This is a genomic window from Actinomadura sp. NBRC 104412 (assembly GCF_030269515.1).
Taxonomy (GTDB): Bacteria; Actinomycetota; Actinomycetes; order Streptosporangiales; family Streptosporangiaceae; genus Spirillospora.
Window position 1 is genome coordinate 100102 of the sequence record NZ_BSTM01000003.1, and the last position, 55598, is coordinate 155699.

Annotated in this window: 55 protein-coding genes, 1 tRNA gene and 1 riboswitch (1 of these 57 running past the window's edge); of the genes, 46 read left to right on the forward strand and 10 right to left on the reverse strand. The window is 72.8% G+C overall.

Annotated features, from left to right (window positions below):
• Positions 1–825: 825 nt before the first annotated feature.
• The 6 genes from QSK21_RS04920 to QSK21_RS04945 all read left to right on the forward strand — a co-directional run bounded on the left by QSK21_RS04920 (position 826) and on the right by QSK21_RS04945 (position 8260).
• A complete protein-coding gene (locus QSK21_RS04920; RefSeq protein ID WP_285694005.1) occupies positions 826–2058 on the forward strand; it encodes a helix-turn-helix domain-containing protein in 1233 nt (410 codons plus the stop codon).
• A gap of 475 nt (positions 2059–2533) precedes the next feature.
• Complete coding sequence (locus QSK21_RS04925) at positions 2534–2788, forward strand: ATP-binding protein (protein WP_285694006.1); 255 nt, start codon at positions 2534–2536, stop codon at positions 2786–2788.
• A gap of 114 nt (positions 2789–2902) precedes the next feature.
• Positions 2903–4228, forward strand: coding sequence for an MFS transporter (locus tag QSK21_RS04930; protein ID WP_285694007.1), 1326 nt, complete (start codon positions 2903–2905; stop codon positions 4226–4228).
• Positions 4207–5307 (forward strand): sensor histidine kinase, encoded by a 1101-nt coding sequence (locus QSK21_RS04935; protein WP_285694008.1) that lies wholly within the window; start codon positions 4207–4209, stop codon positions 5305–5307. Before QSK21_RS04930 ends, QSK21_RS04935 begins: the two co-directional genes overlap by 22 nt.
• A complete protein-coding gene (locus tag QSK21_RS04940; protein WP_285694009.1) occupies positions 5304–5972 on the forward strand; it encodes a response regulator in 669 nt (222 codons plus the stop codon). The genes QSK21_RS04935 and QSK21_RS04940 overlap by 4 nt, the downstream gene beginning before the upstream one ends.
• A gap of 149 nt (positions 5973–6121) precedes the next feature.
• On the forward strand, positions 6122–8260 hold the full coding sequence (locus tag QSK21_RS04945; RefSeq protein WP_285694011.1) for an MMPL family transporter: 2139 nt from the start codon (positions 6122–6124) through the stop codon (positions 8258–8260).
• Positions 8261–8386: 126 nt separating this feature from the next.
• Here QSK21_RS04945 and bldD read toward each other — a convergent pair whose 3' ends face one another.
• Positions 8387–8881: a transcriptional regulator BldD gene (gene bldD / locus QSK21_RS04950; RefSeq protein WP_030145002.1), complete on the reverse strand. Its 495-nt coding sequence runs from the start codon at positions 8879–8881 to the stop codon at positions 8387–8389.
• Between the two features lie 485 nt (positions 8882–9366).
• Here bldD and pyrR point away from each other — a divergent pair, with 485 nt between their 5' ends.
• The 13 genes from pyrR to metK all read left to right on the forward strand — a co-directional run bounded on the left by pyrR (position 9367) and on the right by metK (position 24139).
• Entirely contained in the window at positions 9367–9960 is a 594-nt protein-coding gene (gene pyrR / locus QSK21_RS04955) for a bifunctional pyr operon transcriptional regulator/uracil phosphoribosyltransferase PyrR (protein ID WP_285694016.1), read from the forward strand.
• Positions 9957–10901, forward strand: coding sequence for an aspartate carbamoyltransferase catalytic subunit (locus QSK21_RS04960; protein WP_285694018.1), 945 nt, complete (start codon positions 9957–9959; stop codon positions 10899–10901). The genes pyrR and QSK21_RS04960 overlap by 4 nt, the downstream gene beginning before the upstream one ends.
• Positions 10898–12187, forward strand: a complete 1290-nt coding sequence (locus QSK21_RS04965) for a dihydroorotase (protein ID WP_285694019.1) — start codon at positions 10898–10900, stop codon at positions 12185–12187. The genes QSK21_RS04960 and QSK21_RS04965 overlap by 4 nt, the downstream gene beginning before the upstream one ends.
• On the forward strand, positions 12184–13353 hold the full coding sequence (carA, locus tag QSK21_RS04970; protein WP_285694020.1) for a glutamine-hydrolyzing carbamoyl-phosphate synthase small subunit: 1170 nt from the start codon (positions 12184–12186) through the stop codon (positions 13351–13353). Before QSK21_RS04965 ends, carA begins: the two co-directional genes overlap by 4 nt.
• On the forward strand, positions 13353–16733 hold the full coding sequence (gene carB / locus QSK21_RS04975) for a carbamoyl-phosphate synthase large subunit (protein ID WP_285694021.1): 3381 nt from the start codon (positions 13353–13355) through the stop codon (positions 16731–16733). The genes carA and carB overlap by 1 nt, the downstream gene beginning before the upstream one ends.
• A 214-nt stretch (positions 16734–16947) precedes the next feature.
• Positions 16948–17814, forward strand: a complete 867-nt coding sequence (locus QSK21_RS04980; protein ID WP_285694282.1) for an iron-sulfur cluster-binding protein — start codon at positions 16948–16950, stop codon at positions 17812–17814.
• Positions 17811–18869: a dihydroorotate dehydrogenase gene (locus QSK21_RS04985; protein ID WP_285694022.1), complete on the forward strand. Its 1059-nt coding sequence runs from the start codon at positions 17811–17813 to the stop codon at positions 18867–18869. Before QSK21_RS04980 ends, QSK21_RS04985 begins: the two co-directional genes overlap by 4 nt.
• Complete coding sequence (gene pyrF / locus QSK21_RS04990; RefSeq protein WP_285694024.1) at positions 18866–19576, forward strand: orotidine-5'-phosphate decarboxylase; 711 nt, start codon at positions 18866–18868, stop codon at positions 19574–19576. Before QSK21_RS04985 ends, pyrF begins: the two co-directional genes overlap by 4 nt.
• 434 nt (positions 19577–20010) lie before the next feature.
• A complete protein-coding gene (gene mihF / locus QSK21_RS04995; protein WP_285694025.1) occupies positions 20011–20337 on the forward strand; it encodes an integration host factor, actinobacterial type in 327 nt (108 codons plus the stop codon).
• Positions 20338–20473: 136 nt separating this feature from the next.
• Positions 20474–21022: a guanylate kinase gene (gene gmk, locus QSK21_RS05000; RefSeq protein WP_285694026.1), complete on the forward strand. Its 549-nt coding sequence runs from the start codon at positions 20474–20476 to the stop codon at positions 21020–21022.
• A 68-nt stretch (positions 21023–21090) separates the two neighbouring features.
• The gene (rpoZ, locus tag QSK21_RS05005; RefSeq protein WP_285694027.1) at positions 21091–21345 is read left to right on the forward strand and encodes a DNA-directed RNA polymerase subunit omega; all 255 of its coding nucleotides are present in this window, start codon (positions 21091–21093) and stop codon (positions 21343–21345) included.
• A 98-nt stretch (positions 21346–21443) separates the two neighbouring features.
• Positions 21444–22694, forward strand: a complete 1251-nt coding sequence (coaBC, locus tag QSK21_RS05010; protein ID WP_285694028.1) for a bifunctional phosphopantothenoylcysteine decarboxylase/phosphopantothenate--cysteine ligase CoaBC — start codon at positions 21444–21446, stop codon at positions 22692–22694.
• A gap of 251 nt (positions 22695–22945) precedes the next feature.
• Positions 22946–24139 carry a methionine adenosyltransferase gene (gene metK / locus QSK21_RS05015; RefSeq protein WP_285694029.1) on the forward strand — a complete coding sequence of 398 codons (1194 nt, stop codon included), beginning with the start codon at positions 22946–22948 and terminating at the stop codon, positions 24137–24139.
• 55 nt (positions 24140–24194) lie between these two features.
• Here metK and QSK21_RS05020 read toward each other — a convergent pair.
• Positions 24195–24270 (reverse strand) — tRNA-Trp (locus QSK21_RS05020).
• A gap of 76 nt (positions 24271–24346) precedes the next feature.
• Between QSK21_RS05020 and QSK21_RS05025 the strand changes: the two genes are divergently transcribed.
• From QSK21_RS05025 to QSK21_RS05075, 11 genes are all read left to right on the forward strand, one after another.
• On the forward strand, positions 24347–26500 hold the full coding sequence (locus QSK21_RS05025) for a primosomal protein N' (RefSeq protein ID WP_502871504.1): 2154 nt from the start codon (positions 24347–24349) through the stop codon (positions 26498–26500).
• 31 nt (positions 26501–26531) lie between these two features.
• On the forward strand, positions 26532–28367 hold the full coding sequence (locus QSK21_RS05030; RefSeq protein ID WP_285694030.1) for a hypothetical protein: 1836 nt from the start codon (positions 26532–26534) through the stop codon (positions 28365–28367).
• 67 nt (positions 28368–28434) lie between these two features.
• Positions 28435–28980: a peptide deformylase gene (gene def / locus QSK21_RS05035; RefSeq protein ID WP_285694032.1), complete on the forward strand. Its 546-nt coding sequence runs from the start codon at positions 28435–28437 to the stop codon at positions 28978–28980.
• Positions 28981–28985: 5 nt separating this feature from the next.
• The gene (fmt, locus tag QSK21_RS05040; RefSeq protein WP_285694033.1) at positions 28986–29930 is read left to right on the forward strand and encodes a methionyl-tRNA formyltransferase; all 945 of its coding nucleotides are present in this window, start codon (positions 28986–28988) and stop codon (positions 29928–29930) included.
• Entirely contained in the window at positions 29930–31372 is a 1443-nt protein-coding gene (locus QSK21_RS05045; protein WP_285694034.1) for an RsmB/NOP family class I SAM-dependent RNA methyltransferase, read from the forward strand. The genes fmt and QSK21_RS05045 overlap by 1 nt, the downstream gene beginning before the upstream one ends.
• A 112-nt stretch (positions 31373–31484) precedes the next feature.
• Positions 31485–32486: a phosphatase PAP2 family protein gene (locus QSK21_RS05050; RefSeq protein ID WP_285694035.1), complete on the forward strand. Its 1002-nt coding sequence runs from the start codon at positions 31485–31487 to the stop codon at positions 32484–32486.
• A gap of 13 nt (positions 32487–32499) precedes the next feature.
• Positions 32500–33162 carry a ribulose-phosphate 3-epimerase gene (gene rpe / locus QSK21_RS05055; protein WP_285694036.1) on the forward strand — a complete coding sequence of 221 codons (663 nt, stop codon included), beginning with the start codon at positions 32500–32502 and terminating at the stop codon, positions 33160–33162.
• Entirely contained in the window at positions 33159–33815 is a 657-nt protein-coding gene (locus QSK21_RS05060) for an HAD-IA family hydrolase (RefSeq protein WP_285694037.1), read from the forward strand. The genes rpe and QSK21_RS05060 overlap by 4 nt, the downstream gene beginning before the upstream one ends.
• Positions 33816–33921: 106 nt before the next feature.
• Positions 33922–34869, forward strand: coding sequence for an aliphatic sulfonate ABC transporter substrate-binding protein (locus QSK21_RS05065; protein ID WP_285694038.1), 948 nt, complete (start codon positions 33922–33924; stop codon positions 34867–34869).
• Positions 34866–35624 (forward strand): ABC transporter permease, encoded by a 759-nt coding sequence (locus tag QSK21_RS05070; RefSeq protein ID WP_285694039.1) that lies wholly within the window; start codon positions 34866–34868, stop codon positions 35622–35624. Before QSK21_RS05065 ends, QSK21_RS05070 begins: the two co-directional genes overlap by 4 nt.
• Complete coding sequence (locus QSK21_RS05075; protein WP_285694040.1) at positions 35597–36352, forward strand: ABC transporter ATP-binding protein; 756 nt, start codon at positions 35597–35599, stop codon at positions 36350–36352. The genes QSK21_RS05070 and QSK21_RS05075 overlap by 28 nt, the downstream gene beginning before the upstream one ends.
• On the opposite strand, the gene QSK21_RS05080 is transcribed toward QSK21_RS05075, so the two are convergent.
• Positions 36349–36789, reverse strand: coding sequence for a MarR family winged helix-turn-helix transcriptional regulator (locus QSK21_RS05080; protein ID WP_285694041.1), 441 nt, complete (start codon positions 36787–36789; stop codon positions 36349–36351). The two genes, QSK21_RS05075 and QSK21_RS05080, sit on opposite strands and share 4 nt — an antisense overlap.
• Before the next feature lie 99 nt (positions 36790–36888).
• Between QSK21_RS05080 and QSK21_RS05085 the strand changes: the two genes are divergently transcribed.
• Complete coding sequence (locus QSK21_RS05085) at positions 36889–37350, forward strand: DUF6069 family protein (RefSeq protein ID WP_285694042.1); 462 nt, start codon at positions 36889–36891, stop codon at positions 37348–37350.
• A 4-nt stretch (positions 37351–37354) separates the two neighbouring features.
• Here the strand turns inward: QSK21_RS05085 and QSK21_RS05090 are convergent, their stop codons facing one another.
• The gene (locus QSK21_RS05090) at positions 37355–37762 is read right to left on the reverse strand and encodes a DoxX family protein (RefSeq protein ID WP_285694043.1); all 408 of its coding nucleotides are present in this window, start codon (positions 37760–37762) and stop codon (positions 37355–37357) included.
• A 208-nt stretch (positions 37763–37970) separates the two neighbouring features.
• A riboswitch (FMN riboswitch) is annotated at positions 37971–38099 on the forward strand.
• A gap of 74 nt (positions 38100–38173) precedes the next feature.
• On the opposite strand from QSK21_RS05090, the gene QSK21_RS05095 reads away from it, so the two are divergent.
• The 7 genes from QSK21_RS05095 (at position 38174) to QSK21_RS05125 (ending at position 42788) form a co-directional block, all read left to right on the forward strand.
• The gene (locus QSK21_RS05095; RefSeq protein ID WP_285694044.1) at positions 38174–38788 is read left to right on the forward strand and encodes a riboflavin synthase; all 615 of its coding nucleotides are present in this window, start codon (positions 38174–38176) and stop codon (positions 38786–38788) included.
• A complete protein-coding gene (locus QSK21_RS05100) occupies positions 38785–39435 on the forward strand; it encodes a nicotinamide mononucleotide transporter family protein (RefSeq protein ID WP_285694045.1) in 651 nt (216 codons plus the stop codon). Before QSK21_RS05095 ends, QSK21_RS05100 begins: the two co-directional genes overlap by 4 nt.
• A complete protein-coding gene (locus tag QSK21_RS05105; RefSeq protein WP_285694046.1) occupies positions 39432–40670 on the forward strand; it encodes a bifunctional 3,4-dihydroxy-2-butanone-4-phosphate synthase/GTP cyclohydrolase II in 1239 nt (412 codons plus the stop codon). The genes QSK21_RS05100 and QSK21_RS05105 overlap by 4 nt, the downstream gene beginning before the upstream one ends.
• Positions 40667–41167 carry a 6,7-dimethyl-8-ribityllumazine synthase gene (ribH, locus tag QSK21_RS05110; RefSeq protein ID WP_285694048.1) on the forward strand — a complete coding sequence of 167 codons (501 nt, stop codon included), beginning with the start codon at positions 40667–40669 and terminating at the stop codon, positions 41165–41167. Before QSK21_RS05105 ends, ribH begins: the two co-directional genes overlap by 4 nt.
• Before the next feature lie 71 nt (positions 41168–41238).
• Entirely contained in the window at positions 41239–41403 is a 165-nt protein-coding gene (locus QSK21_RS05115) for a hypothetical protein (RefSeq protein WP_285694049.1), read from the forward strand.
• A 49-nt stretch (positions 41404–41452) separates the two neighbouring features.
• On the forward strand, positions 41453–42328 hold the full coding sequence (hisG, locus tag QSK21_RS05120; RefSeq protein ID WP_285694050.1) for an ATP phosphoribosyltransferase: 876 nt from the start codon (positions 41453–41455) through the stop codon (positions 42326–42328).
• 13 nt (positions 42329–42341) lie between these two features.
• Positions 42342–42788: a PH domain-containing protein gene (locus QSK21_RS05125; protein WP_285694051.1), complete on the forward strand. Its 447-nt coding sequence runs from the start codon at positions 42342–42344 to the stop codon at positions 42786–42788.
• Here QSK21_RS05125 and QSK21_RS05130 read toward each other — a convergent pair.
• Positions 42785–44107 carry a CoA transferase gene (locus QSK21_RS05130; RefSeq protein ID WP_285694052.1) on the reverse strand — a complete coding sequence of 441 codons (1323 nt, stop codon included), beginning with the start codon at positions 44105–44107 and terminating at the stop codon, positions 42785–42787. The two genes, QSK21_RS05125 and QSK21_RS05130, sit on opposite strands and share 4 nt — an antisense overlap.
• 91 nt (positions 44108–44198) lie before the next feature.
• Here QSK21_RS05130 and QSK21_RS05135 point away from each other — a divergent pair, with 91 nt between their 5' ends.
• Both QSK21_RS05135 and QSK21_RS05140 read left to right on the forward strand, forming a co-directional pair.
• Complete coding sequence (locus QSK21_RS05135) at positions 44199–44804, forward strand: Uma2 family endonuclease (protein ID WP_502871505.1); 606 nt, start codon at positions 44199–44201, stop codon at positions 44802–44804.
• 87 nt (positions 44805–44891) lie between these two features.
• Positions 44892–45527, forward strand: coding sequence for a phospholipase domain-containing protein (locus QSK21_RS05140; RefSeq protein ID WP_285694054.1), 636 nt, complete (start codon positions 44892–44894; stop codon positions 45525–45527).
• Here QSK21_RS05140 and QSK21_RS05145 read toward each other — a convergent pair.
• From QSK21_RS05145 to QSK21_RS05155, 3 genes are all read right to left on the reverse strand, one after another.
• Complete coding sequence (locus tag QSK21_RS05145; protein ID WP_285694055.1) at positions 45524–46168, reverse strand: hypothetical protein; 645 nt, start codon at positions 46166–46168, stop codon at positions 45524–45526. The two genes, QSK21_RS05140 and QSK21_RS05145, sit on opposite strands and share 4 nt — an antisense overlap.
• On the reverse strand, positions 46165–47607 hold the full coding sequence (locus QSK21_RS05150) for a selenium-binding protein SBP56-related protein (protein WP_285694057.1): 1443 nt from the start codon (positions 47605–47607) through the stop codon (positions 46165–46167). Before QSK21_RS05150 ends, QSK21_RS05145 begins: the two co-directional genes overlap by 4 nt.
• Before the next feature lie 106 nt (positions 47608–47713).
• Positions 47714–48985 (reverse strand): sulfite oxidase, encoded by a 1272-nt coding sequence (locus QSK21_RS05155; RefSeq protein ID WP_285694058.1) that lies wholly within the window; start codon positions 48983–48985, stop codon positions 47714–47716.
• 126 nt (positions 48986–49111) lie between these two features.
• Here QSK21_RS05155 and QSK21_RS05160 point away from each other — a divergent pair, with 126 nt between their 5' ends.
• From QSK21_RS05160 to QSK21_RS05175, 4 genes are read left to right on the forward strand one after another with little or no spacing between them, the layout of a single operon-like run.
• Positions 49112–50026: an AAA family ATPase gene (locus QSK21_RS05160; RefSeq protein ID WP_285694059.1), complete on the forward strand. Its 915-nt coding sequence runs from the start codon at positions 49112–49114 to the stop codon at positions 50024–50026.
• A gap of 39 nt (positions 50027–50065) precedes the next feature.
• Positions 50066–51154, forward strand: coding sequence for a vWA domain-containing protein (locus QSK21_RS05165; RefSeq protein ID WP_285694060.1), 1089 nt, complete (start codon positions 50066–50068; stop codon positions 51152–51154).
• Positions 51147–52271 carry an XdhC family protein gene (locus QSK21_RS05170; protein ID WP_285694061.1) on the forward strand — a complete coding sequence of 375 codons (1125 nt, stop codon included), beginning with the start codon at positions 51147–51149 and terminating at the stop codon, positions 52269–52271. Before QSK21_RS05165 ends, QSK21_RS05170 begins: the two co-directional genes overlap by 8 nt.
• Before the next feature lie 13 nt (positions 52272–52284).
• Positions 52285–52878: a nucleotidyltransferase family protein gene (locus QSK21_RS05175; RefSeq protein WP_285694062.1), complete on the forward strand. Its 594-nt coding sequence runs from the start codon at positions 52285–52287 to the stop codon at positions 52876–52878.
• Here the strand turns inward: QSK21_RS05175 and QSK21_RS05180 are convergent.
• On the reverse strand, positions 52856–53347 hold the full coding sequence (locus QSK21_RS05180) for a MarR family winged helix-turn-helix transcriptional regulator (protein ID WP_285694063.1): 492 nt from the start codon (positions 53345–53347) through the stop codon (positions 52856–52858). The genes QSK21_RS05175 and QSK21_RS05180 overlap by 23 nt on opposite strands.
• 97 nt (positions 53348–53444) lie before the next feature.
• On the opposite strand from QSK21_RS05180, the gene QSK21_RS05185 reads away from it, so the two are divergent.
• Positions 53445–54329, forward strand: coding sequence for a nitroreductase/quinone reductase family protein (locus QSK21_RS05185; RefSeq protein WP_285694065.1), 885 nt, complete (start codon positions 53445–53447; stop codon positions 54327–54329).
• Positions 54330–54405: 76 nt separating this feature from the next.
• Positions 54406–54882: a nitroreductase family deazaflavin-dependent oxidoreductase gene (locus QSK21_RS05190; protein WP_285694066.1), complete on the forward strand. Its 477-nt coding sequence runs from the start codon at positions 54406–54408 to the stop codon at positions 54880–54882.
• Here QSK21_RS05190 and QSK21_RS05195 read toward each other — a convergent pair.
• On the reverse strand, positions 54879–55598 hold the 3' portion of the coding sequence (locus QSK21_RS05195) for a DUF6986 family protein (protein WP_285694067.1). 507 nt of this gene lie beyond the right edge of the window; only the last 720 of its 1227 coding nucleotides appear in the window; its start codon lies off the right edge, out of view; its stop codon occupies positions 54879–54881. The genes QSK21_RS05190 and QSK21_RS05195 overlap by 4 nt on opposite strands.

The following is a 55598-nucleotide window of genomic DNA, read 5'->3' on the forward strand; positions in this document are numbered from 1 at the left end:
CTCGGGCGCTGGGCGCCCTCCTTCTCCGGCACCGCGTGCGATCGCTGGATCGCTTCGACTCGCCCTGGGGGCTCGCTGCGCGATCAGGGTCTCGCTGGCGCTCGCCCCTGCCTTCGGTCGCGATCGCAGCGCTTGGGCGACCGTTCGGGGCTGGTGTGACGGGCTGAGGTCGTTGCGGTGTGTGCTTTGCTTCAGGGGGGTGCGCTGTTTGTTGGCGGTGCCTGCGGCGTCGGGCGCTGGGCGCCCTCCTTCTCCGGCACCGCGTGCGATCGCTGGATCGCTTCGACTCGCCCTGGGGGCTCGCTGCGCGATCAGGGTCTCGCTGGCGCTCGCCCCTGCCTTCGGTCGCGATCGCAACGCCCGGGCGCCGTCCGGGGCTGGGGGCAACGGGCTGAGGAGAGTGCGACTGTGTTCATTGGCAAGCACGAGCTGCGCTCCTCGCCTAATGGCGGCTCGTCGCTTGTCGCGCCTGCGGCGATCGCTGCATCGCTCCGACTCGCCCAGGGGCTCGCTCCGCGATCAGATTCTTGCTTCGCTCGAATCTGCCTTCGGACGCGATCGCAGAGCTTGGAACTACGTTGTTTGCGGTGCTTCGGCGCGTTGACGTTGAGCCCTACGTCCGGTTAGCACAGGGCGCGGGTCGGCTCGTCTTCGGTGCTGGTCCGTATGTGCCCTGTGCGTCTCAACCGACGGGCGTCCTGGTAGGGCTGCAACGCTCTAGGAGCTGCACCATGTGCCGTGCGTCCTTGTCAACGTCACCGGCGCGCATCAGGCAGCCTGCGCCGTAGCCTGAAGTCGTCGAGGCATCAGAAAGGTGCGGGGCCTATGTATGACCGTACACCGGACCCGGCTGACCCCAGCCTGACCGTCGGGCAGCGGATTCGCTTCTTCCGCGAGCGTCGTGGCATGTCCCGAGAAGTGCTCGGCGGCCTGGTCGGCAAGAACGGTCGATGGATCAAGGCGATCGAGCGCGGCGAGATCGACCAGCCCAAGCTGCCCATGCTGATCAGCCTGGCCGAGGCGCTGAGGATCCGGGACGTCGGCAGGCTCGTCGGGGGACAGCCCATGCCCACGACCATGTTCAGAGGCCCTGGGCACGCGGCGTTGCCAGCGGTACGGAACGCGATCAACGCCGTGGCCGTATCGGTCGCGGGGACGCCCGCCCCGCTGGACCACTTGCAGGCGCGGCTTGACGCGGCATGGCGTGCGCGGCACTCGGCGCCCGATCACCGTACGGTCCTGGGCGGGCTCCTCCCGGAGCTGATCCGGGACGCCAAGCACGCCGCCCGAGCATACGAGGGTGACGAACGGCGACGTGCGCTCGCCCTTCTGGCGCAGGTCTATCACCTCACGCAGTTCTTCGTGGCCTACCAGCCGTCCGCTGACCTGCTCTGGCGGGTGGTCGAGCGGTCCATGATGGCGGCCGAGGAATCCGAGGACCCCCGTTCCTTCGCCGGCGCCGTATGGCTTGCCGCCCAGGCTCACCGCGACAACGGCGACTTCGACGCCGCTGAGACGGTCAATCGTGAGGGCTTGGAAATGCTTGAGCCACACGTTGACAGCGGGGAGGACGGCTTGGTCGCGATGTGGGGGGCATTGCACCACGAAATGGCATATACCGCCGCGCGCGCCGGGGAAAAGGGCACCGCCTGGCACTGGTGGGAGAAGGCCGACGAGATCGCGCGGCGACTTCCTGACAACTACTACGAGCCGATGACCTCGTTCTCGCGGGTGATCATGGGGGCGCACGCGGTCACGGTCGCGGTCGAGCTGCGACAAGGTGGAGAGGCACGCAAGCAGGCCAGGAGATCGGAACGGGCTCCGATCCCCTCTCAACCTCGGAAGGGCCGTCATCTGATCGAGGTGGCGCGTGCCTGGCGACTGGCCGGGGATCAGTCTGCCGTGCTTGCCACGCTGGACGCCGCATACGTGTCCGCCCCAGAGACCATCCGGTACAACGGGTATGCCCGGAGAATGGTCTTGGAAGCGACGCAAGGGCCATCCGACTTGCGCCGCAGTGCTCAGGATCTGGCGGACCGCATAGGGATGCTGGTTTAGAGGGGACAGAATTCCTGTCCCTCCGGCCGCGGGAGTCGCGCCAATCTTGGTCGCGTGCAGGCGACACCACTCCGCGTGCCGGTGGATGGCATCGCCCAGTTCTGCTGCTGGGCGTCCCCGGCCGAAAATGAAGACCCTGACCGCCTCAGATATGCGAGTGCGCCGTTGGATGCGGCTGTCGCCGCCCCTCGCGGGCTGGCCTGTGGCGTAGTGCGGGCGCCGGTCCTGAACGTGATCGCGATCCGTCCTGGGGCGGAGCGCGGTGGCGGGGGGCCGGCTCTCCCGTGTCCTGCGGTGGGTGGGGCCATGGTCGGGTCGTGGGCAACGGGGGCGGTCTGATGGCTGTTGCCTACGCACCCGAGATCCCGACGCTGGTTCTTCAGCCCACGGAGCGTGCTCCCGTGTCGGCTCGGCGGTTCGTTGCCGAGCGGTTTCGTGAGTGGGGGTCCGGGACGACTACGTCGGTCGTGTGGTGGTGACCGAGCTGGTGACCAATGCCTACCGGCATGGGGCGGGGTTCATCGTGGTGCGGGTGTTCCGGGACGAGCGGGATGGCCTGGTGGTGATCGAGGTCTGGGACCAGGGGGAGGGGCGGCCGGTTCTGAGGTCGGAGGACCACGAGTCGGATTCGGGGCGGGGGCTGTTGATGATGTCCCGGCTCGTTCACGAGTGGGGCACGCGACCGACGATGGAAGGCGGGAAGATCGTTTGGGCGAAGTGCGGTCTTTGAGGTGCCGGGGCGGGGTTCGGGGGGTGTGAGAGCCTTTGGGTGGCTTGAGGAGGGGTGTTGGCGGGGCCTGGGGCGCGGCGCGGGTTGGTTCCGCTGCTCGCTTTTCTCGGGGTCATGGCCTACGCGTTCGCGATGGCGGTCATCGCGCCCGCGCTGCCGCTGATCAAGGACGGGCTGGGGACGTCCGAGGCCGGGGCGGCCTGGGCGATGACGGCGATGATGCTGTCGGCCGGGGTGGCCACGCCTGTGGTGGGGCGGCTCGGGGACATGTACGGGCCTCGGCCCGTGCTGCTGGTGGTCCTCGTGGTGACCGCCACGGGGATGGTGGTGGCGGCTTCGGCGGGGACGCTCGGCGTGATGCTGGTGGGGCGGGTGCTCGCCGGGGTGGGCGGGGGTGTCTTCCCGCTCGCGTTCACGATCGTGCGGGAGGTGTTCCCGCCGGACCGGACGGCGTCGGCCGTGGGGTTGATGTCGTCGATGCTGGGGGCCGGGGGCGGGCTGTCGTGGTGCGTGGCCGGGCCGATCATCGATGGGCTCGGGTGGCGGTGGTTGCTGTGGGTGCCCGTGATGGGGCTCGTGCCGGGGCTGGTGGCGGCCTATTGGATCGTTCCGGACGTCGGCGGGGGGACGGTGGTGCGGATCGACTGGTGGGGTGGGGTGCTGTTCGCCGGCTGGCTCGCGATCGGGCTGGCGGCGCTCACCCAGGCGACGGCTTGGGGGTGGGGGGCGGTGGGGCTGGGGTGCTCGGCCGCTGCGCTGGCGGTCGTCTGGTTCGCTGTGGAGAGGCGGGTGGAGCGGCCGCTCGTCGACTTACGGTTGATGCGGCGGCGGGCGATCTGGACGGCGAACGTCGCTTCGCTGTTGTCGGGGTACGCGCTGTTGTCGGGCGGGCTGCTGTTCCCGTTGCTGGTGCAGCTTCCGGAGGAGAACGGGTTCGGGTTCGGGGCGACCGCGACGCAGGCGGCCTTGCTTCAGTTGCCGTCGAGCGCGGCGATGACGGTGGCGGGGCTGACGGCGGGGATGCTCCACCGGGTTCTGGGGTCGCGGGTCATCCTGGTGGCGGGGGCGGTGCTGACCGCGGCCGGGTACGGGTTCGTGACGTTCGAGCACGAGACGATGGGGCAGCTCTACACGGGGAGTGTCGTGCGGGGGCTGGGCATCGGGCTGGCGTACGCGGCGGTGGCGAATCTGGTGGTGGCGGCGGTGCCGGCCGGGGAGACCGGGCTGGCGACCGGTGTGAACACGCTGACCCGTACGGTCGGCGCCGCCGTGGGGACGCAGGTGAGCGCGGTGATCGTGGCGGCGTCGGGGGCCGCGGAGAGCGGGTTCACGCTGGGGTTCGCGGTCAGCGCGGGCGTGATGGGCGCCGTCCTGGTGATGGCTCTGCTGACCCCGGGACGCGGTCCTAAGCTGAAGGGATGGTCTTCCCAGCGGGCGTGACGGCGCTGGTGGTGGCCGCCACGGCCGTCTCGGCGGTGAGGACGCCCGCGCAGCCGTGGCCGCGGGTGCTGCTGGACTGGGCGCTGGTGCTCAGCGTGTGCGGGGCGCTCTTCCTGTGGCGGCGGTACCCGGTGGCGGCGTGCGCGTACGCGTTAACGGCGTCCATGGTGTTCTACGTGCTGAGCCCTGTGGACGGGCCGCTGCTGGTCGTGGTGATGGTGCTCCTGTACGCGGTGGCCGCTGCCGGGCGTACGGCCACGGCGGCGGCGCTGGGCGCGGCGCTGCTGGTCGAGACCGGCCTGGGGACGCTGGCGGGCAACTCGGAGTTCAACGGGATCACGCTGTTCATGCTGGGCGGCTGGGTGGTGGCGATGGTGGCGCTGGGCGCGGTCCGGCACGGGAGGCAGCGATACGCGCAGGCGGCGGTGCGGCGGGTGGAGGCGGACGCGCGGCGCCGCCAGGCGGAGGAGCGGCTGCGGATCGCCCGGGAGCTGCACGACGTGGTCGGCCACCACCTGTCGATGATCAACGTGCAGGCGGGCACCGCGTTGCACCGCATGGGTCGCGACCCGGACCAGGCCGGGACCGCGCTCAAGGTGATCAAGGAGGCGAGCCGGGACACGCTGCGCGAGCTGCGGTCGACCCTGGGCGTCCTGCGCCAGGTGGACGAGGCGGAGCCGACGGCGCCGGCGAGCGGCCTGGCCCGCCTGGAGGAGCTGGAGCGGTACGCGGAGCTGGCGTCCCTCACAGTGGACGTGGTGACGCAGGGCGAGCCGCGGGAGCTGCCGGCCGGTGTCGACCTGGCGGCGTACCGGATCCTCCAGGAGTCGATCACCAATGTGACCCGGCACGCCGCCGCGCGCACGGTACGGGTGACGATCGCCTACGAGACGGGCGAGCTGCGCCTTGAGGTCGAGGACGACGGGCGCGGCGCGGAGGCCACGTCCCACGGTGGCGGGGACGGGATCCGGGGCATGCGGGAACGCGCGCGGGCGCTGGGCGGGGACCTGGCGGCCGGGCCCCTGCCGGGCGGCGGCTTCCGGGTGCGGGCGCGGCTGCCCTATGGTGCCGCCCCATGATCCGTGTCCTGCTCGCCGAGGACCAGGCGCTGGTGCGCGCCGGGTTCCGCGCCCTGCTCGACGACGAGGACGACATCGCCGTGGTCGGGGAGGTCGCGGACGGGGCGGCGGCGGTGGAGGCGGCGCGGGCGGAGCGTCCCGACGTGGTGCTCATGGACATCCGGATGCCGGGGATGAACGGTCTGGAGGCCGCCCGGCGGATCGCGGCCGAGCTGCCCGCGGTCCGCGTCGTCATCCTCACCACCTTCGACATGGACGAGTTCGTGTACGGGGCGATGCGCGCCGGGGTGGCGGGCTTCCTGGTGAAGGACACCGACCCGGAGGACCTGATCCGGGCGGTGCGGGTCGCGGCCCGCGGCGACGCGCTGATCAGCCCGTCGGTGACCCGGCGGCTGATCGCCCAGTACGCGGGGCGGGCGCCGCGTCCCGCCGCCGACCCCCGGGTGAACGCGCTGACGCCGCGCGAACGCGAGCTGGTGACGCTGGTCGCGGAGGGCCTGGCGAACGACGAGATCGCGGGGCGGCTGTCGCTCAGCCAGGCCACCGTCCGCAGCGCGGTCAGCCGCGTCATGGCGAAGCTGGGCGTCCGGAACCGGGCGGGCCTGGTGGTGTTCGCGTATGAGAGCGCCCTGGTGGGGCCGGGGTGGGCGCAACACGAGGCGTAGAACGGGCACGCCGGGCGCAACAAACGCGGCAGCGAGCTGGGGACCCGCGGCCGATCCGGAGCGGACCGGTCTTCCCCCACGGTGGTGCCATGGACCAGTACGCAACCGATACGAAACCCCGGACAACGACGTCTCAGCAGAAACCCGGCTTGTTCGGGCGCCTCGCCGGATGGTCGTACGGCCACCGGTGGCTGGCGCTGGGCATCTGGGTCCTGGTGCTGGTGGGGGTCACGGCGGCGTCGCAGGCGGTCGGCGCCGACTACCGCAACGACTTCTCGCTGCCGGGCACGCAGTCGCAGCGCGCCTCCGACCTGCTCGCCGAGCACGGCGCGCGGCAGGCGGGCGACAGCCTCCAGGTGGTGGTCAAGGCACGGGACGGCCTGCGCGCGCCGGCCGTCCAGCGGGACGTGCGCGCCGCCCTCGGCCGGATCGACGGCCTGCCGAGCGTGGCCGCCGTCCGTTCCCCCTACGACGACGCGCAGGCCGTCTCCCGCGACGGGACGATCGGCTACGCCACCGTGACCCTCACGGCCAAGGCGGAGAGCGTGCCGAGGGAGGACGTGGTCCGCATCATCGGCGCCGCGCGGACCGCCGCGTCCCCGGGCGTCCAGGTGGAGGTCGGCGGTGAGGCGGCGCGCGGCGCGGAGGAGGAGGGCGGCGCGGCCGAGGGAGCGGGCATGCTGGCCGCACTGGTCGTCCTGGTGCTGCTGTTCGGCTCGCTGATCGCCGCCGCGCTGCCGCTGGTCACCGCGTTGTTCGCGGTGGGCTCGGCGATGGGGCTGATCGTGCTGGCCTCGCGGGTCGCGACGATCGCCGACTTCACCCCGCCGATCATGATGCTGGTGGGGCTGGGCGTCGGCGTCGACTACGCGCTGCTGGTGTTCTACCGGTACCGGCACGAGCTGCTCGAGGGCGCACGGCCGCGGGAGGCGACGGTACGGGCGCTGGACGCGGCGGGACGCACCGTGACCATCGCCGCCTGCACGGTGGTCATCGCGCTGCTGGGGCTGGTGGCGCTGGGGCTCGGGTCGCTGCGGGGCGTGGCGCTCGCCGTGGCGCTGACCGTGCTGGTGACGATGCTCGCCTCGCTGCTCCTGCTGCCCGCGCTGCTGGGCGTCTTCGGCGGACGGATCGAGCGGCGGGTCCGCAAGCGGGCCGGGCGCGCGGCGGCGCGCGGGCGGGAGCCGGGCGTCCGCTGGCGGCGGCTGGCCACGGCCGTGCAGCGCCGCCCTGTCGTGCCGCTGCTGGTGGCCGTGCTGGCGCTGCTCGCCCTGTCGGCTCCCGCGCTGGGCATGCGCCTGGGCTTCGCCGACGCCGGCAACGACCCCGCCTCGTCCACCACCCGCAAGGCGTACGACCTGCTCGCCGAGGGGTTCGGCCCCGGCTTCAACGGCCCGCTGGTCGTCGTGGCGGAGGGCGGCATGGCGGAGGGACGCCGTATCCAGGGCGTCCTGTCGGGGACCGAGGGCGTCGCCGCCGCCACGCCGCCGATCCCGTCCCGGGACGGCCGGCTGTTCACCGTCCTGGTGTTCCCGGACTCGGCCCCGCAGGCGCCGCGGACCGCCGACCTCGTCCACACCCTGCGTGACGACGTCCTGCCGGAGGGCTATCTGGTCGGCGGGCCGACGGCCGCCGCGCAGGACTTCTCCGACACGGTGAGCGGCCGGCTGCCCGTGTTCGTGGCGATCGTGGTGGTGCTGTCGGCGCTGCTGCTCCTGGTCGCGTTCCGCTCGGTGCTGATCCCGGTCAAGGCGGCGCTGCTCAACCTGCTCAGCATCGCGGCGGCGCTCGGCGCGATCACCCTGGTGTTCCAGCACGGGTGGTTCGGGGTGCCGGGAGGCCCCATCGAGGCGTTCATCCCCGTGATGATCTTCGCGATCGTGTTCGGCCTGTCCATGGACTACGAGGTGTTCCTGCTGTCGCGGATCCACGAGGAGTGGGCGCGCACCCGGGACCCGTCCGCGGCCGTGCGGGAGGGGCTGGCCTCGACCGGCCAGGTGATCACCGCGGCCGGGCTCATCATGATCGTGGTGTTCGCCGCGTTCGTCCTGAGCCCGAGCCGGATGCTGCAGCAGTTCGGGCTGGGCCTCGCCGTGGCGATCCTGCTGGACGCCGTGGTCATCCGCTGCCTGATCGTCCCGGCCGTCATGGGGCTGCTGGGCCGGCGCGCCTGGTGGCTGCCGCGGCCCCTGGGCCGCCTCCTCCCGGAGGTGTCCCTGGAGAGCCCCGCCCACGGGGAGCCGGTCACGGCCGGGTCCGCCAGGACCGGCGCAGCCCGCAGGACATGACGTTCTGGACATGGCCGGAAACGCCCGCGGGGCCCCGCGCATCGGTGTGCGCGGGGCCCCGCGGTGTGGCCTGAAGAAGGCCGACCGGAACGGTCCGATCGGCCCTGGCCGGGGGGGATGGGGGGGTCAGAAGGACTCGACGGCGCGGCGCGCCTCGGGGTCCAGGACGCCCCAGGTGATGAGCTCTTCGGTGAGCTCGGTCGGGGACTTGTCGTAGATGACCGCGAGCGAGCGCAGGTCCTCCTGGCGGATGGACAGAACCTTTCCGTTGTAGTCGCCCCGCTGGCTCTGGATCGTCGCGGCGTAGCGGGCGAGGGGACCGGCCTTGTCCTTCGGAAGCTGCTGGAGCCGCTCGAGGTCGATCACGAGTTTCGGCGTTGGCCCGAGCGGGCTCGGCGCGGCACCGCCGGGCAGCAACTCGGAGACCGGCACGCCATAGAAATCGGCGAGTTCGGCCAGCTTCTGAACGGTGACGGCGCGGTCGCCCCGCTCGTACGAACCCACGACGACGGCCTTCCAGCGGCCACGGGACTTCTCTTCCACACCGTGCAGGGACAGTCCTTGCTGGGTGCGGATGGCGCGCAGTCGCGCACCGAGAGCCTTTGCGTATTCAGACGGCATTTGCGGCCCCCAGGCTCACTTTCGGTTGTCGTCGGGCCCCGGGCGTACCCGGGGGGAGCCAGCTCTTTTCAGCCTGTGACGGCCTCGAAGCACTGTCTCCAGGGATGGTTACGGACAGTGACGGTAAAACGGCGACGGCCCCAGGTCAAGCTGATTGGAAAAAAGCGGTCGAATCCGCAGGTCTCCCTTCGGTCCGTCCGGATCGCGGCGAACCTCCCCGGGGCGCGCCCCGCCCCGGGGCCTGCGAACCGTCCCGCACGGCGCCGGGACACGCCGTGGCGGCGCCCATGGTGAACCCTATGTGACCACTCTCACCAGGCAAGACGCCGCAAGGCCCGGTGAAGGGCAGGGATCGCGGACTGCTACCGTGAGTGCGACACAACGTCCTTTAATGCCCGTCCCGTGAGGCGGGAAAGGAGGTTCCGGCGGTGAATGCTGCCTCCAGACCGGAGCGGCCGCCCGAAACGCGGCCCGAGACCACGCCCGTGACATCTCCGGGCGCCGGCCACAAATCGGTTCTCGAAGGCCCCGACATCCGGCGTGCGCTCACCCGCATCGCGCACGAGATCCTCGAACGCACCAAGGGCGGCGGCGACGTCGTCCTGCTGGGCATCCAGACCCGCGGCGTCACGCTGGCCCGCAGGCTGGCCGCCAAGCTGGAGGAGGTCGAGGGGCGCCGCGTGCCGTGGGGCTCGCTCGACGTGACCATGTACCGCGACGATCTGCGGTTGAAGCCCGCCCGCGCGCTGGGCCGCACCGAGATGCCGCCCGAGGGCGTGGACGACCGGATCGTGGTGCTGGTCGACGACGTGCTGTTCTCCGGCCGCACCGTGCGGGCCGCGCTGGACGCCCTGAACGACCTGGGCAGGCCGCGCGCCGTCCAGCTCGCCGTCCTGGTCGACCGCGGCCACCGCGAGCTGCCGATCCGCGCCGACTACGTGGGCAAGAACCTGCCCACGTCCAAACGGGAGACCGTGAAGGTGCTGCTGACCGAGAACGACGACCGCGACGCCGTCACGCTCGGGCCCGCCCATAGCGGGGGGCCGTCCACCCGGAGCGACGGGAGGGGGCGCCGATGAACCGGCACCTGATCTCGGCCGCCGACCTGAGCAGGGACGACGCCCTGCTGGTCCTGGACACCGCCGAGGAGCTGGCGCAGGTCTCGGGGCGGTCCACCGTCAAGAAGCTGCCGACGCTGCGCGGCCGTACCGTGGTGAACCTGTTCTTCGAGGACTCCACCAGGACCCGGATCTCCTTCGAGGCGGCGGCCAAGCGGCTGTCCGCCGACGTGATCAACTTCTCCGCGAAGGGGTCGAGCGTGTCCAAGGGCGAGAGCCTGAAGGACACCGCGCTCACCCTGGAGGCGATGGGCGCCGACGGCGTGGTCATCCGGCACGGCGCGTCCGGCGCGCCGCACCGGCTGGCGGGCTGGGTGCGCGGCAGCGTGGTCAACGCCGGCGACGGCACGCACGAGCACCCCACGCAGGCGCTGCTCGACGCGTTCACCATGCGGCGCCGCCTGGGCGCCCTGGAGGGCCGCAAGGTCACGATCGTGGGGGACGTGCTGCACAGCCGGGTGGCGCGCTCCAACGTGCTGCTGCTGCACACCCTCGGCGCCGACGTCACCCTGGTCGCCCCGCCGACGCTGCTGCCGGTCGCGGTCGGCACCTGGCCGTGCGCCGTGTCGTACGACCTGGACGCGGTGCTGCCCAAGAGCGACGTGGTGATGATGCTGCGCGTCCAGGCGGAGCGGATGAACGCCGCCTACTTCCCGACCGTCCGCGAGTACAGCCGCCGCTACGGGCTGGACGGCGACCGCATGGCGCAGCTCCCCGACCACGCCATCGTCATGCACCCCGGGCCGATGAACCGCGGCGTCGAGATCGCCGCCGAGGTCGCCGACTCGGTCAGGTCCACCATCGTCGAGCAGGTCGCCAACGGCGTCTTCGCCCGCATGGCCGTCCTCTACCTCCTCCTCGGAGGCTCGGAACCCGCGATCGGCAAGGAGGCCGCCCGATGACCGCCCGCTTCGTCATCAAGGACGCCCGGATCCTCGGCGGCGAGCCGCGGGACCTGCTCGTCCGGGACGGGCGGATCGCCGAGACCGGCCGGAACCTCGACGCGGCCGGGGCGGAGATCGTCCGGGCCGAGGGGCTGATCGCGCTGCCCGGCCTGGTCGACCTGCACACCCACCTGCGCGAGCCGGGGCGGGAGGACGCCGAGACCGTCGAGTCGGGCACCCGCGCCGCCGCGATGGGCGGGTTCACCGCCGTGCACGCGATGGCCAACACCGACCCCGTCGCCGACACCGCGGGCGTGGTCGAGCAGGTGTGGCGGCTGGGACGCGAGGCCGGGTACTGCGAGGTGCGGCCGGTCGGCGCGGTCACCCGGGGCATCAAGGGCGAGCAGCTCGCCGAGCTGGGCGCGATGGCCGACTCGCCCGCGGGGGTGCGGGTGTTCTCCGACGACGGCCACTGCGTCGCGGACGCGGTGATCATGCGGCGGGCGCTGGAGTACGTGAAGGCGTTCGACGGCGTGGTGGCCCAGCACGCGCAGGAGCCGCGGCTGACCGAGGGCGCGCAGATGAACGAGGGCGAGGTGTCGGCCAGGCTCGGCCTGGGCGGCTGGCCCGCGGTGGCCGAGGAGGCGATCATCGCGCGGGACGTGCTGCTGGCCCAGCACGTGGGGTCCCGCCTGCACGTCTGCCATGTGTCCACGGCCGGCTCGGTGGAGATCATCCGCTGGGCCAAGAGCAAGGGCTGGCAGGTCACCGCCGAGGTGACCCCGCACCACCTGCTGCTGACCGACGCCCGCGCGGAGAGCTACGACCCCCTCTACAAGGTCAACCCGCCGCTGCGCACCGCCGAGGACGTGGCCGCCCTCCGCGACGCGCTGGCCGACGGCACCATCGACTGCGTCGCCACCGACCACGCCCCGCACCCGGTCGAGGCCAAGGAGACCGAGTGGGCGGTGGCCGCCATGGGCATGATCGGCCTGGAGACGGCGCTGTCGGTGGTGCATGAGGCGATGGTCGCCACCGGCCTGCTCGACTGGGCCGGGGTCGCCGACCGCATGTCCCACCGCCCGGCCGGCATCGGGCGGCTGTCCGGCCAGGGCCGTCCGCTGGAGCCCGGCGAGCCCGCCAACATCACCCTGTACGACCCGTCGCCGCGCCGCGTCGTCGACCCGATGGGCATGACCTCCAAGAGCCGCAACACCCCGTACGCCGGGATGGAACTGCCCGGCCGCGTCGTGGCCACGTTCCTGCGCGGCAGGCCCACCGTCCTGGAAGGAAGGCTTCAGTGAACGTCGTGAGTGACCGGCCGAGCGCCGGCGGACGGGACGAGCCGGTGAGCACGGCGGTTCTCATCCTCGAAGACGGGCGGGTCTTCCGCGGCGCCGCGTACGGGGCCGAGGGCGAGACCTTCGGGGAGATGGTGTTCAACACCGGGATGACCGGCTACCAGGAGACCTTGACCGACCCCTCGTACGCCCGGCAGATCGTGGCGATGACCGCCCCGCACATCGGCAACACCGGCGTGAACGAGGAGGACCCCGAGTCGCGCCGCATCCAGGTCGCCGGATACGTGGTGCGCGAGCCCGCGCGCGTGGCGTCGAGCTGGCGCGCGACCGGATCGCTGGGGTCGGCGCTGCGCGAGCAGGGCGTCGTGGGCATCGCGATCACCGGCACCCGGGCGCTCACCCGGCATCTGCGCGACCGCGGCGCGATGCGCGCCGGGATCTTCAGCGGCCCCGCCGCCGCGGCTCCCGAACGGGAGCTACTGGAAAAGGTGCTGGCCAGCCCGTCGATGGAGGGCGCCGACCTCGCCCGGGACGTGTCCACCCCGGAGCCGTACGTGGTCGAAGCCCACGGCGAGAAGCGGTTCACGGTCGCGGCCGTCGACCTGGGCATCAAGTCGATGACCCCGTACCGGATGGCGCAGCGGGGCTGCGAGGTGCACGTGCTGCCCGCGACCAGCACGGCCGCCGACATCCTGGCCATAGGACCGGACGGGGTGTTCTTCTCCAACGGCCCCGGCGACCCGGCCGTCGCCGACTACGCGGTGGACGCGCTGCGCGGGGTCCTGGACGCCGGCACGCCGTTCTTCGGGATCTGCTTCGGCAACCAGATCTTCGGGCGCGCGCTCGGCCTGGGCACCTACAAGCTGAGGTTCGGGCACCGCGGCATCAACCAGCCCGTCAAGGACCGCACGACCGGCAAGGTCGACGTGTCCGCGCACAACCACGGGTTCGCGGTGGACGCGCCCGCCGACGGGCCGTTCGACACCCCGTACGGGCGGGCCGAGGTCAGCCACGTCAACCTGAACGACGGCTGCGTCGAGGGGCTGCGGCTGCTCGACCGCCCGGCGTTCAGCGTCCAGTACCACCCCGAGGCCGCGGCGGGACCGCACGACGCCTCCGGGCTGTTCGACCGCTTCTGCGACCTCATGCAGGGAAAGGGGCCGCGGTAATGCCGCGCCGCAGGGATCTGGAGTCCGTGCTGGTGATCGGCTCCGGGCCGATCGTGATCGGCCAGGCATGCGAGTTCGACTACTCGGGCACCCAGGCGTGCCGGGTGCTCAAGGCCGAGGGCCTGCGGGTGGTGCTGGTCAACAGCAACCCCGCGACGATCATGACCGATCCGGAGTTCGCCGACGCCACCTATGTCGAGCCGATCACCCCGGAGGTGGTCGAGAAGATCATCGCCAGGGAGCGGCCGGACGCGCTGCTGCCCACGCTGGGCGGCCAGACCGCGCTGAACACCGCGATCGCCCTGTACGAGAGCGGCGTGCTGGAGCGGTACGGCGTCGAGCTGATCGGCGCCGACGTCCAGGCGATCCAGGCGGGGGAGGACCGGGAGCGGTTCAAGGAGGTCGTCGCCAAGGTCGCCGCCGAGCACGGCCTGAACGCCGAGTCCGCGCGCTCGCGCATCTGCCGCTCGATGGACGAGGTGCTGGAGGCCGCCGCCGAGCTGGGCTACCCGGTGGTGGTGCGGCCCTCGTTCACGATGGGCGGCGCCGGGTCCGGGTTCGCCCACGACGAGGACGCCCTGCGCCGCATCGCGGGCGCCGGGCTGGACGCGTCCCCGACCGGCGAGGTGCTCCTGGAGGAGTCGATCCTCGGCTGGAAGGAGTACGAGCTGGAGGTCATGCGCGACCGCGCCGACAACGTGGTGATCGTCTGCTCCATCGAGAACCTGGACCCGATGGGCGTGCACACCGGCGACTCGATCACCGTGGCCCCGGCGATGACGCTGACCGACCGCGAGTACCAGAACATGCGGGACGTGGCCATCGCGGTGATCCGCGAGGTCGGGGTGGACACCGGCGGCTGCAACATCCAGTTCGCCGTGCAGCCCGGCACCGGCCGCATGATCGTGATCGAGATGAACCCGCGGGTGTCGCGCTCGTCGGCGCTGGCGTCCAAGGCGACCGGCTTCCCGATCGCCAAGATCGCGGCGAGGCTGGCGGTCGGCTACACCCTCGACGAGATCCCCAACGACATCACCGCCGAGACCCCGGCGTCGTTCGAGCCGACCCTCGACTACGTGGTGGTCAAGGTGCCGAGGTTCGCGTTCGAGAAGTTCCCCGGCGCCGACACCACCCTCACCACCCACATGAAGTCGGTGGGCGAGGCGATGGCGATCGGCCGCAACTTCACCGAGGCCCTGCAGAAGGCGCTCCGCTCGCTGGAGCAGAAGGGCTCCTCGTTCTCCTGGAAGGGCGGCCCCGGCGACAGGGCCACCTGGCTGGAACGGGCGGGCAGGCCCCACGACGGCCGGATCCGCGCCGTCCAGCGGGCCCTGTGGGCGGGCGCGTCCGTCCAGGAGGTGTACGAGGCCACCGGCATCGACCCGTGGTTCCTCGACCAGATCGTCGCGATCAACGAGATCGCCGAGGAGATCCGCACCGCCGACGACGCCCTCACCCGCGACAAGCTGCTGCGCGCCAAGCGGCACGGGTTCTCCGACGCCCAGATCGGCGAGCTGCGCGGCCTGTCCGAAGAGGTGGTCCGGGAGCTGCGGCACGCGCTCGGCATCCGCCCGGTGTACCTCACCGTCGACACGTGCGCCGCCGAGTTCGAGGCCCGCACGCCCTACCTGTACTCGGCCTACGACGAGGAGACCGAGGTCCCGTACGGCACCAGGCCCAAGGTGATCATCCTGGGGTCCGGGCCGAACCGGATCGGGCAGGGCGTGGAGTTCGACTACTCCTGCGTGCACGCCTCGTTCACCCTCGCCGAGGCCGGCTACGAGACCGTCATGGTCAACTGCAACCCCGAGACGGTGTCCACCGACTACGACACCTCGGACCGGCTGTACTTCGAGCCGCTGACCCTGGAGGACGTGCTGGAGGTGGTGCACGCCGAGCAGCGCACCGGCGAGGTCGCCGGGGTGATCGTCCAGCTCGGCGGGCAGACCCCTCTCGGCCTGGCCCAGAGGCTCAAGGACGCGGGCGTCCCCATCGTCGGCACGTCCCCCGAAAGCATCCACCTGGCCGAGGAGCGCGGCGCGTTCGGGCGGGTCCTGCACCGCGCGGGCCTGCCGGCGCCCAAGCACGGCACCGCCACCACCTACCAGGAGGCCCGCGAGATCGCCGCCGAGGTCGGCTACCCGGTGCTGGTACGGCCGTCCTACGTCCTGGGCGGGCGCGGCATGGAGATCGTGTACGACGACGCCACGCTGGAGTCGTACATGTCCAAGTACATGGCCAAGGCCACGGTCGCGCTGGGCACGGGCGCGCTGCCCGAGCACCCGGTGCTGATCGACCGGTTCCTGGACGAGGCCATCGAGATCGACGTGGACGCGATCTTCGACGGCGAGGAGCTGTACCTGGGCGGCGTCATGGAGCACATCGAGGAGGCCGGGATCCACTCCGGCGACTCGGCGTGCGCGCTGCCGCCGATCACCCTCGGGCGCGAGGACGTGCGCCGCATCCGCGAGTCCACCGAGGCGCTGGCGCGCGGCATCGGCGTGCGCGGGCTCATGAACGTCCAGTACGCCCTCTCGGCGGGCGTCCTGTACGTGCTGGAGGCCAACCCGCGCGCGTCCCGCACCGTCCCGTTCGTCTCCAAGGCGACGGCCGTCCCGCTGGCGAAGGCCGCGGCCCGCGTGATGATGGGCGCGACGATCGCCGAGCTGCGCGCGGAGGGCCTGCTGCCGGAGAGCGGCGACGGCGGGTCGCTGCCGCTGGACGCGCCGATCGCGGTCAAGGAGGCGGTGCTGCCCTTCGACCGGTTCCGCAACGCCGAGGGCCACGGCGTCGACACCGTCCTCGGGCCGGAGATGCGCTCCACGGGCGAGGTCATGGGCATCGACGAGGTGTTCGGCACCGCCTACGCCAAGTCGCAGCAGGGCGCCTACGGCGCGTCGCTGCCCACGAAGGGCCGCGCGTTCGTCTCGGTGGCGAACCGCGACAAACGGCACATGGTGTTCCCCGTCAAGCGGCTGGCTGACCTGGGCTTTGAGATTCTTGCCACGGAGGGGACCGCGGAGGTCCTGCGCCGCAACGGCGTGCATGCCAAGATCGTGCGCAAGCACAGCGACGGTCCTGGACCCGACGGCGAACCCACCATCGTGCGGCGCGTCCTCGACGGCGAGGTGGACCTCATCGTCAATACTCCGTTCGGCAGCCCCGGCCAATCCGGGCCACGGCTGGACGGCTACGAGATCCGCACGGCGGCGGTGCTGCGCGGTGTCCCGTGCGTGACCACCGTCCAGGGCCTGGCCGCGGCCGTCCAGGGCGTGGAGGCCATCACCGGCGGCCACGTCGGCGTCCGTTCGCTGCAGGAACATGCCGAGCGCCTGCGCGACGCGCACGGCCGAGGAGGAGCTGATGTCACCCGGGCGTAGGCAAGAGGCCCGCCAGGACCAGGACCCCCCGCCCAAGGGGGCGAAGCCCCATGGGGGGCAAGGGGGCGAAACCCCCAATGGGGGCGGGGCCCCTGACCGGGGTGCGGGGCGGAGCCTCGCCGGGCCGGCCACGCCGAAACGAGGAACGACCGAAAGCGCGCCCGACCCGCGCGGGGGGCGTGGGGGGCCGCCCCCTCACAAAGAACGAGAGACCCTGCAAACGTCGGCCACTGTCCTGACCGTCCGCCGGGTGCAGGACTACCACGCCCTGACGCTGGTGGCCCCGGCGATCGCCGAGCGGTTCCGGCCGGGGCAGTTCGTGGCGCTGGCCGTGGGCGGTGAGCACACGAGCCGCCTGGTCCGCCGGTGTTTCGGGGTGTACGAGGTCAAGTCCGACTACGGCGGCACGGTGGAGCTGGTGTTCGCCGACCGTGAGCCGGGCACGGCGTGGCTGGCGGGCCGCCGCTCCCGCGACCAGCTCGACCTGGTCGGCCCTCTGGGACGCCCGTTCCGGCTGCCCAGGGATCCCGTGAGCTGCCTGCTGGCCGGTGGCGGGCCCGGGGGCGCGGCCCTGTTCGCGTTGGCCGACACGCTGCACAGGCGGGGCTGCCAGGTGCATTTCCTGCTGGGCGGCCCCTCCGCACGGCAGGTCTTCGGTTCCCGCATGGCGCAGCGCATCGGCGACTCCGCCACGGTCACCACCGAGGACGGCTCGCTGGGGGAGAAGGCGACCGTCCGCGACGTCATGCCCAGGGTCATCGAGGAGACCGGAGCCGACGTCGTGTACGCGTGCGGCCCCACCCCCTTGCTGCGTGCGGTGACCCAGGTGGCGTCGGAGCACGGCCTGCCCTCGCAGGTCTCGGTGGAGTCGTTCCTTCAGGAGACGGGAGCGTGCGGCATCGGTGTGTGCATGACGTGCATACTCCCGATGCACGGTGACGACGGCCTGACCCGCATGGTCCGGGCCTGCGCGGACGGCCCCGTCCTGCGCGGCGACCGCGTCCGCTGGGGCGACCTGGGGACGATCCCGTTCGACGCCTTGGGAGCCCCCCGCGTCCTCACGGAAGGAGGCCCGCGGTGAACGCCGACCTGGCGACACGGCTGGGGGACCTGGAGCTGCCCAACCCGGTGCTCACCGCGTCCGGGTGCGGCGGTACGGGACGCGAGCTCGCCCAGTTCTTCGACCTCGGCCGGCTTGGGGCGTTCACGTCGACCTCGGTGATGATGCAGCCGCGGGCGGGCCGTCCCACGCCGCGCATGGCCGAGACGCCCAGCGGCCTGCTGACCGCCATGGGGCTGCCGGGTCCGGGCATCGAGGGCTTCCTGGAGCACGACCTTCCCTGGCTGGCCGAGCGGGGCGTGCGGACGATCGTGTCGGTCGCGGGCAACAGCGTGGAGGAGTTCGGGGACCTGTCGCGGCGGCTGCGGTCCATCCCCGGCATCGCCGCGATCGAGGTGAACGTGGCCTGTCCCAACGTCGAGGACCGTGGCCGCATGTTCGCCTGGCATCCCTCCCCGGCCGCCGCGGTGGTGAGGGCCGTGAAGGCGCACGCGCGTCCCGGCGTCCCGGTCATGGCCAAGCTGGCGCCGGACGTGGCCGACATCGTCACCATCGCGCTGGCGTGCGTGGACGCGGGCGCCGACGGCCTCACCCTGATCAACACCATGGAGGGCATGGCGATCGACACCGGGACGCTGCGGCCCGCCCTCACCGGCGTGTCCGGGGGCCTGTCGGGGCCGGCGCTGCGGCCCGTCGCGGTCCGTTGCGTCTACCAGGTGCATGCCGCGCTGCCCCGCGTCCCCATCATCGGCGTGGGCGGGGTGGGCTCGGGCCGGGACGCGCTGGAGTTCGTCCTGGCGGGCGCGTCCGCGGTCGCCGTGGGCACCACCCTGTTCCACGACCCGATGGCCGTCCCGAGGATCCTGCGGGAGCTTGAGGAGGCTCTGGGCGCCTGCGGGATCGCCCGCGTCGCCGACGCCGTGGGCTTGGCCCACAAACCCGCCGGGTACGTACCACCGCAGGTCCGGCCCGAGCCCGCCCCCGCCACCGCCCCTGCGGCCCAGGCGCCCGAGGGGGACGGGGCAGGGGACGCTCCCGTGGCCGAGCCCGGGGAACTGAAGGAGAGGCTCTCGTGACCGCCGTACCCGCCCCGATCGCCGTCGCCCTGGACGCGCCCGACCTTGAGACCGCCGCGCGATGGGCCACCCTGGTCACGCCGCACGTCAGTACGGTCAAGGTGGGGCTTGAGCTGTACCTGCGGTACGGGCCGGACGCGGTCGCCAGCGTCCGGGGCGCCAGCCGCGTCCAGGTGTTCCTGGACCTGAAGCTGCACGACATCCCGGCGACCGTGGCGGCCGCCGCGCGCGGCGTGGCCCGGCTGCGGCCCGCGTACCTGACCGTGCACGCCGCGGGCGGCCCCGCGATGATCCGCGCGGCGGTGGAGGCGGCGCCGTCCACCCGCATCGCGGCGGTCACCGTGCTCACCTCGCTCGGGGACGCCGACCTCGGCGCGATCGGCCTGGCCGGTCCCGCGTCCGACGCGGTGCGCAGGCTGGCCGTCCTGGCGGTGGACGCGGGCGCCCAGGCGCTGGTGTGCTCGCCGCAGGAGGCGGCGGCGGTGCGCGGCGAGGTGGGGCCGGACATCACGTTGATCACGCCCGGCGTGCGTCCCACGGGGGCGGCGAACCAGGACCAGGCCCGGGTGGCGACACCGGAGGCGGCGCTGGAGGCCGGGGCGGACCTCCTGGTGATCGGCCGCCCCATCACCGGGGCGCCCGATCCGGGTGCCGCCGCGGCCGCCATCGCCGCCGCGCTCCGCCGGTCCTATGCGGACGCGCCCTAGCGGCACCGGTTACGCGCGTCCGTAAAGCGTGATTAAGGGCCGCCAGGTGACGAGAGTCACGTTACGGCGAGTAGGGTGCCCGCACGGCCCTCCACGGCTCCTCTCCAGGTCCTCGGTAGACTGCGGACGGTGACGGCCCGCTCACGGTCGGATGATCGGCAAGCCCGGATGGGTGGGGGTTGCGGGGAGGGGAGTGACACGAACGGGTCATTGGGGGGCGGTTTTTCACGATCAAGCAATAGTCCCTGCAAGGCGGGGGGATGGGTGTCGCGGACGCCTGACTTGTGCACGCTCCGTATTCAGGACACCCCAAGGAGTGATATCCGTGATTTTGTGGTGTGCCAAACGGCACTTCACGTTGCCTTATGGGCGGTGAACTCGCTAGTTTCCTCACCCGTCCGACTCCGTCGAGTGGAAACCTGAGGTGACCCGGCGTGGCTCTTCCGCCCCTGACCCCCGAACAGCGCGCCGCAGCCCTGGAGAAGGCTGCCAAGGCCCGCAAGGAGCGGGCCGAGGTTAAGAACAAGCTCAAGCACGGGGGGCTCTCGCTTGCCGAGGTCCTCAAGGAGGGGCAGACCGACGACGTCATCGGGAAGATGAAGGTGTCGGCCCTCCTCGAATCGCTGCCCAGCGTGGGCAAGGTCCGCGCGAAGCAGATCATGGAGCGCCTGGGCATCGCCGAGTCCCGCCGCGTGCGGGGCCTCGGCGCCAACCAGCGCGCGTCCCTGGAGCGTGAGTTCGGCGGCGGTGGAAACCGCTGACCTTCGACTCATGGGCGGGCGCGACGGTGGTCCCGTCGCGGCCGGTGCGGACCTCTCCGATCCGCGCGGCTCCATCCCGTCCGGCTCCGGCGCATCCGAACCAGCGCCGGATGGCTCCCATCCCCGGAATGCGCTCATGCGGCGCTTGACGGTCCTGTCCGGCCCGTCGGGAGTCGGCAAGAGCACGGTCGTCGCCGAGATCCGGCGGGCCCACCCCGAGGTGTGGCTGTCGGTCTCGGTGACCACCCGGTCCCCCCGGCCGGGTGAGACCCACGGGGTGCAGTACTACTTCGTCGACGACGCCGGTTTCGACCGGCTCGTCGCCGAGGGAGAGCTTCTGGAATGGGCGGAGTTCGCGGGCAACCGCTACGGGACCCCGCGCCGCCCCGTGGAGGACCGGCTCGCCCGGGGCGAGCCGGTGCTCCTGGAGATCGACCTTCAAGGCGCCCGCCAGGTCCGCAGGTCCATGCCCTCCGCCCTGCTGGTGTTCCTGGCCCCTCCGTCCTGGGAGGAGCTGGTGCGCCGGCTGGTCGGCCGCGGCACCGAGCCGCCCGAGGTGATCGAGCGCCGTCTGGAGGCGGCCCGCGTGGAGCTGGCCGCCGAGAAGGAGTTCGACGTCACCCTGGTCAACACGTCCGTCCAGGACGTGTGCCGTGAGCTGCTAGCCTTGATGGCTGTTCACTGACACGACGGCCCGCCGGGCGGCGGGGGTCATGTCGTGCCGTAGAGAAGTCCCTAGTGGAAGGCCACAGAGTGGCAGCCAGCAGCGAAGGCATCACCAACCCGTCGATCGACGAGCTCCTGGAGGTCGTCGACACCAAGTACGGCCTCGTGAGCATCGCGGCCAAGCGCGCCCGGCAGATCAACGCCTACTACGCCCAGCTCGGCGAGGGCCTGCTGGAGTACGTGGGCCCGCTCGTCGAGACCCAGGTCCAGGAGAAGCCCCTGTCGATCGCGCTCCGCGAGACCCGCGAGGGCCTCCTGAACGCCGAGCCGACGGAGTCCTGAGCGGTCCCGGGAGGCCGTGGAGCGCGCCGAGCCGAGGTGGGGCGTGTCAGGGCGCCCCTGGATGATCGAGCGGGCGCGCGGAATGCGATCGTAGGATCATGACCTCCTCCCAGACGCGGCCGGGGCCGCGTGTCGTCCTCGGCGTGGGCGCGGGGATCGCGGCGTACAAGGTGTGCGAGCTTCTGCGGCGGTTCACCGAGTCGGGCCATGACGTGCATGTCGTGCCGACCGAGGACGCGCTGAGGTTCGTCGGCGCGCCCACGTGGGAGGCGCTGTCGGGTCACCCCGTGTCGGCGCGGGTCTGGGACGACGTCCCTCGGGTGCCGCACGTCCGGCACGGGCAGAGCGCCGATCTGGTGTTCGTCGCGCCCGCCACCGCCGACCTGCTCGCCAAGGCCGCGCACGGCCTGGCGGACGACCTGCTGACCAACACCCTGCTGACGGCGCGGTGCCCCGTGGTGTTCGCGCCCGCGATGCACACCGAGATGTGGGAGCATCCCGCCACCCGGGCCAACGTGGAGACGCTGCGGTCCCGCGGCGCCCTCGTGATCGACCCCGCGTCCGGGCGGCTCACCGGCGCCGACACCGGCCCCGGCCGGCTGCCGGAACCCGAGGAGCTGTTCGAGGTCGCGCGGCACGTCCTGGCCCGTCCCGGCAAGGACCCGCACGACCTCGCGGGACGGCACGTGGTGGTCTCCGCGGGCGGGACACGCGAGCCGATCGACCCGGTGCGGTTCATCGGCAACCGGTCCTCGGGGCTCCAGGGGTACGCCCTGGCGCGCACGGCGGTGGCGCGCGGGGCGCGGGTCACGCTCGTGGCGGCCAACGTCGCGCTGCCGGATCCGGCGGGGGCGCGGGTCGTCCGCGCCGGGTCGGCCGAGGAGATGCGCGAGGCCGTCCTGGACGCCGCGGGCGGCGCGGACGGCGCCGCGGCCGACGCCGTCGTGATGGCCGCGGCCGTGGCCGACTTCCGTCCCGCCGGGTACGCCGGCTCGAAGATCAAGAAGGTGCCGGGCGCCGGGCCGGAGCCGATCCGCCTGGTCGAGAACCCCGACATCCTGGCCGAGCTGACCGCCCGCAGGGCGCCGGGCCAGGTGATCGTCGGGTTCGCCGCCGAGACCGACGACGTGCTGGCCAACGGCCGCGCCAAGCTCGCCCGCAAGGGCTGCGACCTGCTGGTGGTCAACCAGGTGGGCGAGGACCTGGCCTTCGGCCGTCCCGACAACGCCGCCGTGGTGCTGGGCGCCGACGGGTCGGTCACCGACGTGCCGCGCGGTGCCAAGGAGGCGCTGGCCGAGGTGGTCTGGGATCTGGTCGTGGCCCGCCTGGCGCCGCTTCCGGCCGCCTGAGCCCCATGAGAGGCAGGTCACGGCACCCGCGGCCGAGTTCCGTCCCGGGTGCCCTGCCGGTAAGGTCCGAAAGGGTCCCGGCGGTCCCGGTCCCGTCCGGCCGTCGCGGACATCACTTGTAGACTGCGGCGCGCCGAGCCGCCAACCGGCCGCGTCCCAGCGAAACACGGTCCGGCGGGTCCCGCCGGGTGCCGTCATCCACCGTCCACCCTGCGACATCAGTCAGCAGCCGCTGCAAGGAGTTCACGTACGTGTCTCGCCGCCTGTTCACCTCCGAGTCCGTCACCGAGGGACACCCGGACAAGATCGCGGACCAGATCAGCGACGCCATCCTCGACGCGATGATCAAGGACGACCCGGGCAGCCGGGTCGCCGTCGAGACCCTGATCACCACCGGCCAGGTGCACGTGGCCGGCGAGGTGACCACCGAGACCTACGTGGACATCCCCGGGGTGATCCGCGACAAGATCCTGGAGATCGGCTACGACTCGTCCAAGAAGGGCTTCGACGGCCACTCCTGCGGCGTGTCGGTGTCCATCGGCGCGCAGTCGCCCGACATCGCGCAGGGCGTGGACGACGCCTACGAGGCCCGTGAGGGCGAGGGCACCGACGAGCTGGACCGCCAGGGCGCCGGCGACCAGGGCCTGATGTTCGGCTACGCCACCCGCGAGACCCCCGAGCTGATGCCGCTGCCGATCACGCTGGCGCACAAGCTGGCGCAGCGGCTGTCGGCGGTGCGCAAGAGCGGCCTGGTGCCCTACCTGCGTCCCGACGGGAAGACCCAGGTGACCATCGAGTACGACGGCGACCGCGCGGTGCGCCTGGACACCGTCGTGGTGTCCTCGCAGCACGCCCCCGACATCGACCTCAAGGAACTGCTGACCCCCGACATCAAGGAGCACGTGGTCGACCCGGTGCTGGCCGAGTTCGACCTGGACGCCGACGGCTACCGGCTGCTGGTCAACCCCACCGGGCGGTTCGAGATCGGCGGGCCGATGGGCGACGCGGGCCTGACCGGACGCAAGATCATCGTGGACACCTACGGCGGCATGGCCCGGCACGGCGGCGGCGCCTTCTCCGGCAAGGACCCGTCCAAGGTCGACCGTTCCGCCGCGTACGCGATGCGCTGGGTGGCCAAGACCATCGTGGCCGCCGAGCTGGCCGACCGCGCCGAGGTGCAGGTCGCCTACGCGATCGGCAAGGCGCACCCGGTCGGGGTCTTCGTGGAGACCTTCGGCACCGAGAAGGTGCCGGCCGAGAAGATCCAGCAGGCCGTCCTGGACGTCTTCGACCTGCGTCCCGCCGCGATCGTCCGCGACCTGGACCTGCTCCGCCCGATCTACTCCCAGACCGCCGCGTACGGCCACTTCGGCCGTCCCGAGCCGGACTTCTCCTGGGAGCGCACCGACCGCGCCGCCGACCTGGCGAAGGCCGCCGGCCTCTGACCGGACCGGCGAAGGCCCCGGAGACGCGTCTCCGGGGCCTTCGCGTGCGCACGGGGGCAGGCCAGCCGGAATCGAACCGGCGTCCTCCCGGATGTGGGTCCGGGCGCGACGACCTCTGCGCTACGACCTGCCGACCGGCACCCTATCCAATGGAGCCTCTCTTGAAGCCTTTCTGCGGTGTCGGGTGGGTCTGGTAGGACGGGGGACGTGACGTATGACGGCGGGCCAGGGAAGTCTGATCCCGGCCCCGGGGTGATCCCGGGGCTGGGGGACGTGCCCAGGGTGCCCGCCGGCGGGTCCGGGACCTCTCCCAAGAAGGGCGCGGGAAAGAAGAAGGGGGCCAAGGAGCCCGCCGCGCGGTTGCCGGTCGCCCGGGTCGCCGTGGACGTGTCGCTCGCGCACCTTGACCGGCCCTTCGACTACCACGTGCCGGCGGCGATGGACGAGACGGTGGTGCCCGGGTGCCGGGTGCGGGTCCGGTTCGCGGGGCAGCTCGTGGACGGGTTCGTGCTCGATCGGGTGGCCGAGAGCGCGCATGAGGGGCGGTTGTCGTTCCTGGAGCGGGTCACCTCGTCCGAGCCCGTGCTGTCACCGGAGATCGCCGCGCTGGCCAGGGAGGTGGCCGACCGGTACGCGGGGACCTTCGCCGACGTGCTGCGGCTCGCCGTGCCGCCTCGCCACGCGCGGGTGGAGGCGGAGCCGGACGAAGGGCCGTGGTCACAGGAGCCGCCTGAGGTCGGGGGTCCCGGGCCTTGGGCGGCCTACCCTGCGGGCCGGTCGTTCCTCAGAGCGCTGGAGGAGGGCCGCGCGCCGCGCGCCGTGTGGACGGCGTTGCCCGGTCCCGAGTGGCCGGTGGCGATCGCGCGGGCGGTGGCGGCCACGCTCGCGGGCGGGCGGGGCGCGCTCGTGGTGGTGGCGGACGGACGGGACGTCGACCGCGTCGATGCGGCGCTGACCGAGGAGCTTGGGGGGAGCGGTCGCCGGCATGTCGCGCTCACGGCGGAGCTGGGCCCGGCCGAGCGCTACCGGCGGTGGCTCGCCGTACGCAGGGGCCGGGTGCGGGCGGTGGTGGGTACGCGGGCGGCCATGTTCGCCCCTGTCGCCGATCTGGGTCTGGTGGTGGTGTGGGACGACGGTGACGACGTCCACGCCGAGCCGCACGCCCCCTACCCGCACGCGCGTGAAGTGCTGGCGTTGCGCGCGCACAGGGCGGGAGCCGGGGCACTGATCGGGGGGTTCACGCGGACGACCGAGGCGACGCAGCTTGTGGAGTCGGGTTGGGCGCACACCCTGGCCGCCGAGCGCAATCGGGTGCGCCGCTCGATGCCGCGCGTGCGTCCGGTAGGGGACGACGCGGAGGTCGCCAGGGACAACGCGGCCCGCACCGCACGGCTCACTCACATCGGGTTCGAGACGGCGCGGCAGGCGTTGGAGAAAGGGCCTGTCCTGGTGCAGGTTCCGCGCCGCGGCTACCTGCCCGGCCTGGCCTGTGTACGGTGCCGCACCCCGGCCCGGTGTGAGGCATGCCAGGGGCCGCTCGCGCTGAGGTCGGCCCATGCCGCCCCGTACTGCCGGTGGTGCGGTCGTATCGCGGGTGACTGGGCCTGCCCCGAGTGCGGCCACCGCCACATGCGGGCGGTCGTCGTCGGTGCGCGCCGTACGGCCGAGGAACTGGGGCGCGCCTTCCCGGGGGTTCCGGTGCGCACGTCCGGTAAGGACGCGGTGCTCGACCGGGTGGGGGAGGCACCGGCTCTTGTGGTGTCCACTCCAGGGGCCGAGCCCGTCGCCGAGGGCGAGGGTTATGCGGCCGCGCTGCTCCTGGACGGGTGGGTGCTGCTGGGCCGGGCCGACCTGAGGGCGGGGGAGGAGACGCTGCGGCGCTGGATGAACGCCGCCGCGCTGCTGAGGCCGTCCGCGCCCCTGGTGGTCTCCGCCGACGGCGGGCTGCCGCCCGCGCAGGCGCTCCTCCGCTGGGACCCGATCACCTACGCCGAGCGCGAGCTGGCCGACCGCCGTCACGCCGGGTTCCCCCCGGCCGCCCGCATGGCGTCGCTGACCGGGACACCGGCGGCGATCAGGGACCTGCTCGCCCACGCCAGGCTCCCGGACGGCGCGGAGATCCTCGGCCCCGTCCCGCTGGCGGGAAGGGACGGCGCCGACCAGAGAGCGGGCAGGGAAGCGGGCAGGGAAGCGGACAGGGAGGCTGGCAGGGAGGTCGACAGGGAACGCGCGCTCGTCCGGGTGCCCAGGTCCGCCGGGCCGGCTCTGGGCAAGGCGCTCCAGGCGGCGCAGGGGATACGCAGCGCCCGCAAGGCGCCCGATCCTGTGCGGGTGCAGATCGACCCGCTCGAACTCATCTGAACCGCCACCGGCGAGCCACTAAGGTTCTCGGGTGGCCGAGAACTGGGTGGACGGCGTCGCCGACGAGCTGCGCCGCTGGGCGGACGCGCGGGACGCCGCGGAGGGCGGCCGGGGCGGGGAGGCCGTGGACGTGCGGGGGGTCGTGCTGCTGCTCGACCTGGCCCGCGAAGAGCTCGGCCTCGCGGACGCCGCGGACCTGACGCCGGATCTGCTGCGCCGGCTGATGCTGGAGGTCTTCCCCGGGTCCGTGGTCGCGGACGGCGAGGAGGCGCCCGAGGTCGTGCGGGCCGCCCGCTGCCTGCTCGCGTACCTGCGCGAGTCGGGCGCGGTCACCGCCGGGGCCGCCGACGCGCTGGAGGACGCGCTCGACCGGCTCGTCCCCGAGTTCGAGGAGGTCGTCGCGGCGGCGGACGGGGAGGAGCGGCGCGCCGCGGCCGAGCTGATCACCGGGATGATGATGGCCGACGGGGTGCCCGTGGACGACGAGGACGCGGTCGACCGGTGGGTGAGGGACTTCGAGGCGCTGCCCGAGGAGGAACGGTACGCGCGTACCGAGGAGTACCTGCGCGAGGCCGAGGAGCGGATCGTTCCGCCCGTCCGGCTGGCGCCCGAGGCCGAGGTGGCCGCGGCGGCGCGCGCGTCGGCGCTGACCGGGGAGGTCCGCGCGCTGGCGGCGTGGACGGACGGCGGGCGTCCCGTGGACGAGTTCGGAGATCTGGGCGCCGCTGACGCCGTCGCGGCGGCCGAGTCCCTCGGCCTGGCCACGCCCAGGCGTTCACCGGCGGTCGAGAGCCAGGCGGACCTGCCCGAGCTCGACCGGCTCTGGTGGGCCGCCGTGGACGCCGGGGTGATCGCCGAAGCCGGCGGCACGGCCACGCCGGGACCGAACCACGGCGTGCTGGACGGACCCGACGACGCGGCGATGCTGGACGTCTGGGTGCGCGTGTTCGACGGGGTGGCGGTGCCCGGCCACGACCCCGAGGACGGGCTGGACGCGGTGCGGCTCGTCCAGAACGAGCTGACCGGGGTGCTGCTCCACCTGTACGAGCAGGAGGCGCCCACGCCGCCGGAGGAGCTGGCGGAGCTGCTGGTCGGGCATGTCATGGAGGCGTACGAGGTCGGCGACGCCGCCGAGCTTGCCGGGGCGGTCGCGGCGGCACTGGCCCTGGAGATCGACGACCTGACCCGCTGGGGCGTGCTGGACGGCGCCGGTGAGGGCCACGTCCTCACCCCGCTCGGCGTGTGGGCCGTGCGGGAGCTGCTGCTGGCCGACGGCTTCGCCGCCCCGGTGGTGGGCGAGCTGGCGGACGCGCCCGCCGCCGCGCTGGTGTCCGGGCTCGCCTGGCACCGCCAGGACACCGCCGACGAGGAGATCACTGGCTGGCTGGAGGGACGGGACGCCGAGGCCGCCGCCCGCGAGCTGCTGGAGGTCATGCGCACCGGCGGTCCCGGCGCCCGCAACCTCGCCGCCGCCGTCCTGCAGCGCGTGGGGCCGGAGGCCGCCGGTGTCGTGCGCGAGGCGAGCGAGGAGCGTCCCGTCCGCCCCTACGCCGTGCTGTGGCTGGACCGGCTGGCCGAGGGCACGGACGGCGGCGGGCTCGGCCGCGACGACTACCTGTGGCTGTTCGTCGACACCGTCGCCGGGATGCTGGAGACCGCCGAGCCGCGCGACGCGGTCGCCGCCGCCGTGACCGACGCCCCGGCGGGCGCCGACCTGACCGGCATGGTGGAGGAGATGTGGCGCGCCGACCATCCGGGGGTGGTGGACGTGCTGGCGGCGCTCGGCGCCCACCATCCCGACCGGGCGATCGCGAAGGCCGCCCGCACCGCCGCGTACAAGGCGCGGTCGGTGCGATCACCTTCGTAGACTGGACCATCGATCCCGAGCGTTCCGGACCCGGTACCGGCGTCCCAGGCAGGAAACGGAGTCCTCGTTGGCCGTCAAGCCCATCCGCCTTTTCGGCGATCCCGTGCTGCGCACCCCGGCCGAGCCCGTCAAGGACTTCGACAAGGAACTGCGGCAGCTCGTCAAGGACCTCACCGACACGATGATCGACGCCCCGGGGGCGGGGCTCGCGGCGCCGCAGCTCGGCGTGGGGCTGCGGGTGTTCACCTACTACGTGGACGACCGGCTGGGGCACCTGGTCAACCCCACCCTGGACCTGTCGGAGGAGCAGGAGACCGACGACGAGGGCTGCCTGTCGCTGCCCGGACTGGCCTTCCCCACGCCCCGCGCCGTGCGGGCGGTGGCCAAGGGGTTCGACATGTACGGCGAGCCGGTGACGCTGGAGGGCACGGACCTGCTGGCCCGCTGCGTCCAGCACGAGACCGACCATCTGGACGGGATCATCTTCATCGACCGGATGGACCCCGAGCAGCGCAAGGCCGCGATGAAGGCGATCCGCGAGGCCGAGTGGTTCGGCGAGCCCGCGCCCGTGGTCAAGGAGTCCCCGCACCGCACCTTCGGAAAGGCCATCTGAGACCCGTGAAGCTGGTTTTCGCCGGTACGCCGGAGACGGCGCTCCCGTCGCTGGAGGCCCTGCTGGAGTCGCCGCGGCACGAGGTGGCCGCGGTGGTGACCCGCCCCGACGCGCCGTCGGGTCGGGGCCGCGGCCTGAGGGAGAGCCCGGTCGCGCGGCGCGCCGGGGAGGCCGGGATCGAGGTGCTCAAGCCGGTGAAGGCCGGTGACCCGGAGTTCCTCGACCGGCTGCGCGCCCTCGCGCCCGACTGCTGCCCGGTGGTGGCCTACGGGGCGCTGCTGCCGCGCGCGGCCCTGGACATCCCCCGGCACGGCTGGGTGAACCTGCACTTCTCGCTGCTGCCCGCGTGGCGCGGCGCCGCGCCCGTCCAGGCGGCGATCCTGCACGGCGACGACGTGACCGGCGCGGCCACCTTCCGGATCGAGGAGGGCCTCGACACCGGGCCGGTGTACGGGGTGCTGACCGAGCCGATCCGCCCGGACGACACCGCGGGGGACCTGCTGGGGCGGCTGGCCGTCGCGGGCGCCACGCTGCTGCGCGACACGATGGACGGGATCGAGGCCGGGGTGCTGGAGGCCCGCCCGCAGCCGGAGGAGGGCGTCTCGCACGCCCCCAAGATCACCACCGCGGACGCGCGGGTCGACTGGACCGCGCCCGCCCAGCGCGTCGACCGGCTGATCCGCGCCTGCACGCCCACGCCGGGCGCCTGGACGACGTTCCGCGGCGAACGGCTCAAGCTCGGGCCGGTCCGCCCGGCCGCGGGCGGCGGCGCGCTCGGCGGCGAGCCGCTGGGGCCGGGGCGGATCCGCGCCTCCAAGAAGGAGGTCCTGGTCGGCACCGGCACCCATCCCGTCGCGCTGGGCGAGGTGCAGCCGCAGGGCAGGCGGCGGATGTCCGCGCTGGACTGGACACGCGGCGCGGCCCTCACCGGTGAGGACGTCCTGGTCTGATGCCTCCCGCACGCAACCGCCGAGGCGGCCACGGGCGCCCCGGCCGCACCCGCAGGCCACCCGGGCCGCGCCGTACGGGACGTCCCGAGGACCTGGTGCGCCGCACCGCCTTCGACGTGATCCGCGCCGTGGAGACCCGCGACGCCTACGCCAACCTGCTGCTGCCGTCCCGGCTGCGCGACCGCGGGCTGACCGGCAGGGACGCCGCCCTGGCCACCGAGCTCACCTACGGCACGCTGCGCGGCCGCGGCACCTACGACGCCGTGCTGGCGCTGTGCAGCGACCGCGAGCTGCGCCGCATCGACCCGCCGCTGCTGGACGTGCTGCGTCTCGGCGCGCACCAGATCCTGGCCACCCGCATCCCGCCGCACGCCGCCGTCGGGACGGCCGTCGACCTGGCGCGCTCGGTGGCCGGTCCCGGGCAGGCCAAGTTCGCCAACGCGGTGCTGCGCAAGGTCGCCACCCGCGACCTGGACGGCTGGCTCGCGATCGTCGTCCCCGGCCACGGCGGCGAGACGGCCCGCCTCGCCGTCGCGCACAGCCACCCCGCGTGGATCGTCAGCGCGCTGCGCGACGCCCTGGGACCCGACCGCGGTGAGATCGAGGACCTGCTGGAGGCCGACAACCGGCGTCCCCGCGTCACCCTCGTGGCCCGCCCCGGCCGGGCGGCCGTCGCGGACCTGCTGGAGGCGGGCGCCGAGCCCGCGCCCTACTCGCCGTACGCGGCGGTGCTGCCCGAGGGCGACCCGGCGGCGATCGACGCGGTGCGGGACGGCCGCGCCGCCGTCCAGGACGAAGCGAGCCAGCTCGTGGCCCTGGCGCTGGCGGCCGTGCCCGTCGAGGGACGCGACGAGCGCTGGGCCGACCTGTGCGCGGGTCCCGGCGGGAAGGCGGGGCTGCTGTCGGGCCTGGCGGCCGAGCACGGCGCCCGGCTGCTGGCCGCCGACGTCCAGCCGCAGCGTGCCACGCTGGTGCGCCGCGCCGTCTACGACCGGGCGGGGGTGGTCGTCGCCGACGGCCGCGTCCCGGCCTGGCTGCCCGGCACGTTCGACCGGGTCCTGCTGGACGTGCCGTGCACCGGGCTGGGCGCGCTGCGCCGCCGCCCCGAGGCCCGCTGGCGGCGCGGCCCCGAGTCCGTGGCCGAGCTCGGCCCGTTGCAGCGCGACCTGCTGCGGCACGCCCTCGACGCGGTACGTCCCGGGGGAGTGGTGGCGTACGTGACGTGCTCGCCGCACATCGCCGAGACCCGGGTCGTGGTGGACGACGTGCTGCGCGGTCGCGAGGACGTCGAACGGCTCGGCTCGCCGGCCGTGCTCGCCGGGCTGGCGCCGGGGCTCACCGGCCTCGGGGACGGCCCCTACGCCCAGTTCTGGCCGCACCGGCACGGCACCGACGCGATGTTCCTCGCCCTGCTCAGGAAGGGTGACGCGCCGGACGGGTGAACGGCCGGGAACCTTTGCGTGTTGCGGAGACGTCGAGCCGGTAGCGCTCAGTAATCTCGATGGCGCTCGTGGGGCGCCGGGGGCGCCCGCCGGTCGACGCGTAGGGAGATCCGTGCTCACCGACACCATGCACGTCGTGTCGTTCTTCGGCAGCGCGGGCTTCTACGTGCCGGTCCTGGTGCTCGTCTACTGGTGCGTGGACCGCGGGCAGGGGGCGCGGGCGGCGGTGGCGCTGCTGCTGAGCGCCGCCGTGAACGTCACGCTGAAGCTGCTGTTCCACGACCCCCGCCCGTTCTGGACCGACCACTCGGTCACCGGGCACGAGCCCCACGACTCGTTCGGCATGCCCTCGGGGCACGCCCAGAACGCCCCTGTGTTCTGGGGGCTCCTCGCCGCGTGGACCCGCCGGGGCGCGCCGTGGGCCGCGGCCGCCGCGGTGGTCGCGCTGATCGGCGTGTCCAGGATCGTGCTCGGCGTCCACTCACCGGGGCAGGTCGTGGCCGGATGGCTGGTCGGCGCCGGTCTCCTGGGCGTCGTGCTGTGGGCCGAGCCGCGTGTCGTGCCGTGGTGGACGCGGCGTCCCCTCGTCCAGCAGCTCGGGCTGAGCCTGGCGACGGGGCTGGCGTTCGTCGCGGCCATGTGGGCCGCCATGCGGCCGCTGGACGGCTGGCGCTGGCCCGCCGGCTGGGCGCGCAGGATCGTCGAGGCGGGCGGCAGCCTGGAGCCGGTCTCGCTGGCCGAGGGCGCCGCCGCGGCGGGCGGGCTGTGCGGCCTGCTGGCGGGACTGTCCCTCGCGAACCGGCTGGTCGGGTACGAGCCGGGCGGCGCGGTGTGGCGGCGGCTGGCCCGGATCCCGGTGGGCGTGGCCGGGGGCCTGGTGATCTTCACGGCCGGGCTGTTCCTGGGCGACGATCCGGTGCCGGCGTTCATCGTCCAGGCCGTGCTCGGCGTGTGGGTGGCGGCGGGCGCCCCGGAGGCGTTCATCCGCCTGGGGCTCGCCGGGCGCACCCCCCGCGTGCTCACCCGGCCGGGTGAGGGACGTCCCGGCAGGGCGGCGAACCCGTTCGGGGGGTCTGGGGGACCTCCCCCGGGAGATACGGGCGTCCGGCAATAGACTCGGCCGCATCATGGCTCAGCAGATCTCACCCAGCATCCTGTCCGCCGACTTCGCACGGCTCGCCGACGACGTCGCCGCCATCGCCGACGACGCCGACTGGGTCCACGTCGACGTGATGGACAACCACTTCGTGCCGAACCTGACCATCGGGCTGCCGGTGGTGGAGGCGCTGCTCAAAACCAGCGCGCTGCCGCTGGACTGCCATCTGATGATCGAGGACCCGGACCGCTGGGCACCCCGGTACGCCGAGGTCGGCGCCGGGAGCGTGACCATCCACGCCGAGGCGGCCAAGGCGCCGATCCGCACGCTGCGCGCCATCCGCGCGGCCGGGGCCCGCGCCGGGCTGGGCATCAACCCCGCGACGCCGGTGGAGCCGTACGAGGATCTGCTGGGGGAGATCGACATGCTGCTGCTGATGACAGTGGAGCCGGGCTTCGGCGGGCAGAGGTTCCTGGACGTCGTCCTGCCCAAGGTCCGCCGCGCCCGCGCGCTGATCGGCGACCGCCCGGTCTGGTTGCAGGTGGACGGCGGTGTCAGCGCCGAGACCATCGAACGCTGCGCGGAGGCCGGCGCGGACGTGTTCGTCGCGGGCAGCGCCGTCTACGGGGCCGACGATCCCGCCGCGGCGGTCCGCGCGCTGCGCGCGCAGGCGGAGAAGGCCGCCGCCACGTGACCTCGCTGACCCTCCCGTGCCCCGCCGTCCTGTTCGACGTGGACGGCACCCTGATCGACTCCACGCTTCTGGTCGAACGGGCGGCACGGGTGTGGGCGGCCGAGTACGGCGTCGACGCCGACGCCTACCTCGCCGTCACCCATGGCCGCCGCACCGAGGACAGCGTCGCCGACTTCCTCCCGCCCGACCGCGTGCGCGAGGCCGCCGGACGGCTGGACGCCATCGAGGCCGACCACGTCTCCAGCGTCCGGCCGGCCCCGGGCGCCCGGGAACTGCTCTCCGCGATGAACGGCCTGCCGTGGGCCATGGTCACCTCCATGGACGCCGCCCAGCTCCAGGCCCGGTCGCGGGCCGCCGGGATCCCGCTGCCCGAGGTCGCGGTGACCGCGTCCGACGTGGAGGCGGGCAAGCCCGACCCGTCCGGCTACCTGCTGGCCGCGCGCCGCCTGGGCGCCGACCCGCGCCACTGCGTCGTCGTCGAGGACTCGCCCGCCGGAGTCCAGGCGGGCCGTGCCGCGGGCGCCACCGTCCTCGCCCTGACCACCAGCCATGACGCCGCCCGGCTCGCCGGCGCCGACCTGATCGTCCCCGACCTCACCGCCGTCACCGCCACCCGCGACGCCCTGCACGTCCTCACGCACCGCCGGCACTGACCCGGCCGCGCCGCCGGAGTGACATTCGCCGCGCCGGATCCCTAGTCAAACGGTCGGATTTGTCCTATATGCTGCTGCCGATCTCTGTTCGGCAAGGAGCGTGGACATGCGTCGAATCACGGCCGTACTGGCCGGTCTCTTGCTGGTGCTCGGCTGCGGCGGGCTCGCCGCGTGCGGGGGTGGCGAGGAGTCCGGGTCGTCCGGTGGGACGCTGCGCGTCGGCTACCAGAGGTTCGGCGGGCTCAGCCTGGTCAAGGCGCGGTCCGCCGCGTCCGGGACGACCTGGTCGCTGTTCGAGAGCGGCCCGGCGCTGACCGAGGCGCTGAAGGCGGGCTCCATCGACATCGGGCAGACCGGCGAGGCCCCGCCGATCTTCGCCGCCGCGGGCCGGATCGACTTCACGATCGTCGGGACCTCGGCGCCGGTGCCCAAGGGCGAGGCGGTGCTGGTCAAGGAGAGCAGGGGCTTCCGGTCGTTCAAGGACCTGCGCGGCCGGACCATCGGGCTCAACAAGGGCTCCAACGTGCACTGGCTGCTGGTCAGGCTGCTGGAGGCCAACGGTATGACGATGAACGACGTGAAGGTCAGGTACCTCAAGCCCGCCGAGGGGCGGCCCGCCTTCGACAACGACCAGATCGACGCGTGGATCATCTGGGACCCCTACTTCGCGCTGGCCGAGCGGCCCGGGGTGAAGATCCTCGCGGACGCGAGCGGGCTGGCCAACAACCGCGAGTACATCCTGGTCTCGCCCAAGGCGCTGAAGGAGAAGCCGAAGCAGATCGAGGCGTTCCTGAAGACCTACCGGCAGGTCACCGACTGGGGGATCGCCAACCCGGCCGAGCGCACCCGGATCCTGGCGCCGGAGCTGAAGATCCCCGCCGACGTCGCCGACCGGGCGCTGGCCCGCAGCGCGCAGCCGCTGGCCCCGGTCGACGCCTCGATCGGCGCCGAGCTGCAGAAGATCGCGGACGGGTTCACCGCGCTGGACCTCATCCCCGGCAAGGTGGACATCGCCGGACGGGTGGACGACCGGTACTCGGCGGTCTTCGAGTGAGCGCCCGGCTACGCCGCCTGACCACGCCGGTCGTGCTGCTGGTGCTCTGGGAGGGCGCGGCCCGCGCGGGCGTCCTCCCGCCGGACAAGCTGTCCGCTCCGAGCGCGGTGCTGGAGGCGGGCTGGCGGCTCTCCGCGGACGGCACGCTCGGCGGCTCCCTGCTCGACTCGCTGCGGCGCGCCGTGCTGGGCCTCGTGATCGGCGGCGCGCTGGCGCTGGTGCTGGGCGCGGTGGCCGGGCTGCTGCGCCTCGGCGACGACCTGGTCGACCCGCCCGTGCAGATGGCCAGGATGCTGCCGCATCTCGGGCTGGTGCCACTGCTGATCATCTGGCTGGGCATCGGGGAGTCGCTGAAGGTCACGCTGGTGGCGCTCGGCGCCTTCTTCCCGATCTACCTCAACACCTACGCCGGGATCCGCGGCATCGACGAGCGGCTGGTGGAGGCCGCCCGCACCTGCGGCCTGACCTGGCTGGAACGGGTCCGGCACGTGGTGCTGCCCGGCGCGCTGCCGTCCCTGTTCCTCGGGGTGCGGCTGGCGTTCGCGGCCGGCTGGCTCAGCCTGGTGGTCGGCGAGCAGGTGAACGGGGAGGGCGGTATCGGCTTCCTCATGATGGAGGCCCGCGAGTTCTCCCAGACGGAGGTCGTGGTGCTCGGCCTGCTGGTGTACGCGGTGCTCGGGCTGCTGTCCGATCTGGCCCTGCGGATGGGGGAGAGGAGGCTGCTGGCATGGCGGCGCGGTCTTCAGGCCTCGTAGTGGAGGCGGCGGGCGTCCGCCGGTCGTTCGGCGACACCGTCGTGCTGGACGGCGTCGACCTGACCATCGGCCACGGCGAGGTGGTGGCCCTTCTCGGCGCCAGCGGCTCGGGCAAGAGCACGCTCCTGCGCATCCTGGCCGGGCTGGACGACGAGGCGACGGGCACGGTGACGGTGCCCGAGTCCCGCGCCGTGGTGTTCCAGGAGCACCGCCTGCTGCCCTGGAAGCGCGTGGCCGACAACGTGGCCCTGGGCGTCCGCAGCAAGGACGCCGCGTCCCGTACCGCCTCGGCGCTCGCCGAGGTCGGCCTGGCCGACCGGGGCCGGGCGTGGCCCGCGGAGCTGTCGGGCGGCCAGTCGCAGCGGGTGGCGATCGCCCGCGCCCTCATCCGCGAGCCCGAACTGCTCCTCATGGACGAGCCGTTCGGCGCTCTGGACGCCCTCAACCGCCTGAAGATGCAGGCCCTGTTCGGGCGGCTGCGCGCCCTGCACGGCTTCGCGGCCCTCCTGGTGACCCACGACGTGGACGAGGCGATCCTGCTGGCCGACCGGCTCATGGTCCTGGACGGCGGGCACATCGTCGAGTCCATCGACGTCGACCTGGGCCGGTCGCGGGCGGTGGACACGCCGGGGTTCGCGACCCTGCGCCGCAAGCTGCTGACCCTGCTCCGCGTCCCGGCGGAGGGCGTGGCGTGGGACGCGGAGGAGCTTCGGGGCGCGCCGCGCTAGCGGCGTGGCGAGGGCGCGTCCACCAGGCGGGCCAGCAGGTCGCGGAGGACCTTCCGGTCGGCCTCCGGCAGGTCGAAGACCTTGGCCGCGACCCTGTCCACGTGCGCGTTCAGGGTGTCGCGCCTCCGCTCGCCCTCGGGTGTGAGGACGAGCTGCTTGACGCGCCGGTCGCGTGGGTCGGGGCGGCGCTCGACCAGGCCGCGCCTTTCCAGGCCGTCCACGATGCCGGTCACGTTGGACGCGTCGCATGCCAGCCTGTTGGCCAGTTCCCGCATGGGGACGGGTTCGCCAAGGGTGGACAGCGCCTGCGCCTGGACGGGCGGCAGGCCGAGGTCGGCGTGCGCTTCCTGGAGGCCGTCCCGGACGCGGGCGGCGATCCCGAACACCAGGTCCATTAGCTCCCGGCTCGTCGTGCCGGCTGCGGGAACGGCGCTCATCCTTCGATCATAGGCGGCGCTGGTGCGCGCGGAATGTTGAGGTCCTCAAGCATTGGCTTTAGACTGAGTCAATAGTTGAGGTCATCAACAATGGTCACTATGAAGGATAAGGAGGACGCGATGGTGTCGGGATCGCAGGACGTCCGCGAGGGCGCGGCCGGGGCCGGCGCCCGCCGCCTCGGCAGGGCGCTCGCCGCGGCCGCGGCGGTGCTCGCGGCGGTGCTGGTGTGGCTGGTCGCCCGCACGGTGTTCGACCAGGACCTGGTCGTGCGGCAGCCGGGACGGGAGGCGACGGAGGTCGACATCGGCCCGGTGCTGGTCTTCGCGGTCGTGCCCTCGCTGGCGGGCTGGGCGCTCCTCGCCGTGCTGGAGCGGTTCGCCGCCGCCCGCGCCCGTGTCGTCTGGACGGTGGTCGCCGTGGCCGTCCTGCTGCTCTCGTTCGTGCCGATCCTCCAGGTGGAGGCGACGGGGGCGACGAAGGCCGCGCTGGCGCTCATGCACGTGGTGGTGGGGGCCGCTCTGATCCCCGGCTTCTGGCGGACGGCGCGCGGCCCCCGGTGACACCTCAGAAGAGCGGTCCCACGAGGTTCAGCCCTGGGTGCGAGTCCATGGCGTAGACCGCGAACAGGGCCAGGGCCGCTCCCGCGAGGGAGAGGTCCTTGGTGAACTGGATCTGCTCCATCTGCTTGGCCTGCTCGTCCCGCAGCGTCCAGAAGTTGTGCATGAGGAACGCCGTGGCCAGCAGGAACACGACCAGCATCAGGGCGGCGAGGTCGGGCCAGACGCCCAGGACGAGCAGGACGGAGGCCAGCAGGATCCAGACGCCGGACACCTGCACCGCCAGCGTGGGTCGCGGGATCTTCTTGCTCGCCGCGAACCCGCTCATCGCCTGCGTGGCGGTCAGGTGTCCGAGCCCGCCCAACAGGAAGGCGGTGGTGAAGAGGATGCGCCCGATCAGAACGACGACGTCCATGAGCACCTCCGGGGGGATCGAGTGTCAAGGCGCCTTCAGGCGATCGTTTCCTACCCCTCCCAGAGATCATTGAACATTGAATGATTGGCCACAAGGACTACCAAGCGGTCGCTTGGTTGTCTATGCTGGCGGGACAGGGTGCTTGATCGTGGCATTCGTCACATGCGGTGGGGAATGCACGGCATGGCACACTGGTTGGCAGCAGTGAACGCGTGCTCCGGGGTCGGTGGAACTCCGAACCGGCGGTGACAGTCCGCGACCCGGCCGACGCCATCGGCCGGTTGACCCGGTGGAACTCCGGGACCGACGGTGAAAGTCCGGATGGGAGGCAGCGCGCCGTACGCCCCTGCTCGGGGCGCCGTTCGACCGTGACATCCCCGGAGCCCTCTTATCGGACATTGGAGGCCCGGGATGTTCACCGGCATCGTCGAAGAGCTCGGCGAGATCGTGGCGATCGAATCCGCCGGCGATTCGGCGCGGCTCACCGTCCGCGGGCCGTTGGTGACCCAGGACGCCGTCCACGGCGCGTCCATCGCCGTCAACGGCGTCTGCCTCACCGTGGTCGAGGTGAAGGACGGCACCTTCACCGCGGACGTCATCAAGGAGACCCTCGCCAAGTCCAGCCTCGGCGCCCTCGAACCCGGGTCGCGGGTCAACCTGGAGCGTCCCGTGCGCCTCCAGGACCGGCTCGGCGGCCATCTCGTCCAGGGCCATGTGGACGGCGTCGGCACGATCCTGTCCCGCGAGCCGGGCGAACGCTGGGACGTGGTCACCATCTCCCTGCCCGCCGAGCTGAGCCGCTACCTGGTCGACAAGGGCTCCATCACGGTCGACGGGATCAGCCTCACCGTCGTCGAGGCCGGCGCCGACCGTTTCAGCGTCGCGCTCATCCCCACCACGCTCGCCCTCACCACCCTCGGCCACAAGACCACCGGCGACCCCGTCAACCTCGAGGTGGACGTCGTCGCCAAGTACGTCGAGCGCATGCTGGGCCCCCGCGCCGGGCGGCAGGGTGACCCTTCATGAGCCTGCTGGACGCGAGCGTCGAGCTCTTCGGCGAGCACATCCTGTGGACCGATCTCATCGGCAACGTGCTCTCCCTGGCCGTGGTCTGGCTGGCCATGCGCAAGACCCTGTGGACCTGGCCCGTGCAGATGACCGGCGCCTTCCTCCTGCTGGCCGCCTCGCTGCACGCCGACGCGCCCGGCAACGCGCTCAAGCAGGTGCTGTTCATCGGCCTGGCCGTGCTCGGCTGGTGGAGCTGGGCGCGCGGCCGCCGCGGGGAGCACGGGCGCCTGGCGGTCCGTCCCGCGACCGCCTGCGAGCGCGTGGTGCTGCTGGCCGCGCTGGTGCTGGGCACCGCGCTGGTCGCGCAACTGTTCCTCCACCTCGACTGGCTGCGGATCGCCTGGTCGCCGTGGGCGAACGCCTCCATCTTCGTCGGCAGCGCGGTGGCGACCTTCGCCCAGAGCCGCGCGCTGACCGACTTCTGGCTCATCTGGGTGCTGGTCGATCTGGTCGGCGTCCCGCTGGCACTGAAGTCGGGACTGTACGTCTCGGCCGCGGTGTACGGCGTCTTCTTCGTCATGGTGATGATCGGGTTCCGCGACTGGCACCGGGAGTCCCGGGCACGGATCGAGCGGAGCCCCCGGCGTGAGGCGGTGCGCGCATGAGCGGTACGGACGAGCAGATCGGGACCGGGATCTTCGACCCGGTCGAGGAGGCGGTGGCCGACATCGCGGCCGGTCGCCCGGTCGTGGTGGTGGACGACGAGGACCGCGAGAACGAGGGCGACATCATCTTCGCCGCGGCGAAGGCGACGCCCGAACTGCTGACCTTCACCATCCGCTACACCAGCGGGGTGATCTGCGTCCCCATGCTGGGCGAGGACCTGGACCGCCTCCAGATCCCGCTGATGACCGCGCAGAACACCGAGCGGATGCGCACCGCCTACACCGTGAGCGTGGACGCCCGCGACGGCGTCACCACGGGCATCTCGGCGGCCGACCGGGCCAGGACGATCCGGACGCTGTGCGACTCGGCGACCGAGCCGTACGAGCTGGTCCGTCCCGGGCACGTCTTCCCGCTGCGCTACCGCGAGGGCGGCGTGCTGCGCCGCCGCGGCCACACCGAGGCGGCGGTCGACCTGGCGCGGCTCGCGGGGCTCGCGCCCGCCGGGGTGCTGGCCGAGGTGGTCAACGACGACGGCACCATGGCCAGGCTGCCCGAGCTGCAGATCTTCGCCAAGGAGCACCGCCTCAAGCTGATCTCGATCGAGCAGCTCGTGGAGTACCGCAAGCGGACCGAGTCGCTGGTGGAACGGGTCGTGGAGACCCGCCTGCCGAACCGGTACGGGACGTGGCGCGCGGTCGGGTTCTCCAGCGCCATCGACGGCGGCGAGCATCTCGCGCTGGTGCTGGGCGACCTGGGCGACGGCACGGACGTCCTGGTCAGGGCGCACTCCGAATGCCTCACCGGCGACGTGCTGCACTCCGAGCGCTGCGACTGCGGCGCCCAGCTCGACGCCGCCATGGAGCGGATCGCCGCCGAGGGACGCGGCGTCATCCTGTACCTGCGGGGCCACGAGGGCCGCGGCATCGGCCTGCTGGCCAAGCTCCGGGCCTACGCCTTGCAGGACAACGGCTCCGACACCGTGGACGCCAACCTGGAGCTGGGCCTGCCCGCCGACGCCCGCGAGTACTCCAACGCCGCGCACATGCTCGCCGGGCTGGGCGTCCGGTCGGTGCGGGTGCTGACCAACAACCCGGCCAAGCTGAAGGGGCTGGACGGCTTCGGCATCGAGGTGCTGGGCCGGGAGGGCATGCCCGCCGCCGTCACCCCGCACAACCGGCGCTACCTGACGGTCAAGCGCGACCGTCTCGGACACCAGATCGAGGGGCTGTCATGAGCGGTACGGGACGTCCCGAGGACACCGTCGTGCGGGCGGAAGGGCTCACCCTCGGCATCGTCTGCACCCGGTGGCACCGGCACATCACCGACCAGCTTCTCAAGCGGGCGGTCGAGGCGGCCGAGGCGTGCGGCGTCCGGGAGCCGGTGGTCGCGCGGGTCGCGGGCGCGCTGGAACTGCCGGTCGTCGCGCAGGAGCTGGCCCGCCGGCTGGACGCGGTCGTCTGCCTGGGCGCGGTGATCCGCGGCGAGACCGCGCACTTCGACCACGTCTGCGACTCGGTCACCGCCGGGGTGACGCGGGTCGCTCTGGACGAGTCCACCCCGGTCGGCAACGGCGTCCTCACCTGCGACGACCAGGAGCAGGCCATCGCGCGCTCGGGGTTCCCCGACAGCAAGGAGGACAAGGGCTGGGAGTCGGTCGTGGCCGCCCTGGACACCGCGCTGACCCTGCGCCGGCTCAGGTCGTCCGGCGGCTCGTCCGGCGGGCGCGGCTGACGCGGCCGGGACGGCGCGGCACGCCGGGGAGGGGCGGGCGGCCGAAGCGTGACCCGGACCGCGTAGGATCGATGACCGGACGGCGCCGGCCCGGCGAGGCGGCCGGCGGGGGACGTACCACGGGATGGGAGGCGATGGTGGCCGCACACGAGCTCGGGCGCGCGATGGCACTGACCCTGCGAGGCCCGCGGCATCACGGCCACGCCGGGCACGGCGGGGAGCATCTGGGCTCCTGAGAACGCCCCCGGAATCCGCACGCATCCCACACCCACGAAAGGTTCTCTCGTGCTGTCTCTCGTCCTGCCCAAGGGGTCCCTGGAGAAGGCGACCATGCAGTTGTTCGACGCCGCCGACCTCACCGTGCGGCGCGCGTCCGACCGCGACTACCGCGCCCAGATCGACGACCCGCGGATCGACCGGGTCCGGGTGCTGCGCCCCCAGGAGATCCCCACCTATCTCGAACAGGGACTGTTCGACCTCGGCATCACCGGCCGCGACTGGATCACCGAGACCGAGGCCGACGTGGTGAGCCTCGGCGAGCTGGAGTACTCCAAGGCCACCAGCAACCCGGTCCGCGTGATCATGGCGGTGCCCGACGACGCGCCCTGGCAGAAGGTGACCGACCTGCCGGAGGGCGTCCGGATCTCCACCGAGTTCCCCGCCATGACCCGGCGGTACCTGGACCGGCACGGCGTCAAGGCCACGGTCGTCCCGTCCTACGGCGCGACCGAGGCCAAGGTCCCCGACATCGTGGACGCGATCGTCGACCTGACCGAGACCGGCTCCTCCCTGCGCAAGAACGGGCTGCGGATCCTCGACACCCTCCTGACCAGCTACACCGAGCTGGTCGCCAACCGGGAGTCCTACGAGGACGCCGAGAAGCGCGCCGCGATGGAGGACGTCGCGCTGCTCCTCCAGGGCGCGATCAAGGCACGCGGCAACGTCCTGCTGAAGCTGAACGTCGACGCCGCCGACCTGAAGGCCGTCCTGGACATCATGCCGGCCATGTCGTCCCCGACCGTCACCTCGCTGGCGGGCGGCGAGCAGCACGCGGTGGAGAGCGTGGTCGCCAAGCGCGGGGTCAACACGCTCATCCCGGCGTTGAAGGCGGCGGGCGCGCGGGACATCCTGGAGATCCCCATCTCCAAGATCGTTGATTGAGGTCTCCCGGCCCTTGACGGAACTCCCCGCGCTGCCGGTGGTCTGGCGCCCCCGCACCACCCGCGTCGTCGCGTACACGACGGCGGGCGTGATCGTGCTCGGCATGATCCTGCTCGCCGTCGTGGTGGCCCCCCGGTTCACCCTGGTCGACCGCGTCCTGATGGTCGTGTTCGGCCTGGCGCTGGCCTGGGTCCTGCACATGCTCGCGCGCTGCCGTGTGGTCGCCGACCGCGGCGGGGTCACCGTGGTCAACGCCTTCCGCAGCCGCCGCCTGGCATGGGCCGAGATCATCGATGTCACCATGACGACCGGTGAGCCCTGGCCCACCCTGGACCTGTCCGACGGCACGTCCATCGGCGCCATGGGCATCAACGGCGCCGAACGCGCCCGCGCCGCCCGGCAACTGGACGAGCTCCAGGCCCTCGTCCATCGGCACGGCGAAGCCCCGGACCCGTCCTAGGGCCAGCGGGGTTCGTCCGATCCCCAGATCGACGCCGGTCGCCTCCACGTGCGCGGGCCGCCCTCGAACCGGACCGCGGGCAGGGCGTAGCGGACGCCGCCGACCTCGTCCAGGTACGGGGCCGGGTCGAAGTCCGTGGCGGTCCCGTCCCCCGGGTGGGCGAGCAGCCAGGCGGCCGTCCGCGCCAGGGACAGCTCGATCCGGCACCCGCCCCCTTCGGTGAGCGCCCGCATCACCGCCGCCGCCAGGAGGTAGCCGGTCCCGTGATCGAGCGCCTGGACGGGCAGCACCCCCGGCCGCCCCTCGACGAAGGCGATCCCCGAGGCCGCCTGCACCAGGCTGTCGAACCCTCTCCGCCGCGCCCATGGCCCTTCCCCGCCCCAGGCCGACAGGGAGGCGACGACGAGACCGGGATACTCGTCGACCAGAGCCTCGGGCGCCAGCCCGTACCGGTCCAGCGCGCCGGGCCTGTAGCCGAGGACGACCACGTCCGTGTCCCGCAGCAGCTCCCGCAGCCGCGAACGGTCGACGGAGTCGTTGAAGTCCAGGAACGTGGACCGCTTCCCGGACCCGGTCACCACGTGGTACACGGGGAACTCGGCGTGCGCGGGCGAGTCGATCCTGAGCACCTCCGCGCCGAAGTACGCGAGCGTCCGGGTCCCCACGGGGCCCGCGATGACCCGTGTCAGGTCGAGCACGCGCACACCGTCCATGGGGAACGCCGCGGGCGCCGCCTCGCGTTGCCGTCCGCCCCGGCCTGTCGGGATGGACGTCACCAAGGGCCGGCCGGCCACGGCCGCCCCTTGGGGGTGCGCGTCCCACTGCTCGGCCGTCCGGGCCGCGACGGCGACGCCGCCCGCCGCGAAGACGGTCTCCTCGATCTCCTCCGCCCGGGTGTCCCGGATGATGGACTCCAGGGCGGGGACCGGATTGTTCAGCGACTCGACGCCGAGCGACTTGAACAGCCGCCTGCGATGGTGCCGGTAGTTGCCGTGCGTCCGCACCCATCCGTCCGCGGCCTTCCAGAACCGCGACAACGGCCCGAACGAGTTCTGGGGCATCCCGTCGATCCTCAGGTGCCGTTCACCCGCGAACGCCACCGCCACCGCCCGGCTGTCCAGCAGCACCCGCGGCAACGCGCCGCCACGCGCCCGCTCCAGTTCCGCGGCGGCGACCCCCGCAGCCCCGGCACAGGCCATCGCCATCCCGGTCACGTCCAGCCGAGACGGCAGCGTCGCCGCGGGTCCGCTGCGCTCGATCGTCCCGAGCAGGCCGGGCTCACCCCCGAGCGCCCTCCACGCCGCGTCCAGCAAGATCATCACCCCCGTCCACTTCTATCACTGAGCGGTCACCCGTCCGTTCAGGTGCGCTCACTGAGGGCAATGAGCTTAACTAGGAAGGGTGAGTGCGATGCCAGCGGAAAGTGACGACGCGACTACACGCTCGGTGCCAGAATGGTTGATCCCCCCGCCGGGCGGCTTCACCGCCGACGACTTCTTGAAGATGCGCGGCCTCCCCCGGCACACGGAGCTGATCGACGGGAGCCTGGTCTTCGTGAGCCCGCAGCGCAAGTGGCATGTCCGCATGATCGACATGCTCAAGCACGAGCTTGGGCGGCAGGCGCCCAAGACGCTGCGAGCGGATCGGGAGATGGCGGTCAAGCTGGCCCAACGGCAGGTGCCTGAGCCCGATGTCCTTGTCGTGACGGCGGAGGCGTATGCGCGGAAGGAACCGGCCACCCACTATTTCGCCGCCGACGTCTCGCTGGCGGTCGAGGTCGTCTCGCCCGATTCGATCGATCGCGACCGGGACACCAAGCCGCCCAAGTACGCCGCCGCGGGTATCCGGCACTTCTGGCGCGTGGAGGAGCAGGACGGGGCCCGGGCGGTGGTGCACGTCTACGAACGCGACGCCGAGACCGGAGGCTACGCGCTGACCGGCATCCATCACGACCGGCTCAAGGTCGCGGTGCCCTTCGACATCGACATCGATCTGACCGCGGTGGACGAGTACTGAGCTTCGGGTCGACGATCATCTGCCGGTCGGGTGGCGAACGTCCGGCCGTCAGGAGGGTGTAACCCCGGTTGGCTCATTCTCCTCGGCATGAGCCAAGGTATGTCACGTCGCAGGTTGCTCGCCTCCTCGGCCGGGGTCGCCGCCGGGGCGGCGGTCGTTTCGGTGTTGCCTCCTTCGGTGCATGCCGCGCTGGCGCGGCCGGTGCGGTTGCCGTACCAGCCGGAGGCGTCCGCGAAGCTCCACGGGCGCAGGCTACGGATCGACCTGCGCAACTCCGGGGACGCCAGCGTGCGCTTCGCGCTCTACCCGTACGGGGGCGAGCTGCCCAAGCCCCGCCGTTTCGACGTGGGCCGGAAGACCAAAGTCGACATCGCCCTGCCGCGCGACGCGTACGACCTGGTGCTGATCGGCCCGAACGGTTTCCGCCGCGAGTTCGCCGGGGCGGTGGGCGGCACGGCCGAGGTCGAGTCGGAGCCGCACGGCGACGACCTTCGGATCTCGTTGAACAACACCGGCAAGGACAGGCTGACGTTCACGTTTCGCGCCCTGGCCTACGGCGCACGGACGCGCGAGGTCACCTTTGCGAAGGGGCAGAGCCGTACCGTCCATTGGCACACCCGGCAGGGCTGGTACGACGTGGAGGTGACGGTGGCCGAGCAGGCGACCTTCCGGCGCCGCCTGATGGGGCACGTCGAGAACGGCAAGCCGAGCGTGACCGGCTAGGACGTGGCGGTGAGGAGCGTGACGGCGCCGGCGGTGATGAGGGCGGCGGCCCAGACGCGGTCCAGGTTGAACCAGGCCCGCCGCAGAACGGTCAGCCCGACGACCTCGTAGACCAGGACCGCGATCGTGCCCGCTGTGACGAACATGGCCAGGGTGTGGACGCCGGTGACGAAGACGCCCGCGGACAGGTCGCTCCCGGCGGAGGCGGCGAAGCGGTGGCCGTCGTGGTGGGCTCCGCCGGCGCCGGACGAGGTCAGGACGGGCAGCAGCATCAGCCCGGCGCCGTGGACGGACGACATGAGGAACGACCAGCCCGCCAACTGCCACAGGGAGACGCGCATGCCCACCCAGCGGAAGTGCCGCCGCGACAGCAGCCGGTAGAGGCCGAACCCGACGAGGACGACACCGCCCGCGATCGCCACGATCTGCGTGGCGACCACGGAACGGGTCAACGCGACCAGCACCGCCACGAGCCCGACCGAGGCCGCGTGGCCCGCGGCGATGGCGGGGAGGGACTGGAGGAGCAGCGCGCGGCTGCGTTCCTGCAATCCTCTCGCGACGGCGAACAGCCACCCCATGGCGGGGTTGAGGCCGTGGAAGGCCCCGAGAGCGACGAGGGCGGCGAGCGAGCCGTTGCTCACGGGTAGCAGTACGAGTCGGACGAGGCGTCCCCGCCCTGCAAACGGGTCTGGTGGGGGCGCAGTCCGCGGAACGCGTCCCCGTGCGGGAAGAACCGTTCGTCGAAGCCGAAGCCGAAGCCGTCGGCGCTGGAGTCGAGCTTGGCCATCCAGGCGCCGACGCCGTCGGGGTAGAACTGGTCGTCCCACGCCCCGTACAGGGAGTTGGTGACGTAGACGCGGCGGCCGTCGCGGCTCACCTCGACCATCTGCGGGCCGCCCGCCAGGGGCAGGTCGGGCGCGGCCGGGTGGGGGGTGCGGCCGACGATGCCGCCGATGCGGACCGAGCCCGCCTCCACGGGCTTGAACGGGTCGCTCACGTCGTAGCGCTTGAGCTCGCCGGTGCCCCAGCACGACACGTACAGCCACTTGTCGTCGACGGACAGGTCGATGTCGGTGACCAGCGGCGGCACCGCCCCGAACGGCTGGATGACGGGCGGCAGCGCGGCGGCGTCGGCGGGCTCGGCGGGAATGGTGATGACCTTCGTGGCGGCCCACGCGCCGCCGTCGCGATGCCAGAGCCAGACGGACGCCGACAGGTCCTCGACGCTGACCACCACGCCCGCGAAGCCGTACTGCCTGGTCGGGTCGTGCGCGGGGCGCAGCTCCAGCACCATCTGGTGCTCGTCGCCCAGATCGACCTCCTGGACGTGACGGCGCTTGCGCAGGTCCCAGAAGTGCAGCTTGTGGCCGTACTTGCGGCCCAGGAGCAGTTCGCCCACGACACCGTTCTCGACCATGGAGGGCGTCCCCCACTCGGAGGTGACCAGGACGTCGTGCGCGATGTGCCACCAGGCGTCATAGGCCAGGTGCTGCGGGCCCCGGTCCACCTCCCAGCGGCCCAGCACCTCGAAGGAGGTGTGGTCGAGCATCGCGATGCCGCCCGGACCGTCGTGTCCCACCTCGTCGTCCGGCCCCGGCGCACCGCCGCGTCCGTTCGCGCCGCCCAGGGCCGTCACGTAGAGCCCCTCGGGCCCGCAGTGGACGGTGTGGGGACGCGAGTACCCCGCGCGCTCGGCCAGTTCCTCCGGCTCGATCACCTTGACGATCTCCGGCGCGGTGGGCTTGTCCTTGGTGTCGATGACGTAGATCCGGGACGAGCGCAGCCCGGGGACGATGAGGTACCGGCGTTCGACGTGCGGGTGCGGCGCGTACGGGCACAGCGCGCTGGAGCAGGCGTTCCAGCCGAAGTGGTGGAGTTCGTCCCCGGTGTGGGGGAGCTCGGTCCAGCCGACCACGTCGCCGTAGGCGGCCGACCGCGGATCCACGTCGAGGACGGCGATGGCGTCGGGTTTCTCGGCCGCCCTGTCGAAGGCGGCGACATAGGCGAGCTTTTCCGGCGGTGCTCCCACCGCGTCACGAGGGGAGGCGTAAAAGGACGGGTCGGGCTTCCACAGGGCCATGGCTCCTCCTGCTGTCATTGGGCATCGTCACGCCGCGCCCCGGGACGCGGCAAGTGATGGGATGGGCACGCCCTCCGAACCGCGCCGCGAGTGAGGCCGGAGGTGGTCAGGAGATCGTCACGGGATGGCGGACGACGGCGCCGAACAGGTAGCCGAGGGTGTTGTGCGGGACGGTGGCGGGCTGGGTGGCGCCCGTCTCGTCTGTGGCGCGCGCCATCAGGACATGGCTTCCAGGGGCGTTGGGAGTGCGCCAGGGGTACTGCCAGCGCACCCATGCCCGGGCGTGGCCGGGGCCGTGCAGCTTGGCCCTGTGCCAGGTGGCGCCGCCGTCCGTGCTGACGGACACCGCGCGGATGCGGCCGTTGCCTGACCAGGAGCGGCCATGCAGCACCTGCACGCGCCCACCGGGGAGGGTGGCGTCCCAGGGCAGTTCGAAGGCGCTCTTGACGTTCATGCGCGTGAGCGGGGCACTTCCCTCGGGTGGGTAGGCGTCCCCGAACAAGCGGTAGTAGCGCGTGTTCCACGGGGAGAAGAGCGGCTGGTCCGACACCTGGATGTCGCCCAGCCATTTGATGGACGCGATGCCCACCCAGGAGGGCACGACCAGGCGGACGGGGTGCCCGTGGTCCGGCGGCAGCGGAGCGCCGTTCATCTCGTACGCGAGAAGGACGTCCTTGAGGGCCTTGGCCACCGGCAGGGGCCGCCGTACGCGCCCCATGTTCACGCCACCGTCGACGTACTCGGCGTCAAGGCCGCGTGGCAGCACGTCCACGGCGTGGCGGGTGAGCCCGGCGCGTTCGAGGACCGACGCCAGCCGTACACCGCGCCAGCGGGCCACCCCGATGGCGCCCAGCTTCCACGGGGTGCCGGACACCTGCTGCCCTTGCTGGGAGGTGAAGAAGCCGCGCCCGTTGCCGGTGCACTCGATGAACGCGGTGATGGTCTCGGAGCGCATGCCCAGCAGGTCCTCATAGGTGAACTCGACCGGGCGCTCCTCGGTGGGGGAGCCGTGCAGGCCCGTTCCCCACAGCCGCAGCCGCCAGGTGCGCGCGTCGATCAGGGGCGTCGCGATGTGGTTGCGGACGAAGAACCGGTCCGCCGGGGTGAGGTGGCCCTGGTCGCGCATCGCCTCCCATCGCGTCTCGGCGTTGGTGCCGTGGGTGACGAACAGCTCCGGAGGCAGCGGCTTGACGATCGGCCCGGCCGCGGCCGCGGGACGGGCCGGGCCCCCGGCCGCGCCCAGGCCCGCACCCGCGGCGCCCGCCGCGGAGAGGCGGAACAGGGTCCGGCGGGACACCGGACCTCGGAGTCGCTCGTGCCACTGGCGGGCGCGTGCGGTCTCGTAGGCGGCCTCGACGGTGAGATCGTCCTCGCTCATGGGCCCGATGGTCACTCGCCCGCTCGTTAAAGTCAACTTTCCCTACCGAATTTACCTGTATAAATCTCAACGAAAAAAGGCGCCCCGTCCATATTGGTGCCGTCCCCGGATGAGTAGCCTGTGGGAGTGGGTGAGATCGCGTCACCGCCCGGTCCGGCACACCCGGCCCTCCCCGCGGACCCGGCGGAACTGGCCGTGCTGCTCGACCGGCACGCGTACCTGTGCGACGACGGGCTGGCCACCGCCGCCTTCCTGGCGCTGCGGATGGGACGTCCGCTCTTCCTCGAAGGGGAGGCGGGGGTCGGCAAGACCGAGCTGGCCAAGACCCTGGCGTCGGTGCTCGGCGCCCCGCTGATCAGGCTCCAGTGCTACGAGGGCCTGGACGCCTCCCAGGCGCTCTACGACTGGGACTTCCCGCGCCAGCTTCTGCACCTGCGCGCGGCCGAGGCCGCCGGCGTCACCGACGTGGCGCGGCTGGAGGGCGAGCTGTACGACCGGCGCTTCCTGATGGCCCGCCCGCTGCTGCGCGCCCTGGAGACCACGCCCAGCGTGCTGCTGGTGGACGAGATCGACCGGGCCGACGACGAGTTCGAGGCGTTCCTGCTGGAGGTGCTGAGCGACTTCACCATCTCGGTGCCGGAACTCGGAACGATCCGGGCGGAACGCCCCCCGGTGGTGGTGGTCACCTCCAACCGCACGCGCGAGGTGCACGACGCGCTCAAGCGGCGCTGCCTGTACCACTGGCTGGAGCACCCGTCCTTCGACCGCGAGGTCGCGATCATCCGCCGCCGGCTGCCGGACGCGGCCGAGCGCCTGGCCGGTCAGGTCGCCGCGGCGGCGCAACGCCTCCGCGACGCCGACCTGCTCAAACCGCCGGGCGTCGCCGAGAGCCTGGACTGGACCGAGGCGCTGGTGAGCCTGGGCGTCCGCGAGCTCGACCCGGAGATCGCGGCCGTGACGCTGGGCACCGTCCTGAAGTACCGGGAGGACCAGCAACGCGTCCTCGCCGGCGGCATCGACGGGCTGTTGAACGGGGGCTGACCGCACATGCCGGCCGGGCGTGATGTCACGGAGACGATCGTGGGCTTCGCGCGGACGCTGCGCGCCGCCGGTGGTGACGCCGATCCCGAGCGGGTGCAGGCCATGCTGCGCGCCCTCGACCATCTCGACGTGCTCGACCGGACGGACGTGTACTGGGCGGGGCGGCTCACGCTGTGCGCCGATCCCGACGACCTGCCGCGCTACGACCGCTGTTTCGCCGCGTACTTCTCGGGCCTGACCGTCCGCCCGGGACGCCGCCCGCCGCCCACGGTGATCGTGCGGCACATGCCCGTCGTGTCACCCGGCGACTCGGGCGACGGCGACGACGAGGAGGAGTCGCGCGAGGTCACGGTGGCGACGGCCAGCGCGGTCGAGGTGCTGCGCAACCGTGACGTGGCCAAGCTGGGGCCGGACGAGCGCGCCCAGGTCAACCGGCTCATCGCGGTCATGGACGCGTCCACGGAGACGCGCCGGTCGCGCCGGTTCGCGCCGTCCCCGCGCGGCCGTCTCGACCCGGGCCGGACGGTGCGGGAGACGCTGCGGCGCGGCGGCGAGATCTCGCTGCTGCGGTACCGGTCGCACCGCACCCGCCCGCGCCGCGTGGTGCTGCTGGTGGACGTGAGCGGGTCGATGAGCCCGTACGCGGACACGTTGCTGCGGTTCGCGCACGCGGCGGCGCGGTCCGGCGGGCGCGCCGTGGAGGTGTTCAGCGTGGGCACCCGGCTGACCCGTCTCACCCGCGAGCTGCGGCACCGCGACCCCGACACCGCGATGGCCGGGGCGTCCGCCGCCATCCCGGACTGGAGCGGCGGCACCCGGCTCGGCGAGGAGCTGAAGGAGTTCCTCGACCGGTTCGGGCAGCGCGGCATGGCCAGGGGCGCCATCGTGGTGATCGCGTCCGACGGCTGGGAGCGCGGCGACGCGGGGCTGCTCGGCGAGCAGATGGCCCGGCTGAGCCGGCTGGCGCACCGCGTCGTGTGGGCCAACCCGCACAAGGCGCGCCCCGGGTACGAGCCGCTGACCGCGGGTATGGCGGCGGCGCTGCCGCACATCGACGACTTCACCTCCGGGCACAGCCTCGCCGCCCTGGAGGACCTGGCCCGCCTGATCGGAGATCGCCATGCGTGACGTGCTCGACGACATCGCCGCCTGGTACGCGGCGGGGGAGACCTTCGGCCTGGCCACCGTGGTCAGGACCTTCCGCAGCGCGCCCCGTCCCGCGGGCGCCGCGATGGCCGTGTCGCCGTCGGGGGAGGTGACCGGCAGCGTGTCGGGCGGCTGCGTCGAGGGCGCGGTGTACGAGCTGGCCCAGGAGGTGATGGCCGCGGGCGAGCCGGTCGTCCAGCGGTACGGGGTCAGCGACGACGACGCGTTCGCGGTCGGGCTGACCTGCGGCGGCATCCTGGACGTGCTGGTCGAGCCGGTCGGGCCCGCGACCTTCCCCGAGTTCGCCGAGGTGGCGGCGTCCATCCGGGAGCGCGAGCCGGTCGCGGTCGCGACGGTGGTGGCCGGTCCGGGCGAGATCGGGGCGCGCAGGGTCGTGTGGCCGGAGCGCGCCTCGGGTTCGCTGGCGCCCGGCGCGCCGTACGCCGCGCGGCTGGACGCGGCGGTCGACGACGACGTGCGCGGGATGCTCGCGCAGGGACTCACCGGCCAGCGCCACTACGGGCGTGAGGGCGAGCGCCGCCTGGACGAGCTGACGGTGTTCGTGCACTCGTTCGCGCCGCCGCCGCGGCTGCTGGTGTTCGGCGCGATCGACTTCGCCGCCGCCGTCGCCAGGATCGGCAAGTTCCTCGGCTACCACGTGACGGTCTGCGACGCCCGCCCGGTGTTCGCCACGCCGAAGCGGTTCCCCGACGCCGACGAGGTCGTGGTGAAGTGGCCGCACAAGTTCCTCGATGGCACGGAGGTGGACGAGCGCACCGCGATCTGCGTTCTCACCCACGACCCCAAGTTCGACGTGCCGCTGCTGGAGGTGGCGCTGCGCACGCCCGCAGGGTACGTCGGCGCCATGGGGTCGCGCCGTACCCACGACGACCGGATGGCGCGGCTGCGCGAGGCGGGGCTGAAGGAGGACGAGTTGGCGCGGCTGCGGTCCCCGATCGGCCTGGACCTGGGCGCCCGCACCCCGGAGGAGACGGCCGTGTCGATCGCGGCCGAGCTGATCCAGCTTCGCTGGGGCGGGTCGGGGCGCCCGCTGACCGGCACCACCGGCCGCATCCACGGCGAGGTCCGCGAGGAGTAGCTACCGTGGCGTGATGGCATCGCGCATGGGTGTGAGTCCGGCCGGGTTGCTGCTCGCGGCGGGGGAGGGGAGCAGGCTGGGCCGTCCCAAGGCGCTGCTGGAACTGGACGGGGAACGGCTGGTCGACCGCGGCGTGCGGACGCTGCGCGACGGTGGCTGCTCACCCGTCCTGGTGGTGGCCGGCGCCGCCCCGCTGGAGGTGATCGGGGCCGTGGTCGTCCCGAATCCCGACTGGCACACCGGGATGGGGTCGTCGTTGCGGGCGGGGCTGGCGGCCCTGCCGCCCGGCTGCCCCGCCGTCGTGGTCGCGCTGGTCGACCAGCCGCTGGTCGGCCCCGAGGCGGTGCGGCGCCTGATCGAGGCGTACGAGGCGGGCGCGCGTGTCGCCGTCGCCACCTACGAGGGACGTCGCCGCAACCCGGTGCTGATCGCGGCCGAGCACGTCGAGGCGGTCGCCGAGGCCGCGCGGGGCGACGCGGGCGCCCGCGTCTTCCTGCGTGAGCACCCGGAGCTGGTGACGCCGGTGCCGTGCGCGGACGTGGCCGCGCCCGACGACATCGACATCCCCGCCGACCTGGAGGCGTTCAACCGGCGTCACGCCCGCTAGCCCCGGGCTCCGAGAGGGTGGAGAGGGCGCTCTCGTAGGCGCGGAGCGCGTCGACGACGAGGCGGCGCTGCTCCGGCGTGAGCGGTTCCAGCGCGGTGCGCCAGGCGGCGGCGCCGGGGGCCAGCCAGTCCCGGATGGCGGGCAGCCGGTCCTCGGCGATGCTGACGATGGTGCGGCGGCGGTCGGCGGGGTCGGCGTGCCGCTCCAGGAGCTCCTTGCGGCTGAGGTCGCCGACCATGAGGCTCACCGTGGCCGGGGCGACCTCCAGGCGCGCGGCCAGCTCGTTCACGCTCATCGGCCCGTCGAACATCAGGTACGCCAGCAGGGACAGATGGCGTGGCGCCAGGTCGAGCGAGCGCAGCACCTCCGGTGGCGGGGTCCGCTTGGCCCGCCCGATCAGCCTCGGCATCAGCAGGAGCATGGTCCGCACGCCGTCGTCCACACCGAGGCCCTGTTCGTCTGTTGACATGCCCGCCCGACCCAAATAGCTTTGCATCCAAAGTAGCTTTGCTTTCAAAGCAAAGCTATTGCACTTCGCATCCGACCCATCAGGATAGGGGGCGGCCATGGAGGTCGCGGATTTCAACCGGTCGATCATCGAGGAGTTCCGGGCCAACGGCGGCGCGGTCGGCGGCCCGTTCGAGGGCGCCACGCTGGCGCTGCTGACCACCACCGGCGCCAAGACGGGCCGGCCCCATACCACCCCGCTCGTGTACATGGCCGACGGCGACCGCGTCCTGGTCTTCGCCACCAACTCCGGCGCCCCGTCGCACCCTCAGTGGTTCACCAACCTCCTCGCCGACAACCGCGTCACCGTCGAGATCGGCACCGAGACCTACGAGGCCACGGCGATCGCGTTGCTCGGCGAGGAGCGCGCGGCCAAGTACGCCGAGCAGGCCCGGCGCCATCCCGCGTTCGCCGAGTACCAGGAGAAGACCGACCGCGAGATCCCGGTCGTCGCGCTCTACCGCGCCGCCTCGGAGCAGCCCTTGGGCATGGGCGACCTCCTGGTGAACGTGCACCGTTCCCTCCGCCAGGACCTCGCGGCGCTCCGGGCCGACGTCGAGTCGTATCTGTCCAACGGCCGGGCGTCGGGGGCGGCAAGGCCCGACCTTGCCGCGCAACTACGCGCCCACTGCACCGCCTTCTGCGGTGCGCTGCACGAGCATCACCAAGGCGAGGAGACCCAAGGCTTCCCACGCCTGCAACGCCTTCACCCCGAGTTGGCCCCCGTCCTGGAACGCCTCAAGCAGGAACACGACGCCGTGACCGGCATGCGGCGGGACCTCCAAGCCCTCCTGGACGACATCGACACCGCCGACCCCGACCAGGTACGCACCAAGCTCGCCCATGTCAACGACCAGTTGGAGGCCCACTACGCCTACGAGGAGAAGGAGCTCTTCGATGTGCTCAACACCGTGACCGCCGGCGAATGGAGCGGTCCCCGCTAGACACCCGGGTTTGACGCGGAACCGATCGCGGGATGCCTTGGGACGTCCGCGTCCCCTTCCCCCGAGGGAGTCCTTGATGGCCGACGGTCCTCCCGCGTTCTTCGGCTCGCCGCTCTTCGCGCCCGCGATGCGGGCCCTCACCCGGATCCATGTGGCGGTCTTCCAGGCCACGGGAGGCCGGGTCGGCGGCCGGTTCCGGTTCGGCAGCGCCTTCCCGCACGGCGTGCCCGTCTGCCTGCTCACCACCCGAGGCCGCAAGTCCGGCAAGGCCCGCACCTGCGCGCTGATCCACCTGCCCGACGGCGACCGCGTCGTGCTGGTCGCGTCGCGCGGCGGGACGCCCCGCAGCCCGCAGTGGTACTTCAACGTGCTGTCCCAGCCCCGCGTCCTGGTGCGGACGCGCGGAGGGGCGCGCCGGATGCTGGCGTACGAGGCCGAAGGGGACGAACGCGAGGCGCTCTGGGAGCGGCTGGTGGCCCTCTACCCCGAGTACGCCGCCTGGACGGACCGGCGCATCCCCGTCGTCGTCTGCGAGCCCCCGCTCGGCGCCTAGCGTTCGACGGAGGCGGGCAGCGCGCTCTCGTCGAGGGCGCCGCAGTCCACGGCGCGCCGGAGACGGTCCGTCAGGGCCTTGATGGTGGCGGGTTCGTCCAGGACGCCGTTGGACTTGCCCGCCGCCTGCTCGTGCCAGGCCCGGACGCGGCCGATGACCTCGTCGACGCCGGACAGGTGGTAGGCGTAGACGACGGCGTAGCGGCTGGGCAGGTGCGCGGGGTGCATGTCCCAGCCCTGCCAGAAGCCGTGCAGCATGGAGTGCCGGACCTGGGCGGCGTGCACCGCCCAGGTGTGGTTGACCTCGTCCGCGCCGTCGTTGCGGGGGACCACGTTGGTGGAGCCGTCCGACAGGCGCACGCCCGCGCCCGCCAGGGCGACCTGCATGACGTGCCGGGCGAAGTCGCAGGCGGGATGGTCGAGCCGCTGCTGCTCGGGCGGCAGGCCGAGGGCGGCGGTGTAGTCGAACACGCCGAAGTGCGCGGCGGTCATCCGGCCCCCGGCGGCGTCGGCGATCCCGCGCAGCCCGATCCGGCCCTCCTCGTCGAAGATCGCCTCGGGGGTCTCCACCTGGATCTCGAACCGCAGGATCCCGCCGGGCAGGCCCAGCGCGCCCTCCAGCCGGTCCAGGTAGTCGACGAACACCCGGACGTGCTCGGCCGCGACCACCTTCGGGAAGGTGATGGTGAACCCGCCCGGCAGCCGCCCCAGCCGGTC

Excerpts from the sequence above, each read along its gene's own strand:
- QSK21_RS04920 (WP_285694005.1), top strand. The coding sequence starts at position 826 with ATGTATGACCGTACACCGGACCCGGCTGACCCCAGCCTGACCGTCGGG.
- QSK21_RS04930 (WP_285694007.1), top strand. The coding sequence starts at position 2,903 with ATGGCCTACGCGTTCGCGATGGCGGTCATCGCGCCCGCGCTGCCGCTG.
- QSK21_RS04935 (WP_285694008.1), top strand. The coding sequence starts at position 4,207 with ATGGTCTTCCCAGCGGGCGTGACGGCGCTGGTGGTGGCCGCCACGGCC.
- QSK21_RS04940 (WP_285694009.1), top strand. The coding sequence starts at position 5,304 with ATGATCCGTGTCCTGCTCGCCGAGGACCAGGCGCTGGTGCGCGCCGGG.
- bldD (WP_030145002.1), bottom strand. The coding sequence starts at position 8,881 with ATGCCGTCTGAATACGCAAAGGCTCTCGGTGCGCGACTGCGCGCCATC.
- QSK21_RS04960 (WP_285694018.1), top strand. The coding sequence starts at position 9,957 with ATGAACCGGCACCTGATCTCGGCCGCCGACCTGAGCAGGGACGACGCC.
- QSK21_RS04965 (WP_285694019.1), top strand. The coding sequence starts at position 10,898 with ATGACCGCCCGCTTCGTCATCAAGGACGCCCGGATCCTCGGCGGCGAG.
- carB (WP_285694021.1), top strand. The coding sequence starts at position 13,353 with ATGCCGCGCCGCAGGGATCTGGAGTCCGTGCTGGTGATCGGCTCCGGG.
- gmk (WP_285694026.1), top strand. The coding sequence starts at position 20,474 with ATGCGGCGCTTGACGGTCCTGTCCGGCCCGTCGGGAGTCGGCAAGAGC.
- coaBC (WP_285694028.1), top strand. The coding sequence starts at position 21,444 with ATGACCTCCTCCCAGACGCGGCCGGGGCCGCGTGTCGTCCTCGGCGTG.
- QSK21_RS05045 (WP_285694034.1), top strand. The coding sequence starts at position 29,930 with ATGCCTCCCGCACGCAACCGCCGAGGCGGCCACGGGCGCCCCGGCCGC.
- rpe (WP_285694036.1), top strand. The coding sequence starts at position 32,500 with ATGGCTCAGCAGATCTCACCCAGCATCCTGTCCGCCGACTTCGCACGG.
- QSK21_RS05065 (WP_285694038.1), top strand. The coding sequence starts at position 33,922 with ATGCGTCGAATCACGGCCGTACTGGCCGGTCTCTTGCTGGTGCTCGGC.
- QSK21_RS05075 (WP_285694040.1), top strand. The coding sequence starts at position 35,597 with ATGGCGGCGCGGTCTTCAGGCCTCGTAGTGGAGGCGGCGGGCGTCCGC.
- QSK21_RS05080 (WP_285694041.1), bottom strand. The coding sequence starts at position 36,789 with ATGAGCGCCGTTCCCGCAGCCGGCACGACGAGCCGGGAGCTAATGGAC.
- QSK21_RS05085 (WP_285694042.1), top strand. The coding sequence starts at position 36,889 with ATGAAGGATAAGGAGGACGCGATGGTGTCGGGATCGCAGGACGTCCGC.
- QSK21_RS05090 (WP_285694043.1), bottom strand. The coding sequence starts at position 37,762 with ATGGACGTCGTCGTTCTGATCGGGCGCATCCTCTTCACCACCGCCTTC.
- QSK21_RS05095 (WP_285694044.1), top strand. The coding sequence starts at position 38,174 with ATGTTCACCGGCATCGTCGAAGAGCTCGGCGAGATCGTGGCGATCGAA.
- QSK21_RS05100 (WP_285694045.1), top strand. The coding sequence starts at position 38,785 with ATGAGCCTGCTGGACGCGAGCGTCGAGCTCTTCGGCGAGCACATCCTG.
- QSK21_RS05105 (WP_285694046.1), top strand. The coding sequence starts at position 39,432 with ATGAGCGGTACGGACGAGCAGATCGGGACCGGGATCTTCGACCCGGTC.
- ribH (WP_285694048.1), top strand. The coding sequence starts at position 40,667 with ATGAGCGGTACGGGACGTCCCGAGGACACCGTCGTGCGGGCGGAAGGG.
- QSK21_RS05115 (WP_285694049.1), top strand. The coding sequence starts at position 41,239 with ATGACCGGACGGCGCCGGCCCGGCGAGGCGGCCGGCGGGGGACGTACC.
- QSK21_RS05130 (WP_285694052.1), bottom strand. The coding sequence starts at position 44,107 with ATGATCTTGCTGGACGCGGCGTGGAGGGCGCTCGGGGGTGAGCCCGGC.
- QSK21_RS05135 (WP_502871505.1), top strand. The coding sequence starts at position 44,199 with ATGCCAGCGGAAAGTGACGACGCGACTACACGCTCGGTGCCAGAATGG.
- QSK21_RS05140 (WP_285694054.1), top strand. The coding sequence starts at position 44,892 with ATGAGCCAAGGTATGTCACGTCGCAGGTTGCTCGCCTCCTCGGCCGGG.
- QSK21_RS05150 (WP_285694057.1), bottom strand. The coding sequence starts at position 47,607 with ATGGCCCTGTGGAAGCCCGACCCGTCCTTTTACGCCTCCCCTCGTGAC.
- QSK21_RS05155 (WP_285694058.1), bottom strand. The coding sequence starts at position 48,985 with ATGAGCGAGGACGATCTCACCGTCGAGGCCGCCTACGAGACCGCACGC.
- QSK21_RS05170 (WP_285694061.1), top strand. The coding sequence starts at position 51,147 with ATGCGTGACGTGCTCGACGACATCGCCGCCTGGTACGCGGCGGGGGAG.
- QSK21_RS05175 (WP_285694062.1), top strand. The coding sequence starts at position 52,285 with ATGGCATCGCGCATGGGTGTGAGTCCGGCCGGGTTGCTGCTCGCGGCG.
- QSK21_RS05180 (WP_285694063.1), bottom strand. The coding sequence starts at position 53,347 with ATGTCAACAGACGAACAGGGCCTCGGTGTGGACGACGGCGTGCGGACC.
- QSK21_RS05185 (WP_285694065.1), top strand. The coding sequence starts at position 53,445 with ATGGAGGTCGCGGATTTCAACCGGTCGATCATCGAGGAGTTCCGGGCC.
- QSK21_RS05190 (WP_285694066.1), top strand. The coding sequence starts at position 54,406 with ATGGCCGACGGTCCTCCCGCGTTCTTCGGCTCGCCGCTCTTCGCGCCC.